At 46.7% G+C, this 57671-nt stretch carries 49 protein-coding genes, 3 riboswitches and 1 other annotated feature (2 of these 53 running past the window's edge); of the genes, 6 read left to right on the top strand and 43 right to left on the bottom strand.

What is annotated here, in order from left to right; genetic code table 11:
- A protein-coding gene (locus tag ACWI_RS01320; protein ID WP_070369696.1) for an Lrp/AsnC family transcriptional regulator crosses the window boundary here: on the top strand, window positions 1-262 show its 3' portion. It extends 179 nt beyond the left edge of the window; the window shows 262 of its 441 coding nt (coding positions 180-441); the start codon falls outside the window, past its left edge; the stop codon is at window positions 260-262.
- 98 nt (window positions 263-360) lie between these two features.
- Here ACWI_RS01320 and ACWI_RS01325 read toward each other — a convergent pair whose 3' ends face one another.
- From ACWI_RS01325 to gcvH, 7 genes are all read right to left on the bottom strand, one after another.
- Complete coding sequence (locus tag ACWI_RS01325) at window positions 361-1881, bottom strand: 2-isopropylmalate synthase (protein ID WP_070369626.1); 1521 nt, start codon at window positions 1879-1881, stop codon at window positions 361-363.
- A gap of 52 nt (window positions 1882-1933) precedes the next feature.
- Window positions 1934-2315, bottom strand: a binding site (T-box leader).
- A 316-nt stretch (window positions 2316-2631) separates the two neighbouring features.
- Window positions 2632-3507 carry an L-serine ammonia-lyase, iron-sulfur-dependent, subunit alpha gene (gene sdaAA, locus ACWI_RS01330; protein ID WP_070369627.1) on the bottom strand — a complete coding sequence of 292 codons (876 nt, stop codon included), beginning with the start codon at window positions 3505-3507 and terminating at the stop codon, window positions 2632-2634.
- A gap of 8 nt (window positions 3508-3515) precedes the next feature.
- On the bottom strand, window positions 3516-4178 hold the full coding sequence (gene sdaAB, locus ACWI_RS01335; protein ID WP_070369628.1) for an L-serine ammonia-lyase, iron-sulfur-dependent subunit beta: 663 nt from the start codon (window positions 4176-4178) through the stop codon (window positions 3516-3518).
- Window positions 4179-4283: 105 nt separating this feature from the next.
- A complete protein-coding gene (gcvPB, locus tag ACWI_RS01340; RefSeq protein ID WP_278278265.1) occupies window positions 4284-5744 on the bottom strand; it encodes an aminomethyl-transferring glycine dehydrogenase subunit GcvPB in 1461 nt (486 codons plus the stop codon).
- Window positions 5737-7083, bottom strand: coding sequence for an aminomethyl-transferring glycine dehydrogenase subunit GcvPA (gene gcvPA / locus ACWI_RS01345; protein ID WP_070369630.1), 1347 nt, complete (start codon window positions 7081-7083; stop codon window positions 5737-5739). The genes gcvPB and gcvPA overlap by 8 nt, the downstream gene beginning before the upstream one ends.
- A gap of 13 nt (window positions 7084-7096) precedes the next feature.
- Window positions 7097-9739, bottom strand: coding sequence for a glycine cleavage system aminomethyltransferase GcvT (gene gcvT, locus ACWI_RS01350; protein ID WP_070369631.1), 2643 nt, complete (start codon window positions 9737-9739; stop codon window positions 7097-7099).
- A 20-nt stretch (window positions 9740-9759) separates the two neighbouring features.
- Window positions 9760-10137 carry a glycine cleavage system protein GcvH gene (gene gcvH / locus ACWI_RS01355; protein ID WP_070369632.1) on the bottom strand — a complete coding sequence of 126 codons (378 nt, stop codon included), beginning with the start codon at window positions 10135-10137 and terminating at the stop codon, window positions 9760-9762.
- A 65-nt stretch (window positions 10138-10202) separates the two neighbouring features.
- Window positions 10203-10269: riboswitch (glycine riboswitch) on the bottom strand.
- A 3-nt stretch (window positions 10270-10272) separates the two neighbouring features.
- Window positions 10273-10378, bottom strand: a riboswitch (glycine riboswitch).
- Window positions 10379-10685: 307 nt separating this feature from the next.
- On the opposite strand from gcvH, the gene ACWI_RS01360 reads away from it, so the two are divergent.
- The gene (locus ACWI_RS01360) at window positions 10686-15011 is read left to right on the top strand and encodes a YDG domain-containing protein (RefSeq protein WP_070369633.1); all 4326 of its coding nucleotides are present in this window, start codon (window positions 10686-10688) and stop codon (window positions 15009-15011) included.
- Window positions 15012-15388: 377 nt separating this feature from the next.
- Here the strand turns inward: ACWI_RS01360 and ACWI_RS01365 are convergent, their stop codons facing one another.
- The 18 genes from ACWI_RS01365 to ACWI_RS01450 form a co-directional block, all read right to left on the bottom strand.
- Window positions 15389-16756 (bottom strand): sensor histidine kinase, encoded by a 1368-nt coding sequence (locus tag ACWI_RS01365; protein ID WP_070369634.1) that lies wholly within the window; start codon window positions 16754-16756, stop codon window positions 15389-15391.
- Window positions 16729-17406: a response regulator transcription factor gene (locus ACWI_RS01370; protein ID WP_070369635.1), complete on the bottom strand. Its 678-nt coding sequence runs from the start codon at window positions 17404-17406 to the stop codon at window positions 16729-16731. The genes ACWI_RS01365 and ACWI_RS01370 overlap by 28 nt, the downstream gene beginning before the upstream one ends.
- A 63-nt stretch (window positions 17407-17469) precedes the next feature.
- Window positions 17470-18219: a lantibiotic immunity ABC transporter MutG family permease subunit gene (locus ACWI_RS01375; RefSeq protein WP_070369636.1), complete on the bottom strand. Its 750-nt coding sequence runs from the start codon at window positions 18217-18219 to the stop codon at window positions 17470-17472.
- Between the two features lies 1 nt (window position 18220).
- Window positions 18221-18946 carry a lantibiotic immunity ABC transporter MutE/EpiE family permease subunit gene (locus tag ACWI_RS01380; protein ID WP_070369637.1) on the bottom strand — a complete coding sequence of 242 codons (726 nt, stop codon included), beginning with the start codon at window positions 18944-18946 and terminating at the stop codon, window positions 18221-18223.
- 1 nt (window position 18947) lies between these two features.
- Window positions 18948-19661 carry a lantibiotic protection ABC transporter ATP-binding protein gene (locus ACWI_RS01385; RefSeq protein WP_070369638.1) on the bottom strand — a complete coding sequence of 238 codons (714 nt, stop codon included), beginning with the start codon at window positions 19659-19661 and terminating at the stop codon, window positions 18948-18950.
- Between the two features lie 135 nt (window positions 19662-19796).
- Entirely contained in the window at window positions 19797-20423 is a 627-nt protein-coding gene (locus tag ACWI_RS01390; protein WP_070369639.1) for a GyrI-like domain-containing protein, read from the bottom strand.
- Between the two features lie 14 nt (window positions 20424-20437).
- Complete coding sequence (locus ACWI_RS01395) at window positions 20438-20896, bottom strand: GyrI-like domain-containing protein (protein ID WP_070369640.1); 459 nt, start codon at window positions 20894-20896, stop codon at window positions 20438-20440.
- A 68-nt stretch (window positions 20897-20964) separates the two neighbouring features.
- Window positions 20965-21867, bottom strand: a complete 903-nt coding sequence (locus ACWI_RS01400) for a helix-turn-helix transcriptional regulator (protein WP_070369641.1) — start codon at window positions 21865-21867, stop codon at window positions 20965-20967.
- A 423-nt stretch (window positions 21868-22290) separates the two neighbouring features.
- Complete coding sequence (locus ACWI_RS01405; protein ID WP_084633427.1) at window positions 22291-24057, bottom strand: cobaltochelatase CobT-related protein; 1767 nt, start codon at window positions 24055-24057, stop codon at window positions 22291-22293.
- Between the two features lie 33 nt (window positions 24058-24090).
- Window positions 24091-25011, bottom strand: a complete 921-nt coding sequence (locus ACWI_RS01410; protein ID WP_070369642.1) for an AAA family ATPase — start codon at window positions 25009-25011, stop codon at window positions 24091-24093.
- Window positions 25012-25251: 240 nt separating this feature from the next.
- Window positions 25252-25599: a prenylated flavin chaperone LpdD gene (gene lpdD, locus ACWI_RS01415; RefSeq protein WP_070369643.1), complete on the bottom strand. Its 348-nt coding sequence runs from the start codon at window positions 25597-25599 to the stop codon at window positions 25252-25254.
- Window positions 25592-26161, bottom strand: coding sequence for a UbiX family flavin prenyltransferase (locus ACWI_RS01420; protein ID WP_070369644.1), 570 nt, complete (start codon window positions 26159-26161; stop codon window positions 25592-25594). The genes lpdD and ACWI_RS01420 overlap by 8 nt, the downstream gene beginning before the upstream one ends.
- Window positions 26158-27888, bottom strand: a complete 1731-nt coding sequence (locus ACWI_RS01425; protein ID WP_070369645.1) for a hydantoinase B/oxoprolinase family protein — start codon at window positions 27886-27888, stop codon at window positions 26158-26160. Before ACWI_RS01425 ends, ACWI_RS01420 begins: the two co-directional genes overlap by 4 nt.
- Complete coding sequence (locus tag ACWI_RS01430; protein WP_070369646.1) at window positions 27872-29947, bottom strand: hydantoinase/oxoprolinase family protein; 2076 nt, start codon at window positions 29945-29947, stop codon at window positions 27872-27874. The genes ACWI_RS01425 and ACWI_RS01430 overlap by 17 nt, the downstream gene beginning before the upstream one ends.
- Window positions 29948-29960: 13 nt before the next feature.
- Window positions 29961-31322 (bottom strand): UbiD family decarboxylase, encoded by a 1362-nt coding sequence (locus ACWI_RS01435; RefSeq protein ID WP_070369647.1) that lies wholly within the window; start codon window positions 31320-31322, stop codon window positions 29961-29963.
- Window positions 31323-31451: 129 nt separating this feature from the next.
- Complete coding sequence (locus ACWI_RS01440; protein WP_070369648.1) at window positions 31452-32009, bottom strand: hypothetical protein; 558 nt, start codon at window positions 32007-32009, stop codon at window positions 31452-31454.
- A 54-nt stretch (window positions 32010-32063) separates the two neighbouring features.
- Window positions 32064-32795 (bottom strand): energy-coupling factor transporter transmembrane component T family protein, encoded by a 732-nt coding sequence (locus ACWI_RS01445; RefSeq protein ID WP_070369649.1) that lies wholly within the window; start codon window positions 32793-32795, stop codon window positions 32064-32066.
- On the bottom strand, window positions 32796-34283 hold the full coding sequence (locus ACWI_RS01450; RefSeq protein ID WP_070369650.1) for an ABC transporter ATP-binding protein: 1488 nt from the start codon (window positions 34281-34283) through the stop codon (window positions 32796-32798).
- A 90-nt stretch (window positions 34284-34373) separates the two neighbouring features.
- A riboswitch (cobalamin riboswitch) is annotated at window positions 34374-34543 on the bottom strand.
- 142 nt (window positions 34544-34685) lie between these two features.
- Here ACWI_RS01450 and ACWI_RS01455 point away from each other — a divergent pair.
- Complete coding sequence (locus ACWI_RS01455) at window positions 34686-36176, top strand: DUF2284 domain-containing protein (protein ID WP_070369651.1); 1491 nt, start codon at window positions 34686-34688, stop codon at window positions 36174-36176.
- A gap of 50 nt (window positions 36177-36226) precedes the next feature.
- Here ACWI_RS01455 and ACWI_RS01460 read toward each other — a convergent pair whose 3' ends face one another.
- From ACWI_RS01460 to ACWI_RS01535, 16 genes are all read right to left on the bottom strand, one after another.
- Window positions 36227-36826 (bottom strand): nitroreductase family protein, encoded by a 600-nt coding sequence (locus tag ACWI_RS01460; RefSeq protein ID WP_070369652.1) that lies wholly within the window; start codon window positions 36824-36826, stop codon window positions 36227-36229.
- A gap of 134 nt (window positions 36827-36960) precedes the next feature.
- Window positions 36961-37899, bottom strand: coding sequence for a transketolase family protein (locus ACWI_RS01465; protein WP_070369653.1), 939 nt, complete (start codon window positions 37897-37899; stop codon window positions 36961-36963).
- A gap of 2 nt (window positions 37900-37901) precedes the next feature.
- Entirely contained in the window at window positions 37902-38711 is an 810-nt protein-coding gene (locus tag ACWI_RS01470) for a transketolase (RefSeq protein ID WP_070369654.1), read from the bottom strand.
- Between the two features lie 14 nt (window positions 38712-38725).
- A complete protein-coding gene (gene alr, locus ACWI_RS01475) occupies window positions 38726-39913 on the bottom strand; it encodes an alanine racemase (protein WP_070369655.1) in 1188 nt (395 codons plus the stop codon).
- Entirely contained in the window at window positions 39910-40605 is a 696-nt protein-coding gene (locus ACWI_RS01480; protein WP_070369656.1) for a 5'-methylthioadenosine/adenosylhomocysteine nucleosidase, read from the bottom strand. Before ACWI_RS01480 ends, alr begins: the two co-directional genes overlap by 4 nt.
- Window positions 40602-41087, bottom strand: coding sequence for a 2-C-methyl-D-erythritol 2,4-cyclodiphosphate synthase (gene ispF, locus ACWI_RS01485; RefSeq protein WP_070369698.1), 486 nt, complete (start codon window positions 41085-41087; stop codon window positions 40602-40604). The genes ACWI_RS01480 and ispF overlap by 4 nt, the downstream gene beginning before the upstream one ends.
- A 356-nt stretch (window positions 41088-41443) precedes the next feature.
- Window positions 41444-42151, bottom strand: coding sequence for a tRNA threonylcarbamoyladenosine dehydratase (locus ACWI_RS01490; RefSeq protein ID WP_070369657.1), 708 nt, complete (start codon window positions 42149-42151; stop codon window positions 41444-41446).
- 2 nt (window positions 42152-42153) lie between these two features.
- Window positions 42154-43830: an arginine--tRNA ligase gene (gene argS / locus ACWI_RS01495; RefSeq protein WP_070369658.1), complete on the bottom strand. Its 1677-nt coding sequence runs from the start codon at window positions 43828-43830 to the stop codon at window positions 42154-42156.
- A 126-nt stretch (window positions 43831-43956) separates the two neighbouring features.
- Window positions 43957-44388, bottom strand: a complete 432-nt coding sequence (locus ACWI_RS01500; RefSeq protein ID WP_070369659.1) for a YwiB family protein — start codon at window positions 44386-44388, stop codon at window positions 43957-43959.
- Between the two features lie 120 nt (window positions 44389-44508).
- Complete coding sequence (locus ACWI_RS01505) at window positions 44509-45561, bottom strand: D-alanine--D-alanine ligase family protein (protein WP_070369660.1); 1053 nt, start codon at window positions 45559-45561, stop codon at window positions 44509-44511.
- Window positions 45562-45657: 96 nt separating this feature from the next.
- Complete coding sequence (locus ACWI_RS01510) at window positions 45658-46149, bottom strand: 2-thiouracil desulfurase family protein (RefSeq protein WP_070369661.1); 492 nt, start codon at window positions 46147-46149, stop codon at window positions 45658-45660.
- A gap of 8 nt (window positions 46150-46157) precedes the next feature.
- A complete protein-coding gene (locus ACWI_RS01515) occupies window positions 46158-46562 on the bottom strand; it encodes a DapH/DapD/GlmU-related protein (protein WP_070369662.1) in 405 nt (134 codons plus the stop codon).
- A 10-nt stretch (window positions 46563-46572) separates the two neighbouring features.
- Complete coding sequence (locus ACWI_RS01520; protein WP_070369663.1) at window positions 46573-47973, bottom strand: RsmF rRNA methyltransferase first C-terminal domain-containing protein; 1401 nt, start codon at window positions 47971-47973, stop codon at window positions 46573-46575.
- Window positions 47974-48157: 184 nt separating this feature from the next.
- Window positions 48158-49270 (bottom strand): PIN/TRAM domain-containing protein, encoded by a 1113-nt coding sequence (locus ACWI_RS01525; protein WP_070369664.1) that lies wholly within the window; start codon window positions 49268-49270, stop codon window positions 48158-48160.
- An 89-nt stretch (window positions 49271-49359) separates the two neighbouring features.
- Window positions 49360-49845, bottom strand: a complete 486-nt coding sequence (locus ACWI_RS01530) for a CarD family transcriptional regulator (protein ID WP_070369665.1) — start codon at window positions 49843-49845, stop codon at window positions 49360-49362.
- Window positions 49846-49944: 99 nt separating this feature from the next.
- Window positions 49945-52086 carry a Tex family protein gene (locus tag ACWI_RS01535; protein ID WP_175440870.1) on the bottom strand — a complete coding sequence of 714 codons (2142 nt, stop codon included), beginning with the start codon at window positions 52084-52086 and terminating at the stop codon, window positions 49945-49947.
- Between the two features lie 204 nt (window positions 52087-52290).
- On the opposite strand from ACWI_RS01535, the gene ACWI_RS01540 reads away from it, so the two are divergent.
- Window positions 52291-53178, top strand: coding sequence for a DegV family protein (locus ACWI_RS01540; protein WP_070369667.1), 888 nt, complete (start codon window positions 52291-52293; stop codon window positions 53176-53178).
- An 82-nt stretch (window positions 53179-53260) separates the two neighbouring features.
- Here the strand turns inward: ACWI_RS01540 and ACWI_RS01545 are convergent, their stop codons facing one another.
- Entirely contained in the window at window positions 53261-53941 is a 681-nt protein-coding gene (locus ACWI_RS01545) for a TIGR00266 family protein (RefSeq protein WP_070369668.1), read from the bottom strand.
- A 97-nt stretch (window positions 53942-54038) separates the two neighbouring features.
- A complete protein-coding gene (locus ACWI_RS01550; protein WP_070369669.1) occupies window positions 54039-55961 on the bottom strand; it encodes an aconitate hydratase in 1923 nt (640 codons plus the stop codon).
- A 203-nt stretch (window positions 55962-56164) separates the two neighbouring features.
- Here ACWI_RS01550 and ACWI_RS01555 point away from each other — a divergent pair, with 203 nt between their 5' ends.
- Together ACWI_RS01555 and ACWI_RS01560 are read left to right on the top strand one after the other, a co-directional pair.
- Complete coding sequence (locus ACWI_RS01555; RefSeq protein WP_070369670.1) at window positions 56165-57010, top strand: YihY/virulence factor BrkB family protein; 846 nt, start codon at window positions 56165-56167, stop codon at window positions 57008-57010.
- On the top strand, window positions 57007-57671 hold the 5' portion of the coding sequence (locus ACWI_RS01560; protein ID WP_070369671.1) for a YihY/virulence factor BrkB family protein. It continues 190 nt past the right edge of the window; the window shows 665 of its 855 coding nt (coding positions 1-665); its start codon is at window positions 57007-57009; its stop codon lies off the right edge, out of view. Before ACWI_RS01555 ends, ACWI_RS01560 begins: the two co-directional genes overlap by 4 nt.

The following is a 57671-nucleotide window of genomic DNA, read 5'->3' on the forward strand; positions in this document are numbered from 1 at the left end:
CTATCATATCAAGGCTTTTGTCAATCTGGAGGTTGAACCGATCCGCAAAAAAGAGTTTTATCCCTACATTCAAACCTGCAACAACGTTATTGAAAGCAATTGTGTCACCGGTGATTATTCGATGCTACTGGAAGTTCTTTTCCCCAGCACCAGCGAATTGGACAGCTTCATCGGCGAACTGCAACGATTCGGCCGAACTAAAACCCTGATTGTCTTTTCGACTTCGGTGGAGCATCGGGGGATTGAGTTTGCTTTGGAATAAATCGGAGGCAAACATTTTGATTGCCTCCGATCATCTGCTGATAAGCCCGTGTTAATTTTTTAAGCCCTTACCATAAGATTTTTTCCGTTAATTTTTATTTATTTAAGCAGCATCTTATTGACCGCATTAATCAGCGCCAGGGCACTGGCCCGCATCACATCCTGTTCGATGGCTTTACCCGAGAACAACTGGTCATCACAGCGAATCTGGGCGGTGACCTTGCCCAGACTCCCTTTGCCCCGACTGAGGCTGTTGATCCGGTAATCGATGAGTTCAATGGGCGCCCCGATAGCTTCCATAATCGCTCCATAAAGGGCATCAATAACCCCGGATCCGCTGCGGCTGCTCACCACTTCCTGCTCACCTTTTACCAGCCTAACTGTTGCTACTGGTAACCCTCCGGTCACCTGTAGCTGATAATCAAGTAGCTGCCATAATTCCGGGCTCGTAGCACTGCTGGGAACACCACTGTTTTTTAGCAGCGTCAGCACATCATTATCATAGATTTCTTTTTTGGCATCGGCCATCGTCAAAAACTGCTGGTAGATGGCTGCCACTGAGACCTCAGGAATATCAAAACCCAGACGCTTTGTGACGTGCATAAACGCATGTCGGCCTGATCTGGCAGTGAGGACAATTTCCATTGCCGGTGCTCCGATGGTTTGTGGATCCATAATTTCATAAACATCCTTGGATTTGAGCAGCCCATCCTGATGGATTCCCGAGGAATGAGCAAAGGCATTTTCCCCAGTGATGGCCTTGTTGACCTGAATATCCAAGCCCATGGTGGCACTGACCATCCGGGATGTTTCATAGATTTTTCCCATATCCACCGTGGTATGTCCGCCATAATAAGCCGGGTGGAGCGAAATCCCCATGACCACTTCTTCCAGTGCGGTATTGCCGGCCCGCTCACCGATTCCGTTGATAGTGCATTCCACCTTATCGGCACCGTTCTTAACGGCTGCCAGGGTATTGGCAGTGGCCAGACCGGTGTCATTATGACAATGAACACTGAGCATCACCTTGGGGTCGAGATTTTTCAGCCGATCATTGATACGATAAATCAGCTTACCGAATTCCTCGGGAATGGCAAAGCCCACCGTATCCGGCACATTGATGATGGTGGCACCAGCCTTAACCACCGCTTCAATGGTTTGCCAGAGATACTCAAACTCCGAGCGGCTGGCATCTTCCAACGAGTACTGAACCTGAGGCAGCAGGCTACTGGCATACTTAACTGCACCAACCCCCATCTCGATAACTTGCTCCGGCGTTTTTCTGAATTTCTTGGCGACGTGAACACCAGATGAACCCAAAACAATATGAATCAACGGATTTTCGGCCGCCCGGATACTCTCATAAATGCAATCAATATCTGCTTCCACCGCCCGACCCAGGGCCGCAATCCAGACGTCCTGGCCGATTTTTCGGCTAATCGCCCGAACGGCCTCAAAATCCCCCTGGGATGACGACGGAAAGCCTACCTCCATCATATCGACCTTCATTTTGGCAATCTGCTGGGCCACCTCCAGCTTTTCGGCCAGATTCAATTTGGCCCCCGGCACCTGCTCACCATCTCTTAAGGTGGTGTCAAAAACATAAATTTTTCGTGACATACTCTTTCTCCTTTTATGAATTTTGGGTAAAAAAAGCTCCCTTATCATCTCAATCAGAGACGAAAAGGGAGCTTTCCGCGGTACCACTCTTATTCACACAGAAGACTGCATGCACTTTATCGATACCCTTTACTGCCCCTGAAGATTCTTTTTCGTCTAAAATTAGTGTATAAAAAAACGCCTGTCTCAAACGAGACAGACGAAAAATCTGCTATACCACTCTTTTTATAAATCTTCAATACGGGCTTAATAAAACCGATATCCATCCCCTGTAACGGTGGGCTTCCGTCTTAACCTACTTTTTGCTGATTTTTCAGCACTGTTTCAGCAAGCAACTCCGAGGTGAGTTCATCATCTTCTGATTTCTGCTTCACACCACCCAGCAGATCTCTGCAAATCATCCAACAACTACTATTCCGCATCAACGTCTTTTTGATATTTTGTTTATCATAAACGAATCAAACCCGTTTGTCAACCCAATAAAAAAGAAAAAGCAGCCGTTTATAAACAGCTGCCAATGATAGTGAAGTGAAAAAAGATGTCGAAACTTTTCTCACTTCACAAATTATAAATTGTTAAGCTTAACTTTCTCTGTAACTTTTCATTTATTTAAGCAGATGTTAAAGAAAGATGAAAGACAATGCTCTTTATTTCTAAAAACGCCCAATCTTTTTACACCGCCATCCATGCCATGTCTGGTTGTAATCTGATTGCCTGCTTGTCCGTTACACATAATGATCCCGGCCAGAATTAGCGGAAAATCTCCCGGGCCATTTTCTTCGCTGTGGGGGTGTCGGCCAGTCCGCCTTCTGCCGTTTCTTTGAGCGTTTTCGGCATCGCATCCCCAATGTCTTTCATGGCGGCAATCACCTCATCCACCGGGATGACACTCTCAATACCCGCCAGGGCCATTTCTGCAGCAATCAGGGCATTGGCCGCCCCGCTGGCATTGCGCTTGACACAGGGCACTTCGACCAGCCCGGCCACCGGATCACAGACCAGCCCCAGTACGCTTTTTATGGCAATGGCACAGGCATGGGCGCACATTTGCGGGGTACCGCCCATCAGCTCAACCGCTGCCGCTGCAGCCATCGCCGCGGCACTGCCGCATTCGGCCTGACAGCCACCTTCAGCCCCGGATATACTGGCTTTTTTGGCAATTACCATACCCAACCCGGCGGCGGTAAAAAGACTCATCACCACCTGCTCTTCTGTTAAATCGTATGCTTCTTTCAAGGTCAGCAAAACGGCCGGAATGATCCCGCAGGAACCAGCGGTAGGGGCTGCCACAATTCGCCCCATACAGGCATTCACTTCGGCAATGGCCAGGGCCTTAGCCAGCGTTTCGCTGAGCACCATCCCGCCGAGGGACTGGCCGGCATGAATGGCTTGTTTCATTTTAAGCGCATCCCCGCCACTCAAACCACTGGCTGACTTACTCCCGCTGTTTATGCCTTTACTTGCGGCTTCGGCCATCACCTGCAGGCTTTTATTCATTTCTTCGATCAGGTCTTGCTGGGATCTTTCCATCTGCAGCGCCTGATCGGCCAGAACCAAGGCCGAAATAGGTTTTCCTTTTTTTGTCGCCTTGTCTGCCAGTTCCTGTACAGAATCATAACTTATCATCTTCGCTCCTAATAGATTGGTTTGATTAAAACCGCCTTTTTTACAGAGTTCACCGCTTCAATTAAACTGACCAGTTCTTCGTTAATGGCCTGGTCGGTTTCAATCACCATCATTGCTTCACCGCCTCGTTGGGAACGATACATGTTCATCTCGGCAATGTTGATCCCCTGATCAGCCAGCAAATTGGTCACTGCCGCGATCATTCCCGGCGTATCATGATGGGGTACCAGCAGGGTGTAATATTCGCCGTTAAATTTTACATTGATCTCATTGATCCGGTTGACCATAATTCGGCCACCACCCACCGATGATCCCTGGACAATGGTTTTTTTGCCCTGTGAATCAACCGCTGCAATCAGAGCCGTATTGGGATGAACCGCTTTGTTGCCGGATTTTTTAAATTTAAAGGCCATGCCCAGGTCCCGGGCCAGCTCCAGACTGTCTTTGATGCGTTCATCATCCGGAGCCATCCCCAATAAGCCAGCAATAATTGCCTTATCGGTACCGTGGCCCTTATAGGTTTGGGCAAACGAACCATAGAGCTCAATCGTCACCATCGCCGGCTGACCACCGGACACCGCCCGGGCGATTTTTCCGATCCGCACTGCTCCGGCCGTATGGGAACTGGAGGGGCCCACCATAATCGGTCCAATAATATCAAATACATTCATCCCAACCTCGCTCTTTCGGCATCAGCCAGACTTTTAACCACCAATCCCCAAGGACGTCATCGGCTATTCTTATCTCTTTTTACCCCTAACCACTTTTTTTAAGCATCACACCTTCTGACTGAATTTAAGAACTGGCTTGCGCACCGCTTTAACCTCATCTAACCGCCCGACAATGGTATCATGGGGTGCCGATTTTACTGCTTCAGGATTTTCTTGTGCTTCCCGGGCAATCTGTTTCATCGCCGCAATGAAAGCATCCAGGGTTTCTTTGCTTTCGGTTTCGGTTGGTTCAATCATCAGTGCTTCTTTGACAATCAGCGGAAAATAGATCGTCGGCGGATGATAGCCAAAATCAATCAGACGCTTGGCAATATCAAGTGCCGACACCCCCGCTTTTGCCTGCTTCTGCGCCGAAAAAACCACCTCATGCATACAGGTTTTTCCAAATGGCAATTCATAATCCTCACAAAGCCCAACCCGGATATAGTTGGCATTTAGTACCGCCATTTCCGAGGCCTCCCGTAGTCCCTTTGCCCCTAATGAACGGATGTAGGCAAAGGCTTTAACGACCACCAGAAAATTACCATAAAACGATTTAACCCGACCAATTGACAGTGGCCGGTCGCCATCAAGATAATAGCCATTGGTGCCGCTTTCCACTACTGGCCATGGCAGAAAGGGAACCAAATCTTTTTTGACCCCCACCGGGCCGGAACCCGGGCCGCCACCGCCATGGGGCGTACTGAAGGTTTTATGGAGATTGAGATGTACCACATCAAAGCCCATGTCGCCGGGGCGGGTTTTGCCCATGATGGCATTCATATTGGCCCCGTCATAATAGAGCAGTCCCCCCGCCTGATGGACGATCTCGGCTATTTCAACAATGTTTTTTTCAAACAAGCCCAGAGTACTGGGATTGGTCAGCATCAGTCCGGCAATTTCATCACTCATTACCGCCTTTAATGCCTCAAGATCAACCCCACCAGCCTGGTTGGACTTCACCTCGATGACATCAAAACCTACGACCGCCGCCGAAGCCGGATTGGTGCCATGGGATGAATCCGGCACGACAATTTTTTGTCGCTTGGTATCACCACGGTGCTGATGATAGGCTTTAATAATCATCAGTCCCGCCATTTCGCCATGGGCACCAGCTGCCGGTTGCAGCGATACCCGTTCCATTCCGGTGATCTCTGCCAGCATCCGATCGGTTTGGTAAAGAACTTCCAGACAGCCCTGAACAGTCTGCTCCGGCTGATAGGGATGAACCCCGGTAAAACCTCGGTATTGAGCCACCGCTTCATTAACTTTGGGGTTATATTTCATGGTACAGGAGCCCAGGGGATAAAAACCCGAATCAACCCCGTGATTCAGCTGCGACAAAGCTGTAAAGTGACGGATGGTATCGATCTCGCTGACCTCCGGTAAGGCCACTTCCTCAGCACGTAAAAGCACTTCGGGGATCATGGTATCAATGGATAGCTCGGGAACATCACACGTTGGTAGAATATCGGCTTTTCTTCCCGGCACCGACTTTTCAAAAATAAGCGCTTCTTGTTTAATCACAATGCTTCACCACCTTTTCTACCAGCTGATCAATTTCCTGACGGGTTCGTTTTTCAGTGACCGCCAGCAACCAGCCGTACTCAAACTCTGGATAGGCCTTTTTTAATTCATAGCCACCGATGATTCCATCCCCCAGCAGATCTTTGTTTAAGCCTTCCGGTGCGGTTGTGCCGATAACCGCAAACTCTTTAAAGAATGGGGCTGTAAAGGCCGGGGTAAATTTCCCGGTGGCAATCAGCCTGTCATGGAGATAATGGGCTTTGCGAAGGCATAGGGTAGCCACCTCTTTTAGCCCCGCCTTGCCCAGTAACGTCAGATAAATCGTTGCTGCCAGGGCATTCAGGGCCTGGTTCGAACAGATATTGGACGTCGCCTTATCCCGCCGGATATGCTGTTCTCTGGTCTGAAGGGTTAAGACAAAGGCTCGTTTGCCGTCATGGTCAGTGGTTTGTCCAACCACCCGACCGGGCAATTTTCGCATCAGAGCCTTGGTTGTTGCCATAAAGCCCAGTCCCGGCCCGCCGAAACTAATCGGATTCCCCAAGCACTGACCATCTCCAACCACGATATCGGCCCCCAATTCGCCAGGAGATCTAAGAATGGCCATGGAAATGGGATCGACAGAGGCAATAAACAACGCTTTTTGTTGATGGGCAAGGTCCGCCACCCGGCTCAACTCTTCAATAACGCCAAAAAAGTTCGGACTTTGCACAATCACCGCAGCAGTCTGCGCGCCGCATAAGGCTTCAAGCTCGTTTAAATCGATGGTACCATTTTGAAAACCAATTTCTCTTACCCGCACGTTTTTAAAGTGGGCGTAGGTTTGCACCACCTGGCGATGCTCAGGAGAAACGGTGTTGGCAATCAGCACTTCGTTCCGACCCGTCTGACTGACAGCCATTGCCACCGCTTCGGCCAGTGCCGTTGCGCCATCATACATTGACGCATTGGCAATCTCCATTCCGGTCAACTCACAGATCATCGATTGAAACTCAAAGATTGCCTGCAAGGTGCCCTGACTGATTTCCGGCTGATAGGGTGTGTAAGCCGTGTAGAATTCCTGTCGGGAGGTCAGACTGCCAACAACACTGGGAATAAAATGATCATACGCCCCGGCTCCCAAAAAACAAGTGCAGCTGTCCAGGTCGGTATTTTTTTGTGCCAGCTCCCGCATCAATGTGATCAGTTCCATTTCTGACAGGGCTTCTGGCAACGCCAGTTCCCGGTCCAGCCGGACTGCCACGGGGATGTCCGCAAAAAGTGCATCCCGGGAGGTCAGACCCAGTTTTTCAAGCATCGCTTGTTGTTCTTCCCCGGTTGTTGATAAATAAGATGCCATCGATGTTCCTCCTTTATAGTGTGGCTTTCAGTTTTTCAAGCTGTTCCATTATCGCTTCATCGTCAAAGCAGTATTTCATTGTAGTAAACTGGCTGCGGAGCTTTTTAACGTCTTCCGCCACCGCTTTTTTACGCAGAATCACATCGGCCATCAATTCAGCCGTCTCTTTAAAGGCTGCCTTGGTAAAGCCAAAGCGGGTCATCTCGGCAACACCAATGCGGATTGCCCCGGAAGCGGTAAAGCCCTCTTCCTCCGGTGTTGCCTGATAATTAATGATGATATTGCTTTCTTCGAGACGTCTGGCCACTTCTGGACCAATGCCATAGCCAACCTTCACCACCACCTGGTGGGTCTCGGTATAGGAAATCTGTGGATCGCCGGCCACATCAAGTCCAGCTTCGGCCAGCGCTTTGGCAAAATATTTGGCATTCTCAATGACAGTGCGCTGATAATCATCTTTGAAATAATTCATTTCGTAGGCCGCCATTAACAGACCCAACATTGTGCCGAGATGGTGGTTGCTGACACTGCCCGGAAACGCCCGGGTCTCGATGGTTTCCCAAAGACCATACTTATAATCATCCTTGTCATAATTTCCGGCGATGACCCCACGCTGGGTACCAAAAAATGTTTTATGGGTGGAACCGGTCACGAGCTCAGCCCCTTCTTTAAAGGGATCCTGGAAGTGATCACCGACCAGTCCCAGGACATGGGCCATGTCATACATAATCACCGCATTGAGTTTCTGATCATCGATAAATTGGCGTATTTCCTGTACCGGTTCTTTGTGCAGAACCATGCTCTTACCAAAGATAATTAATTCCGGTCGATACGTCGCAATGACTTTTTTTGTTTCTTCGACATCGATCTTAAAGAGATTGTCCGGCTCCACCGGGAAATTGACAACTGCCGTTTTTTCCGTCCGGGGATCGACGGCAATATAGTCATGCAGGGCGCCCATTGGCTGGGCACTCAAATGACCACCACGGATGATATGATTGTTCAGGATATAACCCAACCGCTTGGCCTCAACCTTGCGGTTGACCCGATTCTTGTAATCCATCAGAGCACTAAAGACTGCCGTATTGGCCATCTGACCACTGATTACCCGGGTTTCAACCTCGGCACAGTTAAAGTACTGCTTGAATTCTTCCATCAGCAGGTATTCAATCTCGTCGATAAAAGCCGTTCCCTGATAATAAAAAACGTCATAATCATAAAACGATTTGGTTTTTTTGTGCTCTGCATAGCGAAACGACGGATCCATCACCGATAACAACCTTACCGCCGGCGAATGAGCCTGTTCCGACGGGATCAGGTTGATGGTTTCATACTGCCGGTGATGGGTGTTGTCAAGGCTCTTCTTTAGCAGATTTAGGGCTTTGCCGGGATAATTGGCGGCGCTTTCAAACTGTCTTGTTACCTCCACGCCATAAAGAATCGGGCGGGCATACGGGGGCGCATCACTTTTTAAATGATATGGCACAATCACCGCCGCAACCCGTTTGTTGCGGATTTCGACCTCCACCGGATCGTTGATTTCGACATCTCCATCAAGCAGCGCCAGACCAATCCCACGCATCGCTTTTTCATCGGTTATCTTGCTATCCAGTCCATAGCCTTCGGCTTTTAAATAGGGTACCATGGTGGCACTGGTGATCACGCCAACTTCCCTGCCATCTTTAAAAACCTTACATCCGGCCCGGGCTACACCTTTTCCGGTAATCGCCAACGATCTAACAATTCTGGGCAGTTTGGATAAATCACTAAAATCGCGTTCCATAATCGACTTAAAGCCACAATACTGTTCACGAAGTGGTGCCCGGCCCAGATAGTTGCCTTTATCCTCGGCAAAACTGACAGCAAATTTGGCCAGCGGACAGGAGAAAATCGGAATCTCCTGTCCCTCGCTATCCAGTCCCAGTTCGTGTCCATATAGCGGCAGACCGGCTTCCAGTCTTAATGTATCCCGGGCCCCCAGACCGACGGCCATGGCACCCAATCCCAGCAGCTTTTCCCAGATTTCCGGGCTTTGCTCCGCCTTGGCAAACAGTTCAAAACCCAGGGGTTCTCCCGTATAGCCGGTTCGGGCAATCAGGAGGGGGGCCCCGTGGTAATTAAGAATTCCCAATGCATTCTTAAGGGGTTCGGTCAAAAATTCGCTTCCGGTCAATTTTTTTAAAATATTCTTGGCTTCCGGGCCTTGCAGTGAAATCATCGCCAGCTCAGCGGATTGATCTGTTATTTGGGCATCAAAGGCTTTGATTTCATTATTCAGATGCTGCCAATCTTTGTCGGCGTTGGCCGCATTCACTACCAGCAGGTAGCGATCTTCATAAAAGCGGTAAAGGTAGGCATCATCAATGGCACCGCCGTTTTTGTTGGGAATCATCGTATACTGGGCCTGAAGCAGATCCAGCGCAAAAACATTGTTGGTCAGGACATACTGTAAAAAAGCGGTGGCCTCTTTTCCGGTGATGATGAAGCGGGCCATATGTGAAACATCAAAGATGCCCGCTTTAATCCGGGTATGGAGATGCTCATCAACAATGCCATGGGGATACTGAATTGGCATCTCCCAGCCCCCAAAATCTACCAAGGTGGCTCCGGCTTTGACGTGATTGTCATATAATACGGTGTGTTTTAAATCTCCCATTTGCTGATCTCGCACGCTTTCTATTCCTGACAAAACGCTTCGTACTCGGTTGCGTCCATCAAGTCATCAACTTCTGTGGGATCATCCATTTCAACACAAATCAACCAGTTTTCAAAGGCATCGGTATTAATCAGCTCTGGCTCATCATTCAGCGCTTCGTTAATTTTCTCGACCGTTCCGGCCACCGGCAAATAAATATCGGAAGCCGCCTTAACCGATTCGACCACCCCAAAGGTTTGATCCTTATCGATATGATCACCCACTTCCGGCAATTCAACAAAAACAATGTCCCCCAGGGAATGTTGGGCGTAATCGGTAATCCCAATGGTGGCCCGATTGCCTTCTACTTTAACCCATTCATGATCCTTTGAATACTTCAACCCTTCAACAATTCTCATTTTTCAATCCTCCATTTTTCTAATTTTACAAAAAAACAAAAAAAGCAGAAAGCTAGTGCCTTCTGCTCTGTTATTGACCTGAGAGATTCCTGTTTTAAAGTTGCCCCTTCGGTGCGTCTTCGCTTTCCAGAGAGATGTCCAGATGCGGTCCTCTTTACCTGAGATCATCGCCGATATTATGGCTAATACCAGCTTATTCCTTCGGTGCTGCACACTCTGCAGTCTCTCCCGTATCCATCATTCATCATACCATCGTTTAATTGTATTCTTCAGCCTGATCTATTTATCAAGTTGTTGTGAGTATACACTGCTGCCCCGGTAATTGTCAACCACTGAAACCATATTATTTCAAACGGTGGCTATTTTTATTGTAACTGTCCTTTACCCGAATAGCCGCCCACTTTCGCGAAACGGCTGTTTTCTTCGTGAATTGTTATGCGTATACACTTTAATATCTGTTAGAATAAACTAGCTTTAAATGTAGAATTCAAGTGATGATGCGATACGATATTCACTCAATTTAGCGTAAACCTGTAAGGAGAACATTCATGAAAAAAACACTACTTACCCTGCTCTTATTTGCCCTCTTCATCCCAATTCAAACGGTCTTTGCCGAGACTGACATCATTCCGGTTTTATCCCGCGGCCACATTGAAAACTTAGGTGATTATCCTGCCGATCACACCTGGATCGAAAGCCCGGAGATAATTGGCACTGTTGGCCAGAGTAAACGAATTGAAGGCTTCGAATTAAAACCCGATGCGGACGTGGCCTCGGAGATTGAACTACGTTACAACGTCCATGTTCAAAACCTCGGCTGGCTCTATGATGAAAATGATCCCAGCACTTGGGCCAAAAACGGCGACTATGCTGGCACCCGTGGCAAGGGACTGCGCATTGAAGCGATCAAAATTGTTCTGCTTGACACCACCGGCAAACAGGTATCCGGTTATCACGTCCGTTACCACGGTCATGTCCAGAATATTGGCGACTTGCCATCCGCTTCGGAAGAATGGTTCCTCGATGGTGAACAGCTTGGTACCGTTGGCAGCTCGCTTCGTCTTGAAGCATTAAAACTGGAAATTGTCAAGGATGCCACGACTGGCACCGATTTAAGTGCCTACACTGCCCTGATAAAACAAATTGAAAGTTTAAACGAATCCGACTTTAGCAAAACTTCCTGGAATAATCTGCAATCTGTTGTTTCTCAAAACAAGATTGATGAGCAAAGCAGTTCCGCTGAAATCACCACCGCCATTGCAATTATCCAAAAGGCGATGAACCAGCTTGAAGATCTGACCCAATCAACCATTTACAGTAAAGCCGGTAGCTATGGACCAAGTAGCGGAAGCGAATCGATCAATCAGGATGTAATTATCACTACCGGTGATGTGACGCTTCAGAACTTAACAATTGATGGCAATCTGATCATTGATGAGGCCGTAGGCAACGGTAACGTGACCTTGAACAATGTCACTGTTTCCGGTGAACTACGGGTTCGCGGCGGCGGCAAAAACAGTATTCACATTAACGGTGGCAATTATTCAAAAATTCTAATTGAACAGGCCCCGGACGGCGGTGTCCGGATTGTTGCCACCGGTCTTGACGGAGTGCCGGTTGTTTTGAGCGAAAACGCCGCTGGCGAAACCCTGATTCTCGAAGGCAGTTTCGATTCGGTAACAGTAAAAGCCCCGGATGTGGTGATTAAAACCCAAGGCCAAACCAGCATTAAAACCCTCAACGTTGAGCCCGAAGCCCAAAACACCGCCATCAATCTGGGTAGCACCACCACGGTTTCCAGTCTGGCGATTGCGTCTCCGGCGATGATCACCGGTACCGGCACGATCAACAAGGCTGAAATAGCCTCGGATCATGTCAGTTTTGAAAAAGCGCCCGAAAACTATACGGTTGATCCCGAGGTGGTGGTGCCACCCGTGATCCCAGAACCCACACCCCAACCCGGCGGTGGCGGTTATACCCCACCGAGCAAAATCAGTCTGAGTGTGACCACTGCCCCAACTGTTAGCCTATCTAAAACCTATGATGGTACTACCGCCACCGATGTAACCAATCAGCTACTCGATGCAGCAGCCATCACTGGAATTGCGATCGGTGATACCGTAACCGTTACCGCCACGGCCACCTATGATAATAAAAACGTCGGCAGTAATAAGGATATCACCATCACCTACAATCTATCCGGAGCTGCTGCCAGTAAATACACTCCACCGGTGACCACGACAATCAAGGGCGAGATTGTGACAAAAACCCTGAGCCTCCCGACAGCACCAATCTTGAAGGAATTTGACGGGACGGCAACCCTTAACACCGAAATTACCGAATCCCTTGGCCAGCTGGCCGCCGATAATCTCACGATCACCCGAACTGCCACCTATTTAGACAACAACGTAGGAACCAATAAACCGGTAACCTGTTTCTACACCCTGTCGGGAACCGACGCCGGCAATTATAGCGCCCCGGCCGACCACCCAAGCACCGGAACCATTACCAAAAGAACCCTGACGGTCTCTGGCGCCAGCCTGAATATCAATAAAACCAAAACCTATGATGGCACCACTGACGTGTTTAATGGCAAGGGCAAAATTCAAGCTGGCAATAACGCAATCAGCGTGGCAACCGGTGTCGCAGCCGACCCCACTATTATCGTCACGGCCACCGCTGCTTATGATAATCAAAACGCCGGCGACAACCGAATCATTACGGTTAGCTATTCAATTGACAGCACCTCTGCCAACAATCGCTATCAGGTCCCAGCGACAGAAACCATCAGCGATGCCAACATTACCGCACGGTCATTGACAGTAGTAGCTCCCACCCCGGTTGCCAAGGCTTACGATGGCACCGCCGATGTTTTTACGGCGGCCAATAATACGGGTATAATTTATAATAAATCGGTCACACCCGGAAATATTGCTGCACCTGATGCCAGCAAAGTGACCGTCACAGCGACTGCTACTTATGATGCCGGGAAAGACGTTGGCACTGATAAACATATCACCATTCATTACACTCTTTCTGGTGCTGCTGCCAGCAATTACCTGCCCCTACCCGATGATCACAGCAAAACCGCTGACATTACCCCGCTGATGCTAAATACCGGAGCCGTGACAGAAAAAACGAAGGAATATGATGGTACCAGCACCGCAAAGGTTAATGTAAACCTCAGCTGCAGCGATAACAACGGTGTGTTTCAGGCCGAAGCGGGCAAAACACTTTTTTCCAAAATAGACTCGAAATACTATACCGACAATGCTTATCAAAGTGAAACCAGTCAAACTGGAACGGGTCTTTACCTCAAATATACCATCAGCCTGGAGGGGGCTTCGGCCGACAATTATGTTTTTGCGGGGGGCGAAAAGACCCTGACTGCTACCACTAACGGCGGCAGCATTACTACGAGGAAACTATCGGTTAACGTTGAAATGTTGAGGCTTCAAACCGAGAAAGACTATGATGGCAAGACCAGAACCAATGTGAGTGGCGCCACCATCGATAAGTCCACTGGCCTGACGGGGATCGTCGGCTCGGAGATGGTTCTTGCGAATGCAGTAAGTGATTATGCCAAAGCCGACGCCGGTGATCATCTTATCACCACCACCTTTTATCTTTCCGGCGAGGATGCTGGCAATTACAGTATTGATCCCCTGACCAGTAGCGGCAAGATCAAGCCGATTCAACTGGCAGTCGACAGTACCAAGCTGCCAGCCATTGCCGCAACGCGAAAATATGACGCCACCACCGATGTTTATCTGGCAGCTAACACAAGCAAATTATTGGATTACCCCCTTGATGCGGGTGCCGTTAGCGGCTTAATTGGCAGCGAAGCGGTAACAGTCAAAGCCACCGCCAGCTATAACGATAAAAATATTGGCGAAAACAAAGCCATCACCATTACCTATAGCCTAGGCGGCGATGCCGCCAAAAACTACCTGGCTCCGGCTCCCGACACCTCAAAATCGGCAGCCATTACACCACGAATCCTGGGTTATGCCAATGTCAATCTGATCACCATGAAAAAAGCCGATGGCAGTAGCAGCGTCTCGTTTATAAACACTCCCAACGCTGATTCGACAACTTATGGTGGCATGGATGGTATTGCCCGTATTGATGGTACTAATACGCAGGAAAATGTGTATCTCGGAAGCTACAGCGCCAATTATTACAATGGCTCCAGCGAAACCAGTGACGTAGGCAGCAATTACGACATTAAACTAAGCGGCACCCTGGCCGGTGCTGATGCCGACAATTACCTTATGACTGACTATACTTATTCACAAAAAGGCCAAATTCTGGCCGACAATGCGGTGATCTCCACCCCCTACGACAGCAACAACTGGGCTGTCGCCGGCACCCTGACCCCGCCAGCTGCTGGTTTTAAACTCTTTTATGTCAAACAAGCAGGTAGCATGACCTATTATGGCTACGACAGCGGCGGTCAAATCTACAGTTCGACCAACTTAAGCAGCTGGACAAACGTTAATCAGGTTACTTTGGACGGCAAGCAGCTGATTGGCTTCGATAGCGATTCCAGCGAACTCTTAGCCATTCCCAACACCCCCACCACTGATGGTTACGGGAATACAAGCTACTTACTATATTACTGGAGCGGCGGTAACTGGTGTGAGTCTGCATACACAATTATCAACATCGAGCCCGTCAATCCAACTTATTATGGCACCGCCACTAATGACTACCTGATTTATCAGGATGCAGACAAGAATGTGATTAAACGAGGTTTTAATGACGCCACTAATGAGACAATCGGCTCTAGCTCATTCCTGTCCCTGCCCAGCGGCTTTAATAACTCCCTGCTGGTCTATGACGGCAGTAACCTGATGCGTTATGCTTACTAAACCATGGCTCCGCTTAATTAAATTCTGACAAGTCCCTAAACAAACAGCGCCACAGATTGAACGATCACTCCGAGGCGCTGTTGCTTTATTTTCCTGTGGTAAAGCAACTGTTTTTTTACTACTTTTTTCCTGACCAAACTAGCCGGTGCCAATCCAATTCATTTAAACTTGTGCTCAATGGCTGCCTCAACCGTATTCCCAGAGAATCCAACCGCCGGATTACCGCTGCAATGGAGAGCCGGAAAAAATGAGTGTTCACTCTGATTGGAGGCCCTGATGGATATTTAAACTAATCTCGTTTATGACATAGCGCTGACGCAGTTATGCGTGCGATTCAAGTTTGGTGTATTGCCATATTGGCCAATGTTTTGGATTAACTATTGCCGACACCATCCAGAAGAGATAACAAATTTTACACAGGCACCTTGTGAGGTGTTTTCTAAGAACAACTGTCCTGAATGTTTTTGTGCTACTTTTTCGGCAATAGAAAGACCGATTCCATAATTTCGACTCCCTGTCCGGCTTGTATCCTGTTGCCAGAACATTTCCTTTGCATGGTGCATCGCTGTTTTTGAAAAACCCGGCCCTTGATCCTGAACGCTAAATAATGTTTCCTGTTCATTTTGGCATGCAGAAATAGTAATATGTCCTCCGGTTTTAGTGAAGCGTATCGCATTTTCGACAATATTGATCAGCGCTCGGGCCAACATGGAAGGATAAACCATTATTGGGCGTAAATTCTCGCTATACACGTATTCCAGCGATATTGACTTATCTTTGGCTAGTGGAGATAGAATAGCGTTAAGATCGCCTAACACTAGGATAATATCAATCTTCTCCATTACTTTATTATCCATATCAATAATGGTTACCTGCTGCAAAGCACCCACATACTGCTGTACCCGCATTCCTGCGCTAAATATAGAGTTTACCAGTGCAGCCTGTTTCTCTTCCAAAGTATCTTCCAAAAGTAATTCGGCGTTACCATTGATTACTGTCAGCGGTGTCTTTATGTCATGGGCAAGGGCGGCAATTTCTTGTTTGCGTTGCTGTTCCGATTCCCATTGTTTGATAAGCGTATCTTTCAGAATGCTCCGCATGTCGTCCATTGATTGCAGCGCGTGGTTAAATTCATTTATGCCTGTAGATGTGGTGATTGGTGTATCCAGGTCTTGCTGTGCGATTTGTTTGCTGGCATTTTCTACCAAGGCCAACTTATTACCCAGCTTTCGACCCATGCTACGAACAAAAAGCAGGAAAAATAAGACCGATGCCATAACTGCCAAAAACAACATGATCAGTTCCGCATTGGGCAAAACGTTTTGCAATGTTGGATTGGTAAAGCTAGCCACATAGCGCCAAGTGAAAAGGCAACGGCTTCCATCCTCATAGAATACATACACACCTGTGCCATAGGTTACGTTTTCAGCTGTATATCTTGAAACCTCCTGTGAAAGGGTACTTCCCTCCAGGGAAGATGCCCTTACATTTCCCTCTTTGTCAAAATAGATATAATCGTACAAAGTGGGTTCTAAATCATTTGTGAACATCCCACTCTCGCTTTGCCGGTCTATTTCCACCCTGGCTTCCCTCTCTCCTGCATTGGCTGGCGCAATAACGCCAGCTTCCATGCAAAGAAAAAGGATGATGAATGCCAATGCAAAGATAACAACGATTCCGACAAAAAACAGCAGTAGCGTGCGAGTGAAATAGCCTTTTAAACCGATTGCTTTTCTCTTTTCCAACGGTATCCAATCCCCCATACGGTTTCTATCGGCTCAGCTCCATAGGGTTTTAGCTTTGCACGGATATTTTTAATATGCTCCACAATGACACTTTCGTCTGATTCTCCATCATATCCAAAAACCACTTCATATATTTGGCCTTTGGAAAACACCTGTCCAGCATGTTCCATTAAGGTGGCGCAGATGGCATACTCACTTTTGGTAAACGCAATGGCGATATTTTTATATAGCACCCGCTTTCCGGACACATCCAATACCAAATCCCCCAGGCGCAACGTGTGTAGATGACTGCGGGATTCCCTGCGTAAATGTGCGGCCACCCGTGCCCGTAGCTCCGCAACCGAAAACGGCTTTTGAATATAGTCATCAGCGCCAAGCCCAAGACCGTGCACCAAATCATCTTCAGCCGTTCGCGCTGTAACAAAAAGAATCGGTATATCGATTGTGTCTCGGATACGCTTACAATAGGAAAATCCATCTTCACCAGGCATCATGACATCCAGTAAAATCAAGTCGGCAAGACGAGCCATTTCCGGCGATACTTTACAGGTTGCCGTCACTGTTTGCACCAAATGACCTTCCCGCTCCAGTGCCGTTTTTATAAAAGCCAGAATTTCTGGTTCATCATCAACAGCTAAAATATGTGCCATCGTATCCCCCCTGTATTCTTAATTATACAATGATCCGGGATAAGAAGACAACCGACCATTTATTCATCGTTTTTTTCTCCCTTCCCAACGGTGAAACCATACAAACAGAACTGCCAGCATCAGCAAAGTCACTATTGCAGCTACGACTATGCCTAACTGCATAGCGGGTACTGTGCGCATATCGCCCTGCGTCCAATACCTGGACAACAGACTGACAAGCCGGACGCCCCAGGCACTGGGAACATAAAACCAAATGGTTTCACCAAGCCCTGTAAGCATAAGCGCAGAAAAAAGAATTTCCGCAGCAGTCACTGCAAAGCTCACATTCCGACCAAACTGAAAGCCCAGCCAGGTGTGAAACAGGTATTCAAAAACAGCACAGCCCCAAATAAGCAAAGCCATGCAAAGCGTGAGAGAAAGAGGAACTGAAAAACCCGGTATCCTGATTACCGCCACAACACTGTAGCCCAGGGTAACTATCAGACATGCTACAAGACCGCCAAGAATCAAAAAGATCAGTTCAGACAGCAGGTTCTTCATCCGTGATGGGGCGCTCAAAAGGAGGAACCCTCCTCCGGCTTCCACATCTTGTTCGGTGAGGATTGAGCAAATCCATGCCGCTAAGAGCGGATAGATGAGTGTTAACACCTGATAATAGTTTACTGTAAATTTTTCCGGAGGATAAATGGTCATGCTTTGGTATACCGTAAAGACTAGAATTCCCAATACAGGAATAGCAAGGTGAACGATAAAAAAAGGGGTTTTGGATAGCCTGATGGCATCAGAAGATAGTTGCATGCTAAACTTTTTCATTCTATTCACTCCTTCCATTAAACCAGATCTTTGTTAACAGAAGTGATCCTGCAAGCAGAACGGAAGTAATGAGTATGCCGGGCAACACCACACTACTATCATGGAGCGGGCTGTCAGGAGCCATCAACACACCATTGGGATTAATCCCCAGTATGGGTGCCATTAAGCGGGCAGGTATTGCAAATGGAATAAACCAAAAACGGCCGCCAGCAATATCTTGAATCGAACAAATTATATTTACGCCAAGAATCCCCAAAAAAGTCACCACCGAATTTAGCTTGGCGGATAAGAACATTCCCAAAGGTATTTGCCATACCCATGCAATTGTTAAGACAACTGCGGCAGCCAGTCCCCGCCAAATAGGATACTGAGAACCAAAGAAAAGACCGGAAATGGTGGTCAGACCAAAAACGATGAGATTACCAATGAAAATATAAAAACAACCCGTCCAAACCTTTGCAAGCCACACACGGCCCTTCGGTGCAGGCAAGGTAGCCACATTGAAAAACTGCATTCTTTTGTCTGGCTCGATCAGATTAATGCAAATCAATGCCACCGTGACCGGAAGGAACATCATATACCACCAGTTATACGCACCTATCTGAGTCAATGCCCCGCCCATCAATACAATAGCCATGAGCGCAACTAGCGATGGGAAAAGCACTAAGCTTTTTCTGCCAAAACTGCGGCGTCCTTTTATAAGCTCGGATTTTATAATATTTACCATTCTAGTAAGCCTCCCTGTTACTGCTCATGCGAACAACATCCATAAACAGGGCTTCTAGTGAAGCGGTATCATTGGGAAGTTCTCCCTGATAGCCTAACCGCCCATTGGCAATGATGCCGATTTTATCCACTGTGTTCTCAACCTCAGAGAGAATATGACTTGACAGAATAACGGTGATTCCTTGTGCAGGGAATGAGCGTATCAATTCACGTAGTGATTGAATACCCATCGGGTCAAGTCCATTGGTTGGTTCGTCCAAAATAAGCAGCTTGGGGTGGTTCAGCAAAGCTCCGGCAATACCCAAGCGCTGTTTCATACCCATCGAAAATTGCCGAGCTTTCTTTTTTCCTGTGCCTGTTAAATCTACGATATGTAGCACCTCGTCAATTCGGGTTTTCGGTAAGCCTAACGCTGTGGTTCTCACCAGCAGATTTTCGTAGGCTGTGAGGTTTCCATACAGCGGGGCACTTTCTATCAATGCGCCGATTTCAGACAAATTTTTTCGTTGCCACGGCCTCCCTTTGTATCGTATTTCTCCTTTTGACGGCTTTGCAATACCGGTTATCATTTTCAAGGCAGTGGATTTTCCCGCCCCATTAGGCCCCAGCAATCCGTATACAGTATTTTCCGGGATAGAAAGCGAAAGTCTATCCACAGCGTTTTGCCCCTGATATGTTTTTGTGAGCGCTTCAGTTGTTAGAATCATATTTGACATAGTTGTATCTCCTTTCGATAAAGCAACTATATCAGGAGACTATAAGGAATTTATAAGGATTAGAAACTCACTCAAAAATAATCACTACCTGAATGTAGAGGGCGCAGAAAGAAGAAGCATGTCAAAACTGCTCGGTCATTCCCCGTTCCTTTTAACCTTAAACCGCAGTACGGTCTTACGTTTATCCACGCTTGTCCGGCGGGGATCTGACAAATAGATTTCCCGATGGGTTTTATCAATCCGCAAATAGCCATGGTCTTTGCAAAAAGTTTCCATCCGTTCAAAGCTGGCCGGCTCAGCATCATAGCTGCCCAGATGCAGCATCTGACAACAAAGTCCTTCATTTAGCTCTTCAACCTGAAGACCCTCAAGCCAGGGATTCGGCTTTTTCTTTTTCACCTCATCAAGAAATCGCTTGGCCAAATCAGCCGTTAAGAAATCCGGCTGACGAATCATAATGGTATAAGCATAATTGCTCTTGTCGGTGCTGTCTTTAGTCTTATCCACCAGATCCCAGACTCCTTCAAGGGGGAAAACCGCATAATCATAATACCCCTCGGGAACCGTCTTGCCCTTATGTGACATTTTAACGGCATAACTAAAACTGTAAAGGGCGGCCACCGCCTCGGTAAATTCGTCTCCGTTTGGATCCCCCTCGCCCTTAATTAGGGCAAAGGGAATTGCTGGCACGTCAATGATTAACGGCTGCCTCTTGGGAAGGTACAAGTCCTTAAACTGCTTTTTATATTCCACCTTTTCCACGAATAAACCTCCTTTTAATTAAGCGAGATATAGATGTGTATCTCGGCGTTTTCCATGTCTTCGCCTGGCTGATATTCCTCAAAATCACAGCCAAATTTCCGGTCAAGGGACATCTCCCAGAGCTTCATCCAAAACTCTCCCACTGCCTTTTGAACATCTCCATGGACAATAAATTTTGCATAGTTTCCAGGCATAATGGTTTCAATCGTGACCTGTTCGGGCTGTAGAACCCCGTTTTCTACCTCGCAGCCGACCATAACATCGTAAGCACCCAACTCAGCCTTTTCGTAATTGGTATAAAGCCCGATACACTTTTCATTCGTTTTACCTTTTAACAATGCATCAATTCCACCACCATAAAACTGTTGCCAGGTTGCGCCAATCTTTTCACCCATCTGGGGATCGGTATTACTGGTTCTAATTCTTAGTCCCGCCACTTTTTTTTCGTCCAATTGCACTAATTCATATTCCATAATGTATACCTCTTTCCTTCATAAGATAGCTTCAGTATACACCCTTTAATATGACATCTGATGTCATATTAAACATATTTTTTTAAACTATTGACCAGTTTTTTTCTGATCTGCTCCCGCAACCACAAGGGCTCCATCACCTCAACCGCATCCCCATAGGACAATAAATACCCTTCAATCCAGCCATCCTCCGGCAGTCTGACTGAAACGATAAAGCTATCATCTGCCTGCTTTTCTATGGCCTGCTGATCAAATTCATCATAGACCCGAAAAGCCATTGATGCCTCAATTTTAAGAACCAGTAAAAACTCCTGGGGTATTCTCTTAAACAGCTCAAAGTCCACCTGGGGAGGAGTCTCCCGAACAAAGTATTCTGCCAGAACTTCCAGATTTCTGATACGGCTGACCTTAAAAAAGCGGTCTTCTGCTTTGCTCAGACAAAATCCGTACAGGTACCAAGCCTGTCCTTTAAAGAGCAGCTTGAGGGGCTCAATCGTCCGTGTGGTCGCTTCGCCATAGGAACTGTAATAGTCAAACCGAATACGCTGGTATTTTAATATGGCATTTTTCAGGTGATTAAATTTCTCCTGCTCTTCCAAACCACTGCCCCAATTCGAAAAATCCACATCAATCCAATCAGCATTGTTTTTTTCAAACAAGACTGCCAGTTTTCTGAGCACCGGCTCCACCTCCGGCACATTGAGCGCCTTCATGCCCTGAAGCGATGAAAGTACATTGATTTGGTCATTTTCCGATAATACGGATTTTTGTATGACATAATTACTTAACAGGCAAATTCCTCCGCTTTTGCCTTTTTCAGTATAAATGGGAATCCCGGCCGCACTCAAAACCTCCACGTCCCGATAAATAGTGCGCATGGATACTTCAAAGTAATCGGCGAATTCCCGGGCTGTGACCTTTTTCTTTTCGATGAGCATATAGACCATTTCAAACAAGCGATTGACCTGCACGAGCACTTCCTCCAAATTGACTGTTAATATTTTTGTTCGGCGTTTTTCTTTCAATTTTATCTTATTATATTGGTTCCGATTCTCTTCGGGTTAGTTTATCCATTCATTGAACCCTCCATTTCGCATATTAAAACACCATCAATACTTCAATTATACTTATAGTATACTAAAAATACTGATGTTGTCATTTTTTTTACCCTACAAAAAAAACGCTACCCACACGGGACAGCGTTTAAGCTATATCCAAAGTCGAAATGAAGTGCTAAAAATTAGCAATTCTGATTGTGTGGCCATGAGCGGACTGGCTTGCCTGTCGGATTCATTCGCACATAGGATCAGACCCCTGGGTCACAATAGAAATTCAATTGGCCGGTACTGAGCTTGTCTTCCAACTCAACGCTGTCACAAGAACTGCGTTACGTTTTAATTCACAATAATCTGTTTTAAATACTTGATAACCAGATCGGCAAAGCGATTGATGTCCTTGATATAGGCAAAGTCTTTGCCATAGATCAGCTTTTCGGCCGTCAGATCCTGCTCCTTGCCAGTGAAAACACCTAGCACCATTATCCCCTGCTGCCGGGCCATGCGGACTTCCCGGGCGGTATCGGCAATGGCTACCCGACCCCGATAGGCTTCAGCTAAATCATTGACCTGGCCCTTGCCGACCTTAATATCATTGGGCCGTCCATCACTGAGCACGATCAGAATTTTATTATCTTCCCGGCGTTTGATCAAATCTTCACATGTGGCTTTAATGGCCAAACCATCACGGTTATTTCCGGAACAGTAGTATTCGAAGATATTGTCATTGGCCGAAAGCGGTGATTCGTAATCCCGGAAGCGCTTGATTACGGTATAATCAAGAAAACTGGAAAAACCCAGAACCCGGTTGGGCAACCCCAGCTGGGTTAAGGCCATCGCCAGAATATAGGCCTGAATGGCCACCTTGGACTGATTGCGCCGTTGCGAGCCGCTGGAGTCGATCAGGATATCCACCACAAAGCTACCCTTATTGTTATCAATGTTCTTGACAAAGACCTTATTATTACTGCTGCGGCCAATCCGCCACAGTTTGCTGGGAATCAGCTGGCCGGAATCCGAGGGGATGACGTCGACAATTTCCTCCTGAACCAGGGTCCGGGACATGCTTTCCCGCAGCTTATTGATGTTGCGCTTGAAGACCTTGTAATTGGCCCGAAATACATCGATATTTTTAGTCTGATGGCGCTGTACATATTTTTGCTGAAATTCATTGTCGCTGTCACTACGAATTACGCCATCAGTCATGTGAATCCGACAACTGCCGTGAGCCCCTTTACAAACCCGGTTCTGCAGCTTTTTAACCTCGCTGATTTCTAAAAAAGAGTTGCCGTAATAATAGGCCACCTTTTCATAGATTTTTTCAATGTCCTCTTCCTGAACCCGCAAAATCCGGTTGTCGGCGTCATTGGATAGGCTGGCCATATCGCCCTGGGATTCGCCCAGCAGGGCTTCGGCAATTTCTTCAATCGAGGCTTCAATATCCAGGTCTTCGGGATCTTCAAACATTTCTTCCAGCATAAAGTCCGAAAAATCACCACGGATATGATTTTTATTGTGACCGGATTCGTAAGCTTCACCGCCCTCACCCTCGACAAACAGCGGGAAATATTTCATATAAAGATCTTCAATGCCTTTAAGCAATTCGATGGTATCTTCCCGCTTCTGTAATGCCATTAGGTCATTGGCAATACTCCGCGTCTCGGTATCGACCATCGGGGTTTTGCCGATTTTTTCAAGAATCATGGCGTGGCGAACCTTTTCGAGCAGATCATCGGTGTGGAGCTTGTAATAATTGGAAAGAATATCGTCATAGGCGTTTTTACGGATATCATAAACCCCGGGGCGTTCGGCAATAATCTTTTCTTCCACCACCACATCACTGCCCATGGCAATCAGGCTTAAGAGAATATCCTTATTAAAACCGGCCCGATGGCGACTGATGACGTATTTTTTAACGGCTGGCCAGTTAATGTATTTGCGTCGTCCCCCGGCGGTGACAGCATGGTAAAGGGCGACATTTTTGGAAATAAAACTTTTCTCACCACTGTCCATGTTTTCGTCATAATCGCCGGAAATAGTCCACATCAGGTTGGCCACCCGATTGTCAAACTCATAGTCTTCGTAAATCCATTTGGCATCCTTCACAGCGCTTTCCTCCCTTCCCTGGATTGTGGCGTTTTAGTGGGTAAAGACATCAGATGCTTCCCAACTCTCCCGGATCCGGGTTTTGATGACATCCAGGACAATTTCCTTTTCAAACTGGTCAAAGGTTTTGCCGATAACACCCATATCCACGGCCAGCATTGGTTTGAGCCCCCGACGGATGGTTTTTAAGCTACCGATAATCCCCCGGAGATCCACCGATTTGGTTGAAATTTCGGAGTTTTTCGATTTTGCCTGAAGATCCAGAAAGATCCCAGCAAACTGCGGCAGGATTTCTGGATTGGCATCGGGGAAATATTCTTTTAGAATAATCATCAGGGTGTCTTCTTCAATCTGCGGAATATCAATGGTCATAAATCGGGAGACCAGGGCTTCGTTAAGCTCTTTGGTGCCAGCATATTCATAGTTCATGGTGCCGATAAAGCGGGTGGCATCGTGGAGCTTGATTTTTTCGTAACCCGGCACATCAATGACCTTGCGGTAATCAAGCGCCGAGTGAAGCACCACCAGAGCATCATTTTTGGCCATATTGATTTCGTCAAACACCCCAAAGCCGCCATTAATGGCGCACTCATAGACCGATCCCCGGCGCAATCGAACCTCGTTATCAATAAAGGTATCGGTACCAATCAGGCTGGAGCTATCGGTGTTGACATGGAATGAGGTGTTCCACTGGGGCCGGTTAAAGAGCTCGCAAATATTGTCAGCCAGAACATTTTTCCCGGTGGCCTTGGGGCCGGAGAGCAGGATGTTCTCCCCCTCTAAAATGGCGGTAATGCACATCGACCAGATGTCCTTGCCATAAAAAACGGTTTCAGTACTGGGAACCCGGTCCTGAAGGCGATCTTCCAGTTTATAAAAATGTTTGAAGTACTTTATATCATCGAGCAGTTTCTCGCTGATTCCCTGTTTTAATAGTTCCTGTGTTAATCTCATTTCTTTTTTCCTTTCGCTAATGCTCTGCACTCATTCTGCAACGATTTATTTAGAATGATTTGAATATAACACAAAACCCAGCGGAATGGTTAGAAAAAATGCAAAACAACAAAAATTTATATCTTTTTTAGCCTTTAAGCTTAAACCACTCCATCATGGTCATTCATTTATAACCAATTATTGCGCCTCCCATAAAAAGAGCGATCCCCAAATTGAGGATTGCTCTTTGTTAGCTTGCTTTCAATTTTTTTCGATCGCTTCCAGCACTTGCGTCATTCCCTGTTCGGCATTCGCAACAACCTCGGCAATTTCTTCCCGGGTAATATCATCCAGATGGAATCCGGCCACCACGGTGCAGACGCAATGCAAGTTTTGGGAAACTTTTTTTGCCAGCGGGATCGCCAGGGCATCGTCTTTATGCGACTGGGGAGTATAGCTGCTCAACCGGCCATCATCGCCAATGGCGGTGCAACCGATATGGGCATCCCCGCCGGTTAAGAGAATCAGAATATCCTTACCCACGGGCGTAATCTCATAATTCAACGCCGTTTTCCCGGTGCCCTGAGTCAGCTTGATCCGCTCATCCATGGCTGGCCTCATGGCCCCAGCGAGTAAACAGATTGTGGGAGATCTTCAGCATATCAAAGACCTTGCCGACGCTTTGATTGATGATATCATCAATTGATTGGGGCTTGTGATAAAAGCCCGGCATTGGTGGCAGAATAATCCCGCCAGCTTCGGTAACTGCTGTCATATTACGCAGATGAATCAGCGTTAAAGGCGTTTCCCGGACCATCAGAATCAGCGGTTTACGTTCCTTTAAGGCGACATCGCCGATCCGGACGATCAGGTTGTCGCTGAAGCCGTTGGCAATCCCGGCCAGGGTCTTCATGCTGCAGGGCGCAATCACAGTAGCGTCGATACCATAGGAACCGCTGGACACAGCGGCCGCCATATCGCGGCTGTCGTAGACGCAGTCAGCCAGTGACAGCACATAGTCTTCAGTATAACGGGTTTCCAGACCAATGGTTTTGGCTCCCCATTCGCTTAAGATCAGCGAAACATGGTGTTCAGTATCCCTTAAGGCTTCCAGCAGCCGGATGCCATAAACAACACCGGATGCGCCGGTAATTCCCACTGCAATTTTCATGAATTGTTTCTCCGTTTTTCTGTTTTTTCAAAATCGATGCCGGTGTCACCAATGATGACCCCGTAAACTGCTTCAGCGGTTTCTCTGGAAATGATCTCGTCTTGGACATCATCATAGACTTTTTGCGGCGATCGCTTGAGCGGATCGCCCCAGCCGCCGCCACTGCTGGTGTTTAAATAAATCCGATCACCCTTCACTGCATGGCGGGGCGCTTCTTTGCTTTCCATGATAATCTGTTCGCCGTCATGAACAAAGACGCTGCGGTTTAGGCTGCCCGGATGACCACCCCGGAGGCCGTAGGGGGCAAATTTAATGCCGTCGCCAAAATTAACTACATCACCTGTTTCAGCGGTGATCTCAAAGGCGTATTTCATGCCGCTGCCACCCCGGTATTCACCAGCCCCGGCGGTATCATGGTCCATCTCATGATGCAGGGTCAGATGGGGGTACTGGACCTCGTTGGATTCGATATTAGGGGCCTTGACCCCACCGAAGTTCGATAAGGTGGCCATATAGGGTTTGCCGTCGTGGCCGGCCATGGCCCCGCCACTGCCTAACGAGCAGAAGGAAAAGCCAACATAATAACGATCATTCCGGGGATCAACGCCATAAAAAGACGGTCCCAGATAGCGATGATAGCCGGCGGATACCCGACCCGACTGGGCCTGATCCAGGGCTTTAAAAATCGTTCCAATGATTTCGCTGGCCGGAGTCAGGGTACACAGGGTCATCGGCGCCGGAAGCCGGGGATTGACCAGCGAACCCGCGGGCAGATTGACTTCGATGCAGCGAAAAGCACCGCTGTTTCTGGGAATGTCTTTGCCCAAAAACCATAAGGCCGCGATCCCAGAAGCGCAAGTGGCCGTTACCACTGAAGTATTGATAAAGCCTTTGACCTGGGCGTCAGTGCCGGTAAAATCCACCAACATCCGGTCACCGGTGATGGTCACCGCCACGGCGATTTTGACCGGTTCAGTTTGAAAACCGTCATCATCAATATAGTCTACCGCGCTGTAGGTGCCGTCAGGAATCGCGGCAATCCGCTGACGGGTCAGGGTTTCGGTCTGAAGCAATGATTCCTGAACCGCTTTTTTAACGGTAGCGATTGAATAGGTACTTAACATCTCTTTGATCCGTTTAGCCGCCAGCCGGTTGGAACCGATCTGGGCCAGAAAATCGCTGGTTAGCATCTCGGGATTTCGGGTATTCAGGCAGATCAATTCCAGTACATCGGTAAGCATTGCCTTGTTTTTCATCAGCCGGGTCGGCGGAATCCGCAACCCTTCCTGAAAAATCTCCGTCGCCTTGGGGTTGTAGCTGCCAGCGGTGGAACCACCGATGTCGCCGTGGTGAGCCCGGCTGACGCAGAAAAACAACAGCTCATCCTCGTAAAATACAGGCGTAATAATGCCGATGTCCGGTAGATGGTTGCCGCCGTCGTAAGGATCGTTGATGATAAACACGTCACCGTCGGCGATGGCTCCACCGAATTTCCGCAGTACCGCTTTGACACTGAAAGACCCGGCGGTAGCCAGAATTGGAATACCGCTGAGTTGGGAAACCAGGTCGCCAGCCGCATCGCAGATACAACAGGCAAAATCGCAGGCTTCAGCAAAAATCGGGGAATGAGCCGAGCGCTCCAGGGCGATGCCCATTTCGCTGGTGATGCTGTCGAGCCGGTTCATAATGACGGTGCGGTTAATGATATCGTCAGTTCGCTGATTCATGGGTGGCCTCCTTTCTGAGCGCGAAGATGCCTTCATCTTCCTGAATACAGAAAAAGCCTAGGGGCACAATCAAGGTCGTATAGACAAAATCAATCAACGCCGGACCGTTAATGCCTTTTGTTAAATCGCCCTCGCGGTAAACCGGGACACTGATCTCACCGTGACTGTTAAAGACTTCCCCGGCAACGGTTTTGGTAGTCACTCCAGTTATGGCTATTGTAGTGGGGAATAGGATATTCGCTTGATCGCATTCGGAACAGGCCAGATGCAGATCGATGATTTCCCAATCCTTGACTTCAGCATATTCATAAATGGCTTCATGGGTTTGATAGAACGCCTGCTCGACATCTTTGATGCTTTCGGGACTGAATTCACCCAAGGTCCAGGGCACCGAGATCTCGTGGTGCTGACTGACATAGCGCATTTCCAGCATCAGATCAAAGCGCTGGCGGTTTTTCGCTACCCCCAGTCGTTTAAGCTGCGCCGTTCCTTCCGCTTTCATCGCCGCAACCATGGTGTTCAGGCGCTTGGCATCCCAATTTCTTTTTTCCATCAGAATACTCTGGTTGATGTCATAACGGCAGGCCGCTCCCAGCATTCCCCAGGAACAGAAGACCGGTCCCTGTACCGGTATCAGGGCTTCCGGCATTTGCAGGGATTCCATAATCCGGGCGGCAAACAGACCAAAGGCGCCACCGGCACTGATCAGGCTGTAAATTCGGGGGTCATTCCCTTTCTGGGTCGTCACCAGCCGCAGAGCATCGGCCATCATTTCGGCAGTGATGCTGTAGATAATCCGGGCGGCATCCTGCACCGAAAGATTTAAAGGATCGGCGACCTTTTCCTTAATCGCTTTAACCGCCTGTTCCATGGATAGTGGCAGCTTGCCGCCGAGGAAATTATCGCCGTTGATGAGTCCCAGCACCAGTAGGGCATCAGTAACGGTGGGGTTCTCACCGCCCTGGTTATAACAGGCCGGGCCAGGAATCGAACCGGCGGAATCCGGACCAATTTGCACCCGTCCCCCGGCTTCGACATGGGCAATACTGCCACCGCCAGCGCCGATCGAGCGGATATCGATCATTGGTATGCTTAAGGGATAGCCATCCAGCTCGGTTTGGGGCACTAGTTGATTGACCCCGCCGCTGACGACATGAAGGTCAAAGCTGGTTCCACCCATGTCCGCCAACACCGTATGGGTTCGGCCCAGGGTTTTACCCAGGGCTTCGTTGCCCACAGCACCGCCAGCCGGACCGGATAACAGGGTTTGTACCCCAAAGCTTTCCAGGGCCCCCGAATCGCTGAGACCGCCACTGTTTTTCATAATATGAACCGGCTTATCCCAGCCAAAAGCAGCCAGTTCTTTTTTGACATTCTTCAGATAATCGGCCAGCACCGGGGTGCAATAGGCATTGATCACCGTGGTGGTGGTGCGCTCGTACTCCCGGATTCGGGGTGAGACTTCTGATGATAACGACACAAAAACATCGGGCAGTTCCTCCCGGATAATTTCAACCGTCCGTTTTTCGTGCGCTGGATTAAGAAATGAAAACAGATAACACACCGCAATGGCTTTTACGTCAGCTTCCCGACATTTCTGACAGGCTGCCCGAACGGCAGCTTCGTTAAGCGGTTTAATGATCTCACCCTGATAGTCCATCCGCTGTTCAATCCCCAAGCGCAGCCGCCTCGGCACCAGCACCATCGGGTTTTCAATGGCCAGATCCCACTGATTAGCCAACTGGGACCGGCGAATTTCCAGGGCATCCCGAAATCCCTCGGTGGTGAACAGGGCAGTTTTAACCCCTTTTTTCTCCAGCAGGGCATTGAGAGCCAGCGTCGTCCCCAACGAAATTTTTTCGGTCTGGGCCAGTAGTTTTTCCAGATCGGTTCCCCAAGCCACCGCCAATTCTTTAAGCCCGGCCAGAATCCCCTGAGCCGGGTGATCATGATTAGTGGGGTTTTTCAAGGCAATCCGCTGTTCAGCCTGGTCCCCGAAACAGCCCACCGAGGTGTAATCGGTAAAGGTGCCACCAGTGTCAATCGCAATTTTTATCATCTTTGGCCTTCTTCTATTTTACGTATTTAAATAATCGTTTGATGTCTTCAATAACATTTTCATCGATATCGATTTTGGGTGAGTAACCGCTAAGCGGTTTGGTGGCATCGATGCCCATTTTGGCCGTCAGACCATCGTCGCCGGTGGAAGGGTCCAGGGTTTCGCCCATCATATTGGGGAAGATCATGACGCCCTTGTCGGCCTGCAGTCGGGTGGCCATGGCCCACAGCACTTCCTGTTCATTGAAGACATCGACGTCCTCATCCACGACAATGACCATTTTAATATGATGGTCCATGCCTAAAGCGGTTAACATAACCTGTTGCGCCTGACCTTCAGCCGTTTTCTTCATCGACACATAGCAGTGAAAAATACCGCAGGAAGATAAGGGCGAATGAACCGCCTTGATGTTGGGCAGATTCTGTTTTAAGAACTTGGTAATATCCCCTTCCCGCTGGATTGAGACAATGGTAATGTGCTCACTGCTCATGGCGGGTGTCAGATCGTGGAAAATCGGTTTTTCCCGGTAGCGGATGGCATTGACCTGGAAAACATTTTCGGTGCTGCGGAAACAGGCATAATTGGTGTATTCGGCAAAAGGTCCTTCCGGTTCCCGAACACTGCAGAGCACTTCCCCTTCCAGGACAATTTCGGCATAGGTAGGCACATTGAGATCCATGGTGGCACAGGGGGAAACTTCCAGAGGCTCGCCAAATAATCCACCGATGGCACCGTATTTTCCCAGATGATAAGGAATCGAAGCTTGCGAACCCAAGGCAATATTAGGATGAACCCCAATACAGATGGCGGCTTTCATGTTTTCGCCCCGTTCTTCACTCTTTCTGAAAAATTCCCACATCCGCTGACGGGAATGGAAGGAAATTCCCAGCTTGTTTTTTCCTTTTAACTGCAGCCGATGAAAACCCAGCGTTTCACAGCCAGTCTCCGGATCTTTGGCCACGGTCAGACCAGAGGTAATATAGGGGCCAGCATCAATGGGAAAATGAGTGATAATTGGCAGCTTAGTTAAATCAACGTCATCGCCAGTAATCAAATGAGCATTACAGGGTGGGTTCTCGACCACCTTAACATCATCAAAACGATTCTTGATCCGTTCGGCAAACTCAAACGACAGGTCTTCGGTTTTAACGCCCATCGCTTTGGCAAACCGGCCCTTGGTACCGAGAATATTGGTTACCACTGGAATATCGCCGCCTTCCACCTGATCAAACCACATCACCGGATATTTCCGCTGTTTTTCCAGCTCCATCATCAAGGTACTGATTTCATATTCCCGCTTGACGGGCTCTGTTACATGGCAGATTTCACCATCTTTATCCAACTGTTCTAAAAACACACGTAAATCCTGACTCATCTTCGATTTCTCCTTAATTGCGATTGAATAAACTACTTGTAAAACTACAAATTGCTTTGGCACCTGTTTTACAAAAACAGATACCAAAGCAGTTAAAATTTCGTTATTTTATTTTTAGCTTAACCAGAATTATTTTACCATACCTGATTTCAGCAAGGCATCATAAACTTTCTTTTCTGCCAGCGTTGCCAATGGCCAGGTTACAGCGATGGTTATCAGGCTGGATACCGCCGCAACACTTACCGGCAGACCTAGAATCAAAACCAGACCCACTCCCACAATGGCATTTCCTAAAACACAAACACCACCCTGAGCCAGAATGTGATGCGACCATTTGGTCATGTCACATTTTACCGCCACGAAAGATACCCAGATGGACGCAATGCCGTTGGCAAAGATAAAGGTTGGCCAAAGGGGGGTATACATAATTGAAATCAGGGCTTCCACTTCAGCGGCAATCAATCCACCTGGCTGTCTGTAAAGCAGGGTTAAAATGCCGGTAAAAAATGCCCATACGGTTCCATTAATCAGTAACATTCCCATTTTTCCCCAGGGCAGCATGTTATCGATCTGGCCGGTAATCTGGCAGGCGATCACAAAGACGATCCCCATGACGACGGCACCAATTAAAGATTTGGTGTCTGTTTTAAAAATACTTCTTTTTCCAATTGCTTGTTCGTTTTGCATGTTATGCTCCTTTTTTTGCATCAATTATTTTTTATTTACACAGTTTTTCAACTGTTACAAAATCGTTTTAATCAAGACTCCGCCAAACCCGATCATCAGGCAGACAATGGTCATGCCTTCCAAAGGATGGAGATTGATTTTTTTCTGAAAATTTCGGGTTGCGTGGCGGCCATAGCCTCTGAGTTCCACCGATAGCGCCGCATCACTGGAGATTCGCATGGCCCGATACATCAGCGGTAAAATTGAAGCCGGCAGGTTGCGGATTTTCTCAACCACGGTATCATTGGGTACCCCCCGGGCCGATTGACTATTGCAAATGGACTGGTATTCCCCGATCATCACCGGGAAAAACCGGGCGACCATCGGCACCAGCATCGCATAGCGGTAAGGTATCCGCCAGTGTATCAGCATCTGAGCCATATCCATAGGATCGGTATGAACCCCGAACTGATAGGCCGAAAATGAGATGATGCCAATTCTTAAAAAAGCCAGGATGGAGGTGGCAATAAAACCACTGTAAATCTGTAAAATACCCCAGGCATAAAGCAGCTCGCCTTCACGACCAAAGATCAGATTGATGATCAATACTTGGGTGCCAATAATCAGCAGCACAATTGACAGCATTTTAAAAGCTTTCAAGGATTTCTCCGAGAACAGTTCAGAAATCAGAATCACCCCCAGTAAAATGCCATTGAGAAGTATACTTCGCGACACCAGGGCGGTTAAAACCAGAAACAGGCACCAGGTCAGTTTGAGCCGCGGATCCAGTTCTTTTAGTTTAAACATTTAAAAATCGCCTCCTTCAATCAGTTCCAGTCGAACCAAATCATTCAGATAATTGTCCATTTTGGGGGCTTCAAATTCCAAAGCCAACTGATGGTTGTGCATCACCACAATCCGATTGGCAAAATCTCTGGCCTCTGCCAAATCATGAGTTACCAACAAAATAGTGACCCCCTGACCGCTGAGATGGGCCAGCTTTTCCATCACCACTTGACTCTGGGCAGCGTTTAAGCCGGAGGTCGGTTCATCGGCAATGATCAGCTCGGGGTCATTAATGACCACCGAACCCAGCGCCAGCAATTGCCGTTGTCCCCGGCTTAAGCGCTGGGGATGCATTTCCTCGAGACCCGCCAGTCCGATCAGATCCAGAGTTTCTTGAATCTTTTGTTCACTTTGCTGCGCACTGAGGTTTTTATTTTTTAAAACATAACTGATTTCATCGCGTACCGAGCTGCAAAAAATCTGATCATCGGGGTTCTGAAATAAAAAACCGACCCGGCGACGCAGTTCCCCAACATTTTTTCTGGTCACCGGCGTTCCAAACAGTTCCACCGAGCCTGCGCTTGGCTTGACCAATCCTTCAATGAGCTTGAGCATGGTCGATTTACCCGAACCGTTCTGGCCGATGATCGCTGTGAAATCGCCCTTTTTCAGACTAAAATCCAGGGGCTGGCAGCCGGTTATCCCACCTTTATAGGTATGCGAGGCACCGCTTAACTTAATCACGTCGTACCTTTCATCCACCTGGAACGGCTTCGCCCGACGATTGTTTTTCCGGCAGCCATATTTTTTATGATATTCACTAACCGTCAGAAAATCTTTCACCGTCCCGGCTTCCATGACCAGCACCCGATGGGCATCTTTTAAAACCGCACCGGATTTATCCATAACCACCAGGGTGGTCACCTTTTTCTCCCGGTTCAGCCGCCCAAGGTGCCGATAGAGCTCCGAGCTGGTTTTGGGATCCAGTTCGGCCGTCGGCTGATCGAGTAGCAGAATCGGAGTTTTCATCGCCAGAATGCTCCCCAGCACCACCTTCTGGGCTTGTCCGCCGGAAAGGGCATCGGTTGTCCGATCTGAAAACGCCCGGATTCCGAGAAAATCCATGACCACATTAACCCGATGCTCAATTTCATCCTGACTCAAATTGAGATTCGCCACCCCAAACGCCAGCTCATCGGTAACCCGTCGATTGACCATCTGGTTTTGCGGCTCCTGCATCATATAGCCCAGATAGTCGGCCATTTGGCAGAGCGGTAGCTTTGACACATTCTGATCCGCTACCGTCACCGTCCCATTAATTGCACAGGGATAAAACTTCGGCGCCGCCGAGGTAATTGTGTGAAGCAATAACGATTTCCCCGATGCCGCACCACCGGTAATGGCAATGAATTCGCCCGCATTGATATTCAGTTTAATGTTTTTAAGCGCCGGTTCCGGTTCATCGGGAAAGGTCAGCGCTGTAATATCCAGTTGGATGATCGGTTTCATGGGATCGCCTCGTGATTCTATAAAAAAAACGGTAAGGTCTCAGCTATCCCAGGGTAATCCTAAGGATAGCCGAAACTTTACCGTCGTTTCATACTATATCAATTCATGGCAGGTCTCCTGACTCTGGTTTATCTGTTTTTGCGCCTTCCCGTTGCCAGTGGCATCTGCAAAAACAAAACCATTACAGTGATGGGTTCGTTCAGGATTTTCACCTGATTCCCTATTCTCCTTTGTAAGGCACCATAAATTGTAGTTTTATTAAGTTGAGTCAATCATAGCGAATTTATTGACAATTGTCAACAGATTAACAAAATTTTTCTTTCCAAAAAAAGTTTACCGCTCTATAATGAGGTATCGATTCAACCTTAACGCAACCCAAATCGAGGATAGGAAGACAACCAAATGACAAAACAAAACACCACTCCCTTTTTAACGGCCTACGATCCCCATACCCATGGCGGTCAGTATCTGGAAAACCTGTCGACGGCCAATTGGGCTTCTGAAGCCTTGTTTGCCGCTCTGGAACTTAATCTTTTTGAAACTATTGATTCCTTCGGGGACAGCGGTGCCGATGTCCAGGTCCTTTCTAGTCGACTGGGTGCCGATGTCACTGCATTATCATCCTTTCTGCCGCTGCTGGAAAGTCTGGGGCTGCTTTTTGAATATCAGGGCTGTTACAGCAATGCCACCATTACCCGGCGTTATCTGTCGACATCCAGTCCGGATTATCTGGGGGATGCCATCAAGCTGCGCCAATTGCAATCTAAAAAATGGCAAGATCTCAACGTTTCGCTGCAAAATAAAAACAATGCCGCTACAAAAAAAACGACCCTCCAGATCCAAAATCAAATCGATTACCTCAAAACAAAAGCAATCCACGCATTAACCCGGATGAAGGCACTAGAATGCGTCAAATTTTTTCCGGTATTGTCCGGACAAATTCTACTTGGTGGGCCGGGTGCCCAAACAATGGCTGACTGTTTTCTGGCCAGCTTTCCCGAGCTGGAAATCACCCTCCTTGCGGATGACCCTCCCTTACCGACAGCTGCTGTTGCTAGTCAAGACGGCTACTCACTGATATTACTCACGGGTCTGTTTATCAACCGTAACCCGCAACTGCTTGACGAACAATTATCAGTAAATCTGCCGCTGCTTAAACCCGATGGTATCCTGATGCTTCACGATGCCTTTGATGAGCATGCCACCCTGATGGCCAGATTGTCCGGGGTTAATCGGATGCTTCATTTCGGCGGTCAAGTCTGTTCCGGCCACACCATTATTGCCCACCTGCAGCAAACCGGCCTCCATGTTTCACCTTTAATCCCACTGGAAACCGATACCGCTGTCATCTTTGCCAGCCAATCGCCTGACTTTATCGATGCGCTGTCACTATCGCCCCTACAGCGCTTAAAACATCCGCTCCTTGCCATTGGCTTTGATGATGTCATGGAAATTGCTCCGGACTCGGTGGTCGTAACGGAGTTTGCCAAAAACAAATGTGCCTTTGGCTGCTCATCGGCCAATCTCAAACATTGTCAGGCCAATGAAATCCCATTGGCAGAAACGAAACGGCTGTTGTCCAGCTATTCCTGCGCCTTTTTGATTAAAGGCATTCCGGGCACTGGTGAATTTCAGCGAAAGATGCTCGAAGCAGAACGATTAGCCTTTACCGGTGGCTACCACAAGGCCTTTGCCTTCTGGGCTGGCCCTTGTCACATCTGCCCCAGCTGCGATCTTACGGCTCCCTGTCTTAATACCAAAAATCGCCGTCCCTCCATGGAGGGCTCTGGCATCGATGTTTTCGAAACCGTCCGCAACAATGGCGAAACCCTGAAAACACTGGCTGCCAAAGATGAGTTTGTCAAGTATTACGGTTTGCTGCTGCTTGAGTAAAGGCCATTTAAATCAAAAAAACACGGAATAACCGTGTTTTTTTGATTTAATTATTCGACGACGATAACCCGCCGTTCAATCGGTTCAAAATTCTTTGCAACGGGCATCTCCGTAGGAACCCCAAAAGGCATCTGAGCAATCAGTCGCCAATCCGATGGAATCAGAAAGGCATCTTTCACGTCCTTGTCAATAATTGGATTATAGTGTTGCAGGCTGGCGCCCAGACCGGCGGCTTCCAATTGGGTCCAGATGGCAAACTGCAGCATTCCATTGGCCTGTTCAGCCCAATCCGGAATACTGTCCCGATAGGGCAAAAACTTTTCCATCAGTCCTTTCGTTACTGAGGTATCATCATAAAACAACAATGTCCCGCATCCTGCCGCAAAACCATTGATTCGATTTTCGGTAGAGCGAAACTCATCAGCCAAAATTCGTTTTCTGAGTATGTCCATCACAATCCCCCAGAATTCCAGATGCTTTTCTCCAAATAATACTGCAACCCGCTGACTTTGGCAGTTAAATGCCGACGGTATGTGCTTCGTCGAATGGTCAACAATCTCCAGTATTTCTTCAGCCGTGATGGTACTTTCATTACAAATCCCGTATATTGAGCGTCGTCCTTCGATAGCTTCTTTAAAATCCAGTGGCATAAATACTCCTTCTTGTAAAATATATTAGCCCTTATGATAAGTATTATACTCCTATTTTTGACAATTTCAATTTGTAAATTAAGTAACCTCAAAAAAACAGGGTCATCATGACCCTGTTTTTTCGAGGTTTACATTTATTTGCGACTCACCACTTTTTTGGCAGCAGCTACGATATCGTTCGACGTCAAACCATATTTTTCCATCAGCGGTGCCACCTTGCCGGATTGTCCAAACAGGTCTTTTACACCAACCCGTTCCAGCGGTACCGGTGCCTCATCACCCAAAACTTCCGCAACGGCTCCACCCAAACCACCAATAATGCTGTGTTCTTCGGCGGTAACAATAGCCCCTGTCGTTAAGGCGGCCTGCTTAATGGCATCGACATCAATCGGTTTGATTGAGCCCATATTAATCACCTGGGCTGAAATTCCTTCTTCTTTTAGCTGGTCAGCCGCTTCCATTGCCAACACCACCATTAGACCGGTCGCAATAATAGTCACATCACTGCCACTTTTCATCATACTGGCTTTACCCAACTCAAAGTGATAGCTTTCATCAAAAAGCACCGGCACATCACTACGCCCTAAACGGATATAAACCGGGCCCTCAATAGTCATGGCCGCCTCCAGCATTTTTTCGGTTTCGATGGCATCTGCCGGTGATAACACCGTCATATTGGGCAATACCCGCATCAGCGCAATGTCTTCAACCGACTGATGGGAACCGCCATCTTCACCAACGGAGATACCCGCATGGGTTAAGGCGATTTTTACATTCAGTTTTGGATAACAAATACTGTTACGGATAATTTCATAAGCCCGGCCAGCCCCGAAAATAGCAAAGGTACTGGCAAAGGGCACTTTTCCGGCCGTTGCCAGACCAGCCGCCATACCCATCAGGTTTGCTTCAGCAATCCCCACATTAAAATGCCGTTCCGGATGTGCCTTCTTAAAAATATTGGTCTTGGTTGCTCCGGAAAGATCCGCATCCAGTACCACCAGATTCGGGTTCTTTTCTCCCAGCTTTACCAGATATTCGCCATATGCCTGTCGTGTTGCTTTTTTTTCTGCCATGATTACGCCTCCAATTCTGCCAATGCTTGTTTCACTTCTTCTGCATTCGGCCCTTTTCCATGCCATCCCGCATTATTTTCCATAAATGAAACGCATTTACCCTTAACTGTTTTACAAATAATCACAGTTGGTTTATCCTCTGATTTTTTGGCTGCTTCCACAGCCGTTCGCAGTTCATCAAAGCTATGTCCATCTTCCACCGTGATGACATTCCATCCAAAGGCTTCAAACTTGGCATCAATAGGGAATGGTGACATCACCTCACAGATGGCACCGTCAATTTGAAGATTATTATTATCCACAAAGGCAATCAGATTATTCAGCTGATAGTGGGAAGCCGCCATGGCGGCTTCCCAAACAAGACCTTCTTGCAGTTCACCATCGCCCAGTAGCGCATAAATTTTATGCGATTTGTTGTCCATTTTTCCGGCCAATGCCATTCCGGCCGCCACCGAAATTCCCTGTCCCAAAGAACCAGTCGACATATCAACCCCCGGTACCTTGTTCATGTCCGGATGACCCTGAAGGATGGAGCCCAGTTGTCGCAGATTTTCCAACTCCGCATTGGGAAAAAAGCCTTTTGCGGCCAGGGTTGCATACAACACCGGAGCCGCGTGTCCTTTTGACAGCACAAAACGATCCCGATCTTCTTTTTGGGGATTATTTTCATCCACATTCATTTGCTCAAAATAGAGCAGGGTTAAAATTTCTGCTGACGACAATGATCCCCCAGGATGACCTGAAGAAGCCTTGCCAATCATTTTTACAATATCCTTGCGGATTCCCCTAACGGTTTCTTCTAAAAATGCCATTTAATTCTCCTCTTTTAATAAATATCACTATTTGTGTTGATTTGCCGATCTAAAATATCTCGTCTAATCGCCTGCGGGACGCCATCCTTAATGAAGACCCGGGGCACCCGTTTATTGACCATACAGGTGATTTCATAATTGATGGTACCCAAGGCGTCGGCCAATACATCAGCGGAAATATTGTTGCCAAAAAGCTCCACTTCGTCATACAGGGAAACGGCTTCCACATCAGTCAAATCAATCATGCATTGATCCATACAGATGCTACCAACCACCGGCACCAGCTGACCGGAAATAAAGACCTTGGCCAAACCATTGAGCATCCGGGTGTAGCCATCGGCATAACCAATTGGTAAGGTGCCAATAATTCGATCCTCCTCAGCAACAAAACGATTGCCATAGCTGACGGTTTCGCCAGGATGGAGGGTTTTGAGATGAACAATGGTTGACTTCAGGGTCATCACCGGTTTTAAGCTGATTTTTGACCGATCCACTTCCGCCGACGGATAGAGACCGTAGAGAATAATCCCCGGCCGCACCATGTCAAAATGAACGCCGTCCACATCAAATATCCCGGCGCTGTTAGCCATATGCTTAATGGGAATAACAATATTTTTTTCTGCCAGTTCCGAGATAACCTGTCGGTAGCGTCGAATCTGCTCCTGCGTGTGGGTTTTATCAGCGGCATCGGCGGTGGAAAAATGGGTAAACAACCCCTGAAGTTCGATTCCTTCCAATTGATTCATCGCCTCAATTGCTTGTGAAGCTTCTCGCCAGCCAATCCCAATGCGCCCCATACCCGTATCAATTTTTACATGAATGGGATGGCGAATGCCAATTTCCTGACAATGCTCCGACAAAGCCTGGGCAAAATCCATCTGATAAACACCGGGAATCACATCCCAGCGAATCAGATCGGGGATGTGCGCTTTTGAGGTATAACCGAGCAGTAAAATCGGCTCGGTTATACCCCCCTGTCGCAGGGCGATGGCTTCATCGATGAAAGCGACCGCCAACATATCCACCCCGGCATCACAAAGGGTTCTGGCACATTCCAAACTGCCATGACCATAAGCATCAGCTTTGACCACGCCCAGAATTTTAACGTCAGGCCCGACAATCCGGCGAATTTCTTCGTAATTACTGGTCAGAGCATCCAGGTCAATTTCTGCCCAGGTCGGGCGGAGTGCCAACTCTTTCATGCCGTCGGAACTTCCTGAACCATTTTTAGCACCATGGCTACCCCATTTTTGATTGATGCTTCGAGATTTGCCTTGTAATCATCAGTCAGATTGGAATCGGCTTTGTCAGACATGGAACGAATGACCAGATAGGGAACCTGATTGAGCATTGCCACCTGTCCTACTGCTGCCCCTTCCATTTCCACACAAAGACCGCCGAATTCTTCCAGTAATTCTTGTTTGAGCTGGTTGGAGTTCACACCTAAATCGGCAGTCATAATTCGACCCACCCGATGCGTCGCACCAAGATCTTTCGCAGCTGCCACCGCCAGCTTAATAAGGGTTGAATCGGCCTTGAAAAAGGTAATATCCATGTTTGGTATTTCACCCCGGGGATGACCAAAGGCCCGGGCATCCATATCATATTGACAACTGTCTTCAGAAATAACGATGTCACCAATTTCCAGCTCGGGATGCACTGCACCAGCTACCCCTACATGGATAATGGCCGTTACTTTAAAAATATCAATCAATACCTGAGCACACATGGCGGCATTAACTTTTCCGATTCCACTTTTGACAGCCACCACTTCTTTCTGATGAAGTTTTCCTTTAAAAAAAGTCATTCCTCCGTGATGAACCTTGATCCCATCTTCCATCGCCGCTTTGATGTCACGAACCTCACTGTCCATGGCTGCAATAATACCGATCATCTGCTTTTTTCTCCCTTCAAAAGACTCACCGCTGCATTGGCAGCGATTCCCTGTTCACTTCCAGTAAAACCCAGACCTTCTTCGGTTGTCGCTTTTACACTAACACAACCTCTGGATAAATCCAGAGTAATTCTGATATTTTCCACCATCATTTCAATATACGGCGCAAGCTTTGGGGCTTGTGCAATAATCGTTGAATCGATGTTGTTAATTATATATCCATTTTCTGCCACCAATTGTCCCACTTTTTTAAGTAGCAGCAAACTGTCGCAATCTTTGTAGGCGGCATCAGCATCCGGAAAATGTTTGCCGATATCGCCCAATGCCAGGGCGCCTAACAAGGCATCCATAATGGCATGCACCAATACGTCCGCATCCGAATGGCCCTTTAGCCCCAAAGAATGATCTATTTTTACACCGCCTAAAATGAGTGATCGATTTTTTACTAAACGATGGACATCATAACCAATTCCGATCCGTATCATTTTACTCCTTCTTGCTCGTTTCCACATAAATTTAACCACATTTTCAGCCATTTGTACAGATTTTTTTCGTTTCCACAAATTTACATCTGGCGATCCCGAAATGCACCCAGAATCCATCTGAATAACACTTTTATTTTTGCAAATGATAAAATAATATCTTTTTTCGAAAACTTTTGTCTCAATTCAGAGGTTAAATTGTTTTTCCGGCTGTATGCTTCGAGGCCGATCCTGTGAATTTCTCTGAACTTGAATTTTCATTAAAAATTATAACATAAAGCAAACAAAAAAACGCCACCAAATAAATAACTTAAATGGCTTTTAAGCTATTTGATCTGGTGACTATTGTCAAAATATTAATCCTCATGTCCGCTGTTAGTTTTTAACAGATCCCGGACCACTTCTCCGGCAATCAAAAGACCGGCTACCGATGGGACAAAGGCAATGCTGCCGGGCGGGGTTTCTCGGATAATCGGTTCTTCAGTGGAATAAAGCACTTTTAGTGATTTTACCCCCCGTTCCCGCAGTTCTTTTCGCATCACTTTGGCCAGCGGACAAACCGAAGTTTCATAGATGTCAGTAATATTAAAGCGGCTAGCATCGAGCTTATTTCCCGTTCCCATACAACTGATAATCGGCACCTTGTTTTGCTGACTTTTAATGACCAGATCGATTTTTGCCGTCACCATATCCACCGCATCGATGATATAATCATAGTCCTGAAGATGAAATTCCTGATAATTCTCAGGGGTATAGCATTTATGCATCGGATGAACAATCGAAAGCGGATTAATGGCAATCAGTCTTCTGGCCATGACATCCACTTTTTTCTTACCGATGGTTTTAACATTGGCCATAATCTGACGATTCAGATTACTGGGATCGATGATGTCTTTATCCACAATTGTTAAAAAACCAACCCCACTGCGAATTAAAGCTTCGGCCACAAAAGAACCAACACCACCAACCCCGAACAGGATGATTCTTGAATTTTTTAGAATCTCCAAACCGGGTTTTCCAATCAGTTTTTCGGTTCGGTCAAAGATTCCTGATTCTGTTTTCATTTTTACATTCTTTCCGGAGCCGATACTCCCAAAATACCCAGAGCATTTTGAATAACCTGCTTTGTTGCCTCAATCAGCGCAACTCGGGCCTTCATTAAAGCCTTGTCGTCAACCCGAACGTGGCAGGCATTATAAAAACTGTGGAAGGCTGCGGCCAGATCAATGGCATAGCGGGTAATTCGGCTGGGATCCAATTTATCTTCAGCAGTCAAAATTTCATCCGGGAAATTAGCAAGGATTTCCATCAGATTCAATTCTTCTTTTTCAACCAGGCGGCTGTAATCCAGGGGAATCGTCTGATCCAGTTCTTCGGTCATCTGGCGAATAATGCTACAGATTCGGGCATGGGCATACTGCACATAAAACACCGGATTGTCATTGGACTGCTCAATGGCCAAATCCAGATCAAAGTCAAAGTGACTGTCCGGCGAGCGCAGATTGAAGAAAAAGCGGGTGGCATCAACGCCCACTTCATCGATGAGATCGGTCAGTGCAATGGCTTTTCCCTGGCGTTTGGACATTCTTGCCACTTCACCGTTTCGAAGCAAGCGTACCAGTTGCATGATGACCACCTCAAAATTACTGGCATCAATTCCAACTGCCGTTAAAGCGCCTTTAAGGCGAGCTACATGACCGTGGTGATCAGCCCCCCAGACGTTGATACAGCGATCAAATCCACGGTTGATAAACTTATCCATGTGATAGGCGATATCAGCCATAAAATAGGTGGGTAATCCATTGGCCCGGATTAATACATCATCCTTATCGGAACCGAATTCAGTTGCTTTAAACCATAAGGCGCCTTCCTGTTCGTAGGTAAAGCCCCCCTTTCCGAGCAGCTCAATGGTCTTCTCAATGGCACCGCTGTCATAAAGGCTCTGTTCCGAAAACCAGACATCATAGCGGATTCCATAGGCTTCGAGATCGCTTCTCATCTGGCTGAGGTTTTTGTTCAGCGCATAATCAATCAAAATTGGTTTGCGTTCTTCCGGTGTCAGTAAGCGGTGGACATCACCATTGGCTGCAATAAATGCTTTCATATGGTCGGTAATGTCTTCTCCCTGATATCCATCTTCCGGAAAGGGAATATCCTCGCCCATCAATTGTCGGTAGCGAGCATCGAGAGAATCACCGAATTTGACAATCTGGTTTCCGGCGTCATTAATATAAAATTCCCGGGTGACGGCGTAGCCGGTCCAATCAGCCACTGCCGCTAAGATATCGCCAATGGCTCCACCCCGGGCATTGCCCATGTGCATCGGTCCGGTCGGATTGGCCGAAATAAACTCCAGGTTAAATTTCTTTCCGGCATTTTTCTGACTCCGGCCGTAATCGGCTTTCAAATCTGCCACTTCGGCTAAAACCGCATACTGCCAATAGGGTTTGAGTTTAAAATTAATAAAGCCCGGTCCGGCTATTTCGATGGATTCAATGTAGGAGTCGGCAATTTGCATATTTGCCACCAGGGTTTCGGCAATAAAACGGGGCGCTTTTTTCGTCTGTTTGGGCAGCTGCATGGCGATATTGGTCGAATACTCACCATGTTCTTTTTCTCTGGGAATCTCCAGAAAAAGATCTGGCATGGTTTCAATGGTCAATGCCCCCGATTCAACCGTTTGATTCAGCGCATCGCCAATGATTGTTTTAATCTGTTTGGTGATCTTTTCACGTATGTACATCCTTTGTTTCCTCTCACTTTTCTTTTTATTATCAGTAACTCGTGACTTTTTAATTCTGCTGGTCAGGTGAAATTTAAAGGAGAAGCGCAACTGGCGCTTCTCCTGTGATTGGCATTGCTGCCATTTTTATTGGGTGATTTTGATGTTTAGAATATTCTGAGAATTGGTCACCCCTTCAATTTCGATGTCATAATCGATGGACACCTTGGTGGGCTCTTTATCCTCATTATAATTGACAAATACATCCTTGGTTAAAATCCCCATGGTCACATCCCCGTAAGGGGTGGAATACCAGGTCAGGTTTCGCTTTCCCCGCTCAAATTCCATAATGGAATTGGTGGTTCCCAGACGAATGACTGATACTTTTTGCGCATCAACACAAACGGTGGTGATTGTTCCTTCCATCCCGGAAACTTCCGATTCTTGATATGTTACACAGGACCTGTTGGCTTCTTTATATAAATCTCCTTCGGTCAGGAACTCCAGGGTATCCTTTTCTTCTTCGTTTTTGACGGTTCCCGAAATGGATAACCACACTTTTTTTCTTTCTTCAGTCATTGGTCTCCTCCTAGAGGTATAATTTCTCCCACTATTAAACCATTGTTGGGTTTTTTTATCAAGAAAAATTATCCTTTTAAGTTTTTATTAGGATTACGCATCATAAAGAAATCGGACAACCTAGTTGGTTGTGGTGCGTTTCCGCTTGGCTGACGCAATAATCAGATCTACAAGTTCTATATACCCAATTCCGGTGGCTTCCCACATTTTTGGATACATACTGATGTTGGTAAATCCCGGCAGGGTGTTTACTTCATTGATTAAAATGCGTTCATCATCCGTGACAAAAAAATCGACCCGGGTCAAGCCGGAACCTTCAATGGCTTCAAAGGCTTTAATGGCATAGGCTCTGACTTTTTCGGTAACTTCCTGAGATAGCTCAGCCGGAATGACCACCTTGGAATCTTCGGTCGCTGAGTATTTGGCTTCATAATCATAAAACTCTTTTGAAGGAATGACTTCTCCGGGAATCGAGGCACGAATGACGTCTCCGACTTCCAACACAGCACATTCGATTTCTCTGCCTTTGACAAAGTCTTCCAGAATCAATTTATTGTCATAGATAAATGCTTCATTAATGGCAGCAACCAGCTCGTTTCGGTCATGCGCTTTGCTGATGCCCACGCTGGAGCCCATATTGGCCGGTTTAACAAAAATCGGATAACCCAGATCCGCTTCGATCTCGACAATTTTGCTGTCTGCATCTCGTTTCCACTCATTTTCCCGAAAATAGATATATTTGCCGGTGGGGATTCCCACGCTTTGGAACATAATCTTGGAGAAGACCTTATCCATTCCCACCGCTGAGCTTAACACCCCACACCCCACATAGGGTTTGTTGAGCATTTCAAAAACACCCTGGATGGTCCCATCTTCTCCCATTGGTCCGTGAAGAACAGGAAAAAAAACATCAATTTTAGCGATTTCCGGATGCGAGAAAATTGAAAAATCAGCAATCAGGTTGTCTTGATCCTGCTCCCAGGAACCATCCTTGATTTTTTCGGCATCACCGGAGTATAAATACCATTTCCCCTGCTTTGAGATCCCGATGGTAACAATGTTATACTTACTCCGATCAATAACCCCTAAAACATTGTAAGCAGAGACTCTGGAAACCTCATGCTCGCCCGACTGGCCTCCAAAAACCACGCCGATATTGAGTTTGTTTTTCATATCTTTTCCTCACTTTTCTTTCGAGATCTCGTTATTATGATTGTATCAATGATAACAACTATCAGTCCGCTTTGCGACCCCTTCACAAAGACCCGGCTATTTCAGACACTCCAGAAAATCTTCTTCAGTAATAACCCGAATGCCATTTTCTTTTAATAGGGCGACAGTGATACCATCCCCACTAACCAGATTCTCACTGAACGTGCCATCATAAATTTTTCCACAGCCACAAGAAGGGCTCTTGCTTTTCATAATGGCAATTTTAGCGCCTGATGTTCGGGCTGTGTCTAAAGTCCGTTGCGCTCCCAGAAGATATTCTTCAGTCACATCTATTTTTTTATTATTATACACTTTCCGCTCCCCATTGACCACGACTATTTCCGCCGGATCCCGGGGGATCGGCATGGTTGCCAACACCTCCGGACAAACTGGAATGGCCTGTCCCTGTAAAAAGAGTTGACGCAATTCATCCACCGGATGGGCTTTGCCCTCATAATTAATCTTCATTCCCAGCAAACAGCTGGATACTAAAATCTTCTTTTTCTTTTCCAACGCTTCTTTTAAACAAGTAAAGTCTTTCTGATTCATTTTTCCCCTCATTCTTCGTTTTTGTGATCCAAACTGTCCTCCCGGTAAATCCAGGCGCCCCGCTTAAATACCATTTTATAAATCATATCTTTTAAGATAATTTCACCAATTTTTATAATCGAACCGGAACCAATCGTTACCTTGTTGGTAACTCTAGCGCCCATTCCTATTTTGGTATGATGACCAATGGTCACATCTTTTCCAATAATCACTCCGGGCTCTAAAACACAGTTATCTTCAACCCTGGTGTTTGCTTCAATGATCACACCGGTACCAATCTGACAATTTTCTCCAATGGAAACCCCGGCGCCAACAATTGCCCCGGCACCAATGGTGGTTTCATTTCCGATCGTAACCGCTTCGGCAATCACCGCACTGGGGTGAACATTTCTTTCGTTCACCTGGTGTTTCATCTGCTTTCTCCTATTTTTTTCTGATTCTCAACCCCTTGGGGTAGTGGTTCTTGATCAACCCTTCGCTGGCTTTACCAAACCCCAGCGGGTAGCCATTGTAGCCAATCAGAATCCACCCTTTGGAAGCCGCGAGGTTTAATGCCTCACCTTTTAAATACTGATAAGCCAACTCTTCATCAGATAGATTGCAGCTATTTTTGGCCTGAGACAAGCCAAGCGCCATGGCCAGCGCATAGCTGGGCTCAAAGCGATTTTTCTTAAAGGTGCCTAGGTGAAGCCCGGGACGCAAAAGTTTTAAATTGGCAATTCGCTCAAGTAAAATCCCTGTCGGGATGGCATAAAGGTGTTCCCCCAAAAGATAAAGACGATCTGCAATTTTTTGATAAAATTCCGGATCGAGATTGTTTTTGGCAAAATCACAATAGTCCTGCAACTCCATACGCGTCGCCTTTTTCAACCGGGATTTGGCATATCCCTGTTTGACTTCAAGGTTTTCCGCCTGGCCTGGCAATTTTTTTAGTTTGGCAATAAAATGCCCCTCACCTTTAACTGTCATGGGCATAATCCGCAGCGTTTTTGCAATGGCCTCCTGCTGCTTTCGAGTCCAGGCAACCCGGCCATGATCAGTAATCCCGGGTAACTCAACCGTTTCCACTTCATACGGATATTTTTCGATAAACGCTTCGATCATTTGTTCATTTTCTTCCGGTGAAAAGGTACAGGTTGAATAAACCAGAACCCCGCCAGGTTTTAGCAGACGATGGGCACTTTCCAGTATCTTTTCTTGCTTTCCCCGACAACGGTCAACCCGTTCCAGACTCCAGTCAGCCAGAGCACCAGGATCTTTACGGAACATCCCCTCGCCAGAGCAGGGGGCATCGACTAATATCTTATCAAAGCTCTCATAAAAAGAGTCCACCAGCCGTTCCGGAAATTCATTGGTCACAAGGGCATTGGTGATCCCCATCCGTTCGATATTGGTAGAAAGAACGCCAGCCCGAGAATTAACCAGCTCATTGGCAACCAGCACCCCCACCCCTTGAAGTCGGGCTCCGATTTGGGTGGATTTCCCTCCCGGTGCCGCACAAAGATCCAGCACCCAATCCCCCGGCTGAGGGTCAAGCACTTCGACCGCCGCCATGGCTGTCGGTTCCTGAACGTAATAAAGCCCGGCGTAATAATAGGGATTTTTGCCCGGCCGCACCGTATGATCAATATAGAATCCATCTTTACACCAGTTCACACCCTGGGTCTTAAATGGTAATTTATCGGCCAGTTCACCAGGCGTAAGCTTCAGGGTATTGGCGCGAATCCCCTTGCTCTCTGGCTGGTCATAGGAATCCAGCAGACTCTGATAGGATGCACCCATCAGATTTTTCATTTTTTCCTTAAACGCTTCAGGTAATTGCATTGTGATCCCCATTTTTACTACTTTATTTCAGACAATTCCTTTTCTGGCACCGCCCTGATTATTAACAATACTTATTTCATTATACGTAAAGCCCTGATCAATTACAATAAATTTGTCAAAAAACACACAAATAAAAACACCAGCCCAAACGCTGGTGTTTACTTTAAATTATAATTGCATGACATTATTTTTTGGGTTTTGCAAAAATCATTCGACCGGCTGCTGTTTGCAGAATACTGGTAACAATAACTGCCGTGGAGGAGCCAATATATTTTTTGCCATTTTCAACAACGATCATGGTTCCATCATCCAGATAAGCTACCGCCTGACCGTTTTCTTTTCCCCCTTTAACCAGAAGAACCTTCATCTCTTCCCCGGGCAAAACAATCGGTTTGACAGCATTGGCCAGTTCATTAATATTGAGCACGTCCACCCCTTGAACCGTGGCAACCTTGTTCAAATTATAGTCGTTGGTCAAAATCTTGCCTTTGGTTGATTTACCCAGTTTAACCAGTTTTGAATCGACCTCATGGGTGTCTTCAAAATCCTCTTCAGTAATTTGCACTTCGATTTCCAGATCCGTCTGAATTTTATTTAAAATATCCAAACCCCGACGGCCCCGATTTCGTTTGAGTTCATCGGCCGAATCCGAAATCAGTTGGAGTTCATTGAGCACAAATACCGGAATTACCAGAGGTCCCTCAATAAAACCGGTTTTACAGATATCAAAGATCCGTCCATCAATGATCACGCTGGTATCCAACAGTTTGGGAATCGCTGCGCCTTTCTTTTTAGCCGGGCGCTTTTGGCCCAACGTTACATTGGCGTCCTTTTCCCGCTTGGCACTCTGAAATGCCTGGAGAATATCTTCCCGTTTTTTGATCGGTAAGGAAAATCCAATATAACCCAGCACAATATAAATGCTGATGGTTAAGAGTCCGCCAATCCAGGGAATGGGAATCTGCGAAAAAGCAAAACTAATCAGCATGGCAATTACTAAACCGATCACCAAACCACCTATGCCCAGGCCAATGTCAATGAGACGGACATTTTCCATGCTGGCCTCAACAATTTTCGTCAACTTTTTTACGCCTTTTAGCATTAGTGGAAATAGAATGAAAAATATAAGTCCGAATAGAACGATGAAAGCCGCATAAAAAATAATTTCCAATTCAGGGGTAAGATTAATTTGCATGGTTTTCAAGATCCACGAATTGGTTATCAATACGTTGGCCAGGGCTATCCCAACCAGAATTCCAATAATTCCAAATGACACGCGAAGTATCTTTTGTATCACTATCTTCACCTCCTTTCTAAAACATTACCATAAATTATAGCACCTAATTCTTAAGATTAAACTATTAAATACAACAAAAGGCGCGAAATTCACGCCTCACTTTGTACCGAACTATTGATCAAATCCAGGATTTCTTCTTTATCCTTATCTTGAATCAAGACCATTTCGCTGACGATGAAATTCCGGGCATTATTGAGCATTTTCTTTTCCCCGGTTGAAAGGCCTTTTAATCGATCCAGTAAGATAAGATTCTTAACGACCTTGGCGACTTCAAAAATATCACCGGTTTTTAAACGTTCGAGATGTTCCCGATATCGTCGGTTCCAGTTTTTTTCCATCACATCCATTGGTAATTTTAGCGACTCGATCATTTCATCAATTACTGACTGGTTTACGATGGTTCTTACCCCAATATCATCGACTTTATCAACCGGAATTAAAATCTGCAAACCTTCGGACACGATCTGCATGATGTAGTAAGGTTTCGTTTCTTCAAATATTTCTCGTTCTTCGATTGCTTCAATGATACCCGCTCCGTGCATTGGATAAACAATTTTATCCCCAATCTTGTACATTTTAACCACTCCTATCATCGATTCTGGAGTTATTATAACACAAAAAAAAGGGAGAAGCCTTTTATTTTATAAAAAACTTATCCCGCTGTCAATATTTTTTTAAATAATCATGGTTAAACTGATCCGTTTTCGTTTCAGATCCACCGCCAGCACCTTTACAGTTACCACATCCCCCAGAGAAACTGCTTCGGACGGGTGTTTAATATAACGATCAGTGATTTGAGAGATATGCACCAGACCATCCTGATGAACACCAATATCGACAAAAGCGCCAAAATCGATGACATTTCTGACTGTACCCGTCAGTTCCATATCCACTTCCAGATCACTCATCGATAAAACATCAGACCGCAAATGGGGCTTGGGTGCATTCTCCCGGGGATCCCGTCCCGGTTTTTTAAGTTCCTTGACAATGTCATATAGGGTTGGAATCCCGATTTCGAGCTGGGCCGCCATTTCCGAATAATTCATGTCATTAAACAAATCCTGTTGTTCCCGGGTACCGAGCTTTTCTTTTTTAATCCCTTTTAATTTCAAGAGTTTTTCGACACTTTTATAAGCCTCCGGGTGAACTCCAGTATTATCGAGGATGTTATCACCGTCATCAATCCGCAAAAATCCGGCGCATTGCTCATAGGCTTTGGCGCCCAGCCCTTTGATCTTCATCAATTCTTTTCTATTCTTGATCGGTCCAACGCTGTTGCGATAATCCAAAATATTATTGGCAATGGTTTTGTTGACCCCGGCTACGTACTTGAGCAGCGCTACCGAAGCCCGGTTGACGTTAACCCCGACATTATTAACAGCATCTTCAACCGTTGCTTCCAATACCCGCTCCAGCTCTTTCTGATTGACGTCGTGCTGATACTGCCCCACCCCGATGTGTTTCGGGTCAATTTTAACCAGCTCCGACAACGGATCCTGAAGTCGTCCACCAATCGAGATGGCCCCCCGGATAGAGACATTGATATCCGGGTACTCTTCGGTGCCAAGTTCCGAAGCCGAATAAACTGAAGCCCCAGCTTCATTGACCACAATGTATTGGACTGGCACTGCGGTTTTTTTGATGGTTTCAGCCACAAACTGCTCTGACTCCCGGGAAGCAGTACCGTTGCCGATGGCAATAATATCGACCTGATGGCGTTCAATCAGCTCGATCAACTCTTTTTCCGCTTTTTCGGCCTGCCCTTTGCCAAAGGTGGGATAGATGGTGGTATAGTCCAGCACCTTTCCGACCGCATCAAGAATGGCAATCTTGCAACCGGTTCGGAAGGCCGGGTCAAAGCCCATTGTGACTTTTTCTTTAAAGGGTGGCTGGAGCAGCAGCTTTTTAAGGTTTAGCGCAAACATCTTGATGGCCCCTTCTTCCGCCCGCTCTTTTAGTGCCGTCCGGATTTCCCGCTCAATGGCCGGCGCAATCAGCCGGGTATAACTGTCATCAATGGCATTTAACAGATAGCTTGAGGGCTGGGCTTTAAGCAATTCCTTCTTCAGGTAAGCAAGAATTTCCTCGCCAGGTGCCAGCAGTTTAACCGACAGGGCTTTTTTCTTTTCGCCCCGGTTAATTGCCAAAATGCGGTGATCCTTAATGGTTTTTATGGCTTCCGTATGATCAAAATACATTTCCAGCTCCGGGTTTTCCGCTTCTTTTCCCTTAACCACGGTGGATTTGATCTGGCCCTTGTCAAAGGTACACTTCCTTATCACGCCCCGGTAAGCAGCTGTATCCGAAATTACTTCGGCGATAATATCCATGGCCAGTTGCAGCGCTTCGTCGGCGGTGTCAATTTCTTTTTCGACATCAATATAACTAAGAGCGGCTTTGGCCAACTCGCTTTCAATCAGTTTTTGCTCAAGTATTTGCAGCGCCAATGGCTCCAGTCCTTTTTCCCGGGCCACCGATGCCCTAGTTTTCTTTTTCTGTTTATAAGGCAGGTAGAGGTCTTCCACTTCCTGAAGGGTTTGGCTTTTTAAAATGGCGCTTTTAAGTTCCAGGGTCAGCTTGCCCTGTTCCAAAATGCTACCGGTAACCTCTTCTTTTCGTTTTTCCAATTTTCTTAAATATGTTAACCGCACATCCAGATCCCGCAATAGTGCATCACTTAAATTTCCGGTGACCTCTTTTCGATAACGGGCGATAAAGGGAATGGTATTCCCCCCATCGATTAAATTGATGGTATCTTCCACCTGCTGGGGGCGTATTGAAAATTCTTTTGCCAGTTGGTTAATAATATGTTCCACAAAATACTCCATTTCTAAATTTCTTAATTCCAGGTTTTTATTAGTTGGTGTGAATATCAAAGAATAGTTTAACATTTTTTTGGTATAATCACAAATCTTCCATAAAATAACCGAATGACTGTTTAAACTGCCTATCGGCGCATTGTAATGAAAACAGGTTCATGATAAAATATTCTGTACTAAACGAAAAGGAGCATCACCTTTATGGCTATAAAATTTATTGTGGATTCCATGTGTGATACCAACAGCGACATTCTGAATCGCTATGATTTTGATATATTACCCTTTCCCGTAACCCTGGATGATAAAACGTATTTCGATGGCATAAACATTACCCCGGAAATGGTCGTGGATTTTGTCAACAATAATAGTAAACTCTTTCCAAAAACCGCTCAAATTCAACCGCTGGATATTACCAACACAATTGAAAAACACCTTAAGAACGGTGATGATGTCATCTATCTGGTACTCTCCTCAAAGCTTTCTGGCACCTACCAGACCGCCCGGCTGCTGGCTAAAGATTTACAGGAAAAATATCCAGAGCGCAAAGTCGCCATTGTCGATTCTCTTTCGGCCACCACTGGTTCGGCATTGATTCTTTATCAGGGCTTGAAGCTGAACAAACTCAACCGCCCCTATGACGAAATTGTTGAAACGATGACCTTTCTGGCCCACCACGCTCAGATCTTTTTTATGGTCGGCGATATCAAATGGCTGGCTCAGGGCGGTCGAATCAGCCGAAATGCAGCGATGCTTGGCGATATGCTTAAAATCGTCCCAATCCTATACTTTAAAGACGGCGAGATTCTGGTCTATGAAAAAATCCGCGGCCAGAAAAAAGCCTTAAAGACCCTGTTTGCCATTGTTGAAGAAAAAATGACAAATAAGAATCAGATCCTCGGGATGATCCAGAGTACGGCGACCGATCTCCAGGATAAGGCCCGTAAATATTTTGAAAAAGAATTGGGGATTAAAAACTTTTTGCTGCCTGAAAAAGCCGGTTCCACCCTGACCGTTCATATTGGCACCAATTGTCTGGGGATTATGTTTTTTGATGAATTGCCGGATAATTATGTCAATGTGACTCCATAAAACATTGCACCAAATAAGCGCCATGCCGGATACAACCGTATCGGCATGGCGCTTATTTGGTTTTAAAAAATTTATTGACCGCCTAACCTCTTGGCGGTAAGCTTGACGCCACCATCTGAACCAGTCGGCTCAGCGGCATGGTTTGCAGCCAGACTTTTCCCGGCCCTTTTAACGTTGCCAGAAACAATCCTTCGCCGCTTAAAAAGACATTTTTCATCCCTTTGACCGCCTGAATGTCAAAGCTCACTGATTCTTCAAACATACCAATATGTCCCTGATCAATTTTCATCACTTCTCCTGGTGCCAGATCATATTCAACCACTGCGCCATCCATTTCGATAAAGGCCGTTCCCGGTCCTGAAAGTTTTTGCAGAATAAAACCTTCACCACCAAAAAGGCCCACCCCAAGATTCTTTTTAAAATACATATCCACATCGAGAGTTGATTCGCCGGCCAGAAAACTGTGTTTCTGACAGATGATCGACTGTCCCGGCTGAAGCGACAGCGCTTTGATCTCGCCCGGGTAACTGGATGTGAAAGAAATTTTACTGTTCCCCTGCTCAGCGGTATAAGTGGTCATAAACAAAGAGTCTCCGGCCAATGTCCGTCTGAGACCTTTCATCAGGCCCCCCTTGGTATTGGTATCCATCCGAATATGCTCTGACATCCAGGACATTCCCCCAGATTCCGTAAACATCGATTCCCCATGATCCAGCGTAACCGTAACGACCGGGAGATTGCCTCCCTTAATTTCATAATTCATTTTTTCCTCCTCGTTTTGTGACTATAAAAAAATCGCCAATTAGTGGATATTTACCCCAAAATTGACGATTTATTTTGTTATATCTGACTATTTTAGATTATTTTTTTAATTTAATCAGGTTGATCAACCCACCGGCCAACAGCATTTCTTTTTGGCGCTCTGAAACTTCCAGCAGCATTACATAGGTTAACCCTTTGGTTTTATTAATCAGGTTGGCCCGTCCTGATTTAACTGCCTCCAGAGCATTTTCAATGACCAGTTCGTCATTTAGTTCAATGGTATCATAATCGGCTTCGTTTTCAAATACCAGTGGCAGAATGCCGTTATTGATGAGATTGTTTTTATGAATCCGGGCAAAGGATTTAACTGCCACCCCTTTAATCCCCAAATAAACCGGTGCTAAAGCCGCATGCTCCCGGCTGGAACCCTGCCCATAGTTGGAGCCGCCAACTATAAAACCGCCGCCATTATCCAGGGCTCGCTGTGGGAATTCGGCATCACAAGGGGCCAGACAATAGTTTGACAGATAGGGAATGTTGGAGCGATAGGGCAGTAATTTGGCATTGGAAGGCATGATATGATCCGTGGTGATATTATCTTCGACCACAATTAGGGCTTTTCCAGCAACCGTATTTTTAAGCGGCTGGGTGGCTGGGAAGGGTTTGATGTTTGGCCCTTTGATGACTTCCACATCAACACCTTCCGGTGCCGGTGCCATCACCATAGTATCGTTCAGTAAAAAGTGATCCGGCATCGCAATTTCCGGCAAATCAATTTTTCCCAAAGGATTGGTCAGCACCCCTTCCAGGGCGGATATCGCTGCTGCTTCAGGGCTTAACAGGTAGACATCGGCAGAAGGCGTACCCGAGCGACCAAAGAAGTTCCGGTTGAAGGTTCGCAGCGACACAGCATTCGTCGATGGTGCCTGGCCCATCCCAATACAGGGTCCGCAGCCGCATTCCAGCACCCGGGCGCCAGCATTTAGCAGATCGGCCAAAGCGCCGTTTTCGGCCAACATGGTCAATACTTGTTTTGAGCCTGGCGCAATCACCAGCGAAACATTCTCAGCCACGGTTTTGCCTTTAACAATGGCAGCCACCTTCATCAAATCCAACCAGGATGAGTTGGTACAGCTGCCAATCGCCACCTGATTAACCGCCAAACCTTCAATTTCCGAAATTTTAACCACCTTGTCGGGACTGTGCGGACAGGCAGTCAGTGGTTCTAAGGCATCCATATCAACCGTGACGACTTCATCATAGATGGCATCGGCATCAGCGGATAGTTCAATATAATCCCCGCCACGGCCCTGAGCTTCTAAAAATACCCGGGTCATTTCATCGGATGGAAATACCGAGGTGGTTGCCCCCAATTCGGCGCCCATGTTGGTAATTGTGGCCCGTTCCGGTACGGTCAGGGTCTTTACCCCGTCTCCTGTGTATTCAAACACCTTATTGACCCCGCCTTTAACGGTACATTGACGTAACACTTCCAGGATCACATCCTTGGAGGATACACCGGTGCGCAGCTTGCCGATTAATTCCACCTTAACCACTTTGGGCATGGTGATATAATAAGGGTCGCCAGCCATGGCCACAGCCACATCCAGACCACCAGCCCCAATGGCCAGCATCCCGATGCCGCCACCGGTGGGCGTATGACTATCCGATCCTAACAGCGTATCGCCCGGTACTCCAAAGCGTTCAATCTGAACCTGGTGGCAAATGCCGTTGCCCGGTTTTGAATAATAAACGCCATGTTTTTTGGCCACGCTCTGAATATAGCGGTGATCATCCATGTTTTCCGGGCCTTCCTGGAGCATGTTGTGATCAATATAGGCCAAGGATTTTTTGGTTTTAACCCGGGGCACCTCCATGGCTTCAAACTGCAAATAGGCCATGGTTCCGGTGGAGTCCTGGGTCAGGGTCTGGTCAATCCGAATTCCAATTTCTTCACCTTTGATCATTTCTCCCACTACAAGGTGCGCCGCAATAATCTTCTCTGTTAACGTTTTTCCCATTTAATTTACTATTTCCTTTCCATACTGCTATTTTCTGAATTTTTCGGTGTGATGTGCTTGTTCTAAACTATCGATTTTTATTATACCATCTTTTTTTCCAACTTTCCATTTTTTACTTTAGCGGTTTGACTTCAATTTAAATCGAAACTATGTTATACTGTGATTCAATCAATTCAAGTTTATAAGTGGATTTGGAGGAGCTCATGACGTTTCTTAAATGCTTCAGCCGCTTTTTATTTGTCCAGGGAAGAAAGAATAATATTATCAACCTTTCGGCTCAGATGTCCTATCGAACCCTGTCGGCATTTGTTCCTTTTTTGATGTTGCTCTACAGTTTCATCAACTGGTTTTCCGCCAGTGTCAACGAAACCCTGATTTTTGCCTTTTCAAAAATACTACCGCAATCGATAATGAATTATGTTAATCTGGCCATGGAAAATGCCAACACCATTTCGTTTTCATTGGGTACCAATCTGATCCTCGGATTTTTCATTTTATATGTTTCCGTTTCAGCCATGCATTCCCTGATCACTTCTTTAAACCGGATCTTTGGCCAAAAAGAAACCCGGGGCATTGTTGCGCTCTGGATCCAATCGATTCTATATCTGTTTTTATTTCTGTTGATTATCTTTTTTACGGTTTTTTTCTATCTATTCGGTGAAAAACTGCTTTCATTTATTTTTAACGCTCTGAATTTATCGCAATTTTTTGCAGTTTTTATCATTCTCTTTACGTTGCTTTATCTGCTTATTGTGCCGACCCTGATCTTTACACTGATTTATATGTATGCTCCCAAAAACCATCTTGGTTTTTGGGAAGCCCTGCCAGGCGGCGCTTTTGTCAGCATCAGCTGGTTTATCATTCTGTTTCTCTATGCCCTGTTTGCCGATACCGTCCTTGATTTCAACAGCTTTTTCATTAATTTACAAGGGCCCTTCTCATTGTTTTTTGTTGTCTATCTGATCTGTTTCAGCCTTACCTTAGGCGGCGTTGTGAATCTTTACGGAACAAAACCATCATTATTTTGTGAAACGGAGGCCGCCAAATGACCGAACGGATCATGAATTTAAAACTTGTGAAACTGATCAACTTTATCCGAGAGGATTTCGAAAAAACAGATTTTTCAGGAATCTGCACGCAAATGTCATTTTACCTGTTGTTGGCTTTTTTCCCCTTACTGCTTTTTCTGATTTCATTTATCGGAAATTTTATCAAACCCTTCGAAACCTATCTCTATGAAATTTTAGAAACATTTTTGCCAGAACTTTCCTATGAATATGTAACCAGTTTACTAAACAGCCTGATCAGTCAGGTTTCCGATTCCCAGTACAGTCTGATTCTTCTGGCTTTCTTCTTTTCGTCCCTGGCCACCCGGGCAGTCATGATCGGTATCAATCAAACCTATGGCCGGGAAGAAACCCGAAGCCTTAGAGAAATCTGGCTCTATTCGTTTCTGTTTACGATTCTTTTCACGCTGGCTATTTTATTAATTGCAGTCGCCTATATTTTCAGTGCAGACTTCGGTGCTGTTATTTTTCAGAAAATTGGGTTATATACTTATTATTATCCGGTTCTGAGTTTTTTTGCGATTGCTTTTTCCTGGATCGTTTCAACCTTTATTTTTAATATGATCTATGTCATGGCCCCCGCACAACCCTTAAAGCTTAAAAGCGGTTTTCCCGGAGCCCTGTTTGCCACCCTGGGACTTAA

Origin of the sequence: Acetobacterium wieringae, assembly GCF_001766835.1 — a bacterium.
In the GTDB taxonomy this organism is placed as follows: Bacteria; Bacillota; Clostridia; order Eubacteriales; family Eubacteriaceae; genus Acetobacterium; species Acetobacterium wieringae.

Coding starts and splice junctions, on each gene's coding strand:
- ACWI_RS01325 (WP_070369626.1), bottom strand. CDS start 1,881: ATGTCACGAAAAATTTATGTTTTTGACACCACCTTAAGAGATGGTGAG.
- sdaAA (WP_070369627.1), bottom strand. CDS start 3,507: ATGATAAGTTATGATTCTGTACAGGAACTGGCAGACAAGGCGACAAAA.
- sdaAB (WP_070369628.1), bottom strand. CDS start 4,178: ATGAATGTATTTGATATTATTGGACCGATTATGGTGGGCCCCTCCAGT.
- gcvPA (WP_070369630.1), bottom strand. CDS start 7,083: ATGGCATCTTATTTATCAACAACCGGGGAAGAACAACAAGCGATGCTT.
- gcvT (WP_070369631.1), bottom strand. CDS start 9,739: ATGGGAGATTTAAAACACACCGTATTATATGACAATCACGTCAAAGCC.
- gcvH (WP_070369632.1), bottom strand. CDS start 10,137: ATGAGAATTGTTGAAGGGTTGAAGTATTCAAAGGATCATGAATGGGTT.
- ACWI_RS01360 (WP_070369633.1), top strand. CDS start 10,686: ATGAAAAAAACACTACTTACCCTGCTCTTATTTGCCCTCTTCATCCCA.
- ACWI_RS01370 (WP_070369635.1), bottom strand. CDS start 17,406: ATGGCACATATTTTAGCTGTTGATGATGAACCAGAAATTCTGGCTTTT.
- ACWI_RS01375 (WP_070369636.1), bottom strand. CDS start 18,219: ATGAAAAAGTTTAGCATGCAACTATCTTCTGATGCCATCAGGCTATCC.
- ACWI_RS01380 (WP_070369637.1), bottom strand. CDS start 18,946: ATGGTAAATATTATAAAATCCGAGCTTATAAAAGGACGCCGCAGTTTT.
- ACWI_RS01385 (WP_070369638.1), bottom strand. CDS start 19,661: ATGTCAAATATGATTCTAACAACTGAAGCGCTCACAAAAACATATCAG.
- ACWI_RS01395 (WP_070369640.1), bottom strand. CDS start 20,896: ATGGAATATGAATTAGTGCAATTGGACGAAAAAAAAGTGGCGGGACTA.
- ACWI_RS01410 (WP_070369642.1), bottom strand. CDS start 25,011: ATGAGATTAACACAGGAACTATTAAAACAGGGAATCAGCGAGAAACTG.
- lpdD (WP_070369643.1), bottom strand. CDS start 25,599: ATGGATGAGCGGATCAAGCTGACTCAGGGCACCGGGAAAACGGCGTTG.
- ACWI_RS01420 (WP_070369644.1), bottom strand. CDS start 26,161: ATGAAAATTGCAGTGGGAATTACCGGCGCATCCGGTGTTGTTTATGGC.
- ACWI_RS01425 (WP_070369645.1), bottom strand. CDS start 27,888: ATGAATCAGCGAACTGACGATATCATTAACCGCACCGTCATTATGAAC.
- ACWI_RS01430 (WP_070369646.1), bottom strand. CDS start 29,947: ATGATAAAAATTGCGATTGACACTGGTGGCACCTTTACCGATTACACC.
- ACWI_RS01435 (WP_070369647.1), bottom strand. CDS start 31,322: ATGAGTCAGGATTTACGTGTGTTTTTAGAACAGTTGGATAAAGATGGT.
- ACWI_RS01440 (WP_070369648.1), bottom strand. CDS start 32,009: ATGCAAAACGAACAAGCAATTGGAAAAAGAAGTATTTTTAAAACAGAC.
- ACWI_RS01445 (WP_070369649.1), bottom strand. CDS start 32,795: ATGTTTAAACTAAAAGAACTGGATCCGCGGCTCAAACTGACCTGGTGC.
- ACWI_RS01450 (WP_070369650.1), bottom strand. CDS start 34,283: ATGAAACCGATCATCCAACTGGATATTACAGCGCTGACCTTTCCCGAT.
- ACWI_RS01455 (WP_070369651.1), top strand. CDS start 34,686: ATGACAAAACAAAACACCACTCCCTTTTTAACGGCCTACGATCCCCAT.
- ACWI_RS01460 (WP_070369652.1), bottom strand. CDS start 36,826: ATGCCACTGGATTTTAAAGAAGCTATCGAAGGACGACGCTCAATATAC.
- ACWI_RS01465 (WP_070369653.1), bottom strand. CDS start 37,899: ATGGCAGAAAAAAAAGCAACACGACAGGCATATGGCGAATATCTGGTA.
- ACWI_RS01470 (WP_070369654.1), bottom strand. CDS start 38,711: ATGGCATTTTTAGAAGAAACCGTTAGGGGAATCCGCAAGGATATTGTA.
- alr (WP_070369655.1), bottom strand. CDS start 39,913: ATGAAAGAGTTGGCACTCCGCCCGACCTGGGCAGAAATTGACCTGGAT.
- ACWI_RS01480 (WP_070369656.1), bottom strand. CDS start 40,605: ATGATCGGTATTATTGCAGCCATGGACAGTGAGGTTCGTGACATCAAA.
- ACWI_RS01490 (WP_070369657.1), bottom strand. CDS start 42,151: ATGAAAACAGAATCAGGAATCTTTGACCGAACCGAAAAACTGATTGGA.
- argS (WP_070369658.1), bottom strand. CDS start 43,830: ATGTACATACGTGAAAAGATCACCAAACAGATTAAAACAATCATTGGC.
- ACWI_RS01500 (WP_070369659.1), bottom strand. CDS start 44,388: ATGACTGAAGAAAGAAAAAAAGTGTGGTTATCCATTTCGGGAACCGTC.
- ACWI_RS01505 (WP_070369660.1), bottom strand. CDS start 45,561: ATGAAAAACAAACTCAATATCGGCGTGGTTTTTGGAGGCCAGTCGGGC.
- ACWI_RS01510 (WP_070369661.1), bottom strand. CDS start 46,149: ATGAATCAGAAAGACTTTACTTGTTTAAAAGAAGCGTTGGAAAAGAAA.
- ACWI_RS01515 (WP_070369662.1), bottom strand. CDS start 46,562: ATGAAACACCAGGTGAACGAAAGAAATGTTCACCCCAGTGCGGTGATT.
- ACWI_RS01520 (WP_070369663.1), bottom strand. CDS start 47,973: ATGCAATTACCTGAAGCGTTTAAGGAAAAAATGAAAAATCTGATGGGT.
- ACWI_RS01530 (WP_070369665.1), bottom strand. CDS start 49,845: ATGTACAAGATTGGGGATAAAATTGTTTATCCAATGCACGGAGCGGGT.
- ACWI_RS01540 (WP_070369667.1), top strand. CDS start 52,291: ATGGCTATAAAATTTATTGTGGATTCCATGTGTGATACCAACAGCGAC.
- ACWI_RS01545 (WP_070369668.1), bottom strand. CDS start 53,941: ATGAATTATGAAATTAAGGGAGGCAATCTCCCGGTCGTTACGGTTACG.
- ACWI_RS01550 (WP_070369669.1), bottom strand. CDS start 55,961: ATGGGAAAAACGTTAACAGAGAAGATTATTGCGGCGCACCTTGTAGTG.
- ACWI_RS01555 (WP_070369670.1), top strand. CDS start 56,165: ATGACGTTTCTTAAATGCTTCAGCCGCTTTTTATTTGTCCAGGGAAGA.